This is a genomic window from Paenibacillus sp. J31P190 (assembly GCF_059692075.1).
Window position 1 is genome coordinate 230,687 of the sequence record NZ_JCAUAS010000006.1, and the last position, 57,671, is coordinate 288,357.

Genomic DNA, 57,671 nt, shown 5'->3' on the forward strand with positions numbered 1-57,671 from the left:
GCACTTCTGTCAGGATACCGGCGCTCAGCAGTTGTTTAATGAGGGCGCCGTCACTTGCAAAACGCTCCATCAAAGCATCCATCGAGACTGAGCCTTTGGACTTTACGAAACTAACTATCTCTTGGAGATCCGACATGTCCAGCAGCGATTGCTCGCCAGACTCCTCTCCGACCCCAATCGCACGTTCATATTTCGCTTTAAGCGCAGCAGGCAGCATCGCCTGGAGTGCCGTAACTTCATGGCATAAGTACATGCGGCTGACCCACCGCCCCAGACTCACAAGTTCCTCCGTGAGCGGAGGAACCAAGTCCAGGACGTTCTGAATCGCCTTAATGCGAGTCACATCCACCTGTGTTTCCTCATGCAGTTCGACAACAAAGCCTTGCAGTACCCGAGGGCCGAAAGGCACGCCAACGCGACTGCCCACTTCAACCCATTTGCTCAGGGATGCGGGTACTTCATAGTCGAATGCCCGATTCGTTTGTTTCGCTGGGACATCGACAATGACTTTGGCGTACATCAGGATTCCCCCGCTGCGGTATGCATACGATCCGCCGCAAGCCCTAGCAGTCTACGTGCCACATCTTTCTTACTCTGTATAGGCAGGGCCTCTACGAGCCCATTACGATCATAAAACCGCACCACATTCGTATCTCCGCTAAAGCCCGCACCTTCCTGTGACACATCATTGCCAACGATGAGATCACAGTTTTTACGGTTTAGCTTGTCCATCGCATGCTCGTCCAAACGCTCCGTCTCCGCAGCAAACCCGATGACGAACTGATGCTTTTTGAGCATACCTATTTCCTGTAAAATATCCGGATTTTTAATCAGCTCCAGCGTTAGCGAATCCGACTTCTTTTTGATCTTTTGCTCTGAAATAACAGCTGGGCGGTAATCGGCAACCGCAGCTGCCTTAACAATGAGGTTGCTTTCATCTAAACGAGCTAGCACGGCCTCTCTCATATCCAAGGCAGACTGAACATTGATTAGCTGAACGCCCTCAGGTGCGCATAAAGCGGATGGGCCTGATATCAACGTCACCTTGGCTCCCATACGCACCGCTTCTTCAGCGATAGCGTAGCCCATTTTGCCGGAGGAGTCATTCGTAATGTACCGTACCGGATCAATGCGTTCAACGGTGCCTCCAGCAGTTACAAGGACACGTTGTCCTTCTAAGCGCCTAGCATTTCCCTTAAAGTGCTGCTCAATCGCAGCAAGAATCTCCTCAGGTTCAGCAAGCCGTCCTTTTCCAACGTAACCGCAAGCCAACTGGCCTTCACCCGGCTCGATAAAACGCACACCACGGCTCAACAGCGTCTGCATATTATGCTGTACCGCTGGATTCGCATACATATGCACGTTCATCGCAGGCGCTACCCATATCGGTGCCATGGTTGCAAGCAGCGTCGTACTGAGCATATCATCACCGAGACCAAGCGCTAACTTGCCGATCATATTCGCTGTTGCAGGCGCAACAAGCACGAGGTCAGCACTATCCGCCAAGTTGATATGCGATACAACCGAAGGGTCTTTCTCATCAAAGGTATCCACAAAAACATGATGACGAGACAGCGTTTGAAACGTTAACGGCGCTACGAATTGAACGGCCGATTTGGTCATAATAACACGAACAGTTGCACCGGCTTGTGTCAGTTTACTTGTTAACGCAGCAGCCTTATAAGCGGCAATGCCTCCGCATACGCCGAGCACAATCGTTTTGCCATGCAGTACACTCATAGGTATCCCCTTTCTACGCACAATTTGAGAAAAAAATAACAACCACTAGGGTTGTTGGGTAAACCAATTTATTTCTTCTGATATTTCTCTGTCTCTGTCGTCTCAAGTTTCTCGTAACCGATATAGTTACCGTAAAGTTCTTCTAGCGCAACGCCAACATGTTTGTGGGCCTTTTGGCCTTTCAAATTTGATTTAGCGCCATCACGCAAAGATCTTGCTCTTTTGGAAGCAGCTACAACTAGTGAATACTTGCTATCTACGATATCAAGCAGTTTATCAATTGAAGGGTATAGCATTCAATTCACCTCATCCATCCATTGTACGATTTTTGGATACATCCGATCTTTTTTGCAATGTTCTGCTAAGAGAATCGCTTGTATTTTGGAACAAGCCGTTTCTACATGGTCATTCACAATCGCATAGTCATAGTGCTCCATCAAGCGAATTTCGTCCATAGCCACTGACATGCGGCTGCGAATGACTTCATCCGTTTCCGTACCACGCGTTACAATGCGATTCTCAAGCTCATCTAGGGAAGGCGGCAGCAAGAAAATGAAAACACCTTCGGAAAACTTTTGTTTAACTTGCAGAGCACCCTGCACTTCGATTTCCAAGATGACATCTTGACCGGAGCGCAGCGTTTCCTCAACAAAACGTCTCGGCGTGCCGTAGAAATTACCCACGTATTCGGCCCATTCCAACACTTCATCCGTTTCGATCATCTGTTGAAATTGTTCCCGAGTTTTGAAGAAATAGTTCACACCATCCACTTCCCCTTGTCGAGGAGAACGGGTTGTGGCCGATACCGAGTACACGATATCCGGTGAACACTTGCGCAGCGCGGCGCAAACGGTTCCCTTGCCGACACCGGAAGGACCGGATAAAACAATCAGAATGCCTCTCTCACGCTCAAGGGTATTCGTATTACTCGTCATGATCATCGTCCTTGTTGGAAAGTCTATGCGCTACCGTCTCTGGTTGTACTGCCGATAAAATCACATGGTCGCTGTCAGTGATAATAACGGCACGGGTTCTTCTACCATATGTAGCGTCAATCAGCATGTGACGATCACGCGCTTCTTGAATGATCCTCTTGATCGGGGCCGATTCCGGACTTACGATCGAGATAATGCGGTTCGCCGATACGATGTTGCCGAACCCGATATTAATTAATTTGATAGCCATTACGACTTCCTCCTCGCGAAGCTCCATGCCGCTTCACTCGATATTCTGTATTTGTTCGCGCATCTTCTCAAGCTCTGCTTTCATCGTGATCACTCTAGCCGTAGGCTCCGAGTGATTGGACTTGGATCCGATCGTGTTCACTTCTCGATTCATTTCTTGAATCAAGAAATCCAACTTTCGTCCAACAGGCTCTTTCTCTGTAAGCAATTGATCACATTGCTCAAAATGACTTTTCAGTCGAGTTAATTCCTCATCCACATTCGAACGGTCTGCGAATATCGCAATTTCTGTCGCTAGGCGCTGCTCATCCACAGGCGTTTGCTCCTGAAGAAGTGACTGAATTCTGTTCGTCATCTTAGCCGCATAGTCTTGAACCACCTGAGGCGCTAAAGCTACCAATTCGACATGGATTCGCTTCAGTTCCGCCAAGCGCTCGCGAATATCTTGCTCCAGAAACGCTCCTTCCCGCAGCCGCATGTCGGATAATCTGGCAACGGCCTCCTGCAAGCAGGCGCATAGTTCCTGTTCAATCTCTTCATCAGGTTCCTTACGCGACTCCTTCATCTGAATGAGATCCGGAAGTTTCAATAAATCTTTGAGCTCGACCTGCTCGGTATACCCATAGCGCACCTTCAACTGCTCAGCAGCCTGCAAATAAGCATCTGCCAAAGCAAAGTTAACCGTTACGCTCTTCGGGGAAGCCGTTTCACGTTCCGCCGTGACGAAGACGTCTACCCGTCCTCTCTTCACCGCTTGCAGCACCGTTTTCTTCAAAGCGTCTTCAAAAGCCGCCCATTCCTTCGGCAATCGAATCGACACTTCACTATACCTATGATTGACCGATTTCACATCGATAAACACGTTGTATCCCGCAAAAGAACGATTCGCTTGTCCGAATCCGGTCATACTGCAAATCATTCTAATCACATCCATTACCCTATTTTAATTCATTTTGAAAGTGGGTACAAGTGGAAATCATGCCGATTCGACTTTTCCCATACATACTTCGTAAGGTCAACGCACATCTCATAGGCCAGAAAAGGGGTCATCAGATAGATGCCATTAAAGAAAGGCATTGCTGCATCCAGCAGCTCTTTGGCAATCTCAACGCCCATTGCGCGCCCTTCTGGACCCTTGAGTCCACTCATGCGTTCCCTCACTTCATCAGACAACCGAATACCTGGAACTTCATTGTGCAGATATTCAGCGTTCCCTCCGCTAGCTAGCGGAGCAATACCTATGAAAATCGGTATATTTAAATGCTTCGTCGCTTCATAAATTTGTTCAATCAGCTTGGCGTCGTAGACGGGCTGCGTCATGATGTAATCGGCGCCTGCCTCAATTTTGCGTTCCAAGCGCTGAACCGCTTTATCCAGATGCTTCACATTCGGATTAAAAGCAGCCCCTACAACGAAGTTGGCCTTCTGCTTTAGCGGTTTCCCTGAGAAGGCAATGCCTTCGTTAAGCTGCTTAATCATCCGAATGATCTCGAATGAGGTCAGATCGTAAACGGAGCTGGACCCAGGGAGATCGCCGAATTTGGCGGGATCGCCGGTCACGGCCAGCACGTGGTCGATGCCCAGCGCGTGAAGACCCATCAGATGGGACTGCGTCCCAATCATGTTGCGGTCGCGGCACGCGATGTGGATCAGCGGACGCGCGCTTAAGCGTTCCTGCACGAGGTAACCGAGCGCCAGATTGCTCATGCGCGTCACGGCCAGTGAATTGTCGGCCATCGTAATGGCGTCGACATGCGCATCCTGCAGGGCCTTGGACCCCTGCATAAATTTCTCGATGTCGAGATCCCGAGGGGGATCCAGCTCGACGATGACGGTTTTGCGCTGCTTCACGATTTCGAGCAGCGATGGTTTGCCTGCCGGCGGCGCAGGCTTCGCCGGGGCGGGCTCGTTCACGCGCACAGCTCGCGCGGAGGGCATCGCACCAGGCGTTGCAGGGACGTAGCCTTGCAGCGCCTTAGAAACGGCGGCGATATGCTCCGGCGTGGTGCCGCAGCAGCCGCCGATGATGCGCGCGCCGAGGTCGGCGAAGCGCAGCGCGCTCTCGGCGAAGTACTGAGGCGTCGCCGCATAGGTGTAGTGACCGTCGACGTAGTCTGGCAGCCCCGCATTCGGGAACGCGGAGAACGGGATGCCGGCGATTGGAGTTAGCTTCTCCATCGAACGGAGAATCCCATTCGGACCGACGCGGCAGTTGAAGCCGATGACGTCAGCCCCGTCGTCGCGCAACCGCTGGAACGCTTCCTGCAGAGGAATGCCGTCCTGTGTGCTGCCAGTGCCTTCGTTAGCGAACTGACAAATGACAGGCAGCTCACTCATGCTGCGAATGATACGCAGCGCGAGCTGCAGCTCTTCCAAGTCATAGAAGGTCTCAAGCAATAGCCCGTCCACTGGCGAATCCAGTAAAATGCCAATCTGCTCGCGGAGTGATTCCTCAACATCTGTCGTACGAACGTTTTTGCGCTTGCCCGCACGAATAGATCCAATAGCTCCAACGACATACGCTTCGTCACCAACCGCTTTTCTGGCTAACTCAACACCTGCGCGGTTAATGGCTTCAACATCGCCTTCTAGTCCGTACTTGGATAATTTTTCGCGATTAGCCGAGAATGTATTCGTTTCAATAAGACGCGCACCTGCCTCAAAATAACGGCGGTGCACGTCAGCAACCGTTTCCGGTCTAAGCAAATTCAATTCTTCATAAGAAATGCCGACAGGAAATCCCAACTGATATAAATAAGTCCCCATAGCGCCGTCACCGACCAAAATGTCTCGCTGCAGCGCCGTACGAAGATCCAATTTCATGATAAATTCCCCACCTACTAAAAATGTAATTAACTTAAACCGTGCCCGTAAACACTTCTTCCGCAGGTCCGGTCATATAAACATGGTTGTCCGCTTCATTCCATTCGATAAACAACTCTCCGCCTTTGAGCGAAACAGTCGCTTCGCGGTCCGTTAAACCGTTTAACACGGAGGATACAAGCGTTGCACAAGCGCCAGTTCCGCAAGCAAGTGTAGGACCTGCTCCTCGTTCCCAAACGCGCATATCCGTGTAAGCACGATTTTTCACTGTTGCGAATTCGACATTGATTTTACGAGGGAACATAGGATGAACTTCTAGCTTCGGCCCCCATGCGGCAAGATCGAAATTCACAGCATCCTCTACATAAATGACACAGTGCGGGTTCCCCATCGAAACAGCTGTAAAACGAAACTCTTTCCCGTCAACTTCAATCGGGTAATTGATAACTTTAGCTTCATCGACCGTTGTTGGGACTTGAAGGCCGTTCAGGATTGGTTGACCCATATCTACGCGAACAGTCCGAACTTTGCCATCTTGTACATTTAATTGTACCTTTTGAACGCCTGCGCCAAGTGTTTCAACGGTAATCTCCGTTTTATCAATGAGCTTATGATCGTATACATATTTAGAAACGCAGCGGATGGCATTACCGCATTGCTCGGCTTCAGATCCGTCGGAGTTCATAATGCGCATTTTGAAATCAGCATTGTCAGAAGGAAGAATATAGACGATGCCATCGGCTCCAATACTAAAGAAACGATTACACAGCTGGATTGCACGCTGATCTGCATCAGCAGGAAGTTCTTTCTCACCAGCTACTACGATAAAATCGTTGCCTAGACCATGCATTTTTGTAAAATTCATTGTTTATAGCACTCCCAGTATGCGGTTTAGCCATTATCATAGCGTAAAACCGTCCAAATGCATAGTCCTTTCCCCTATTCAGAGCGATTCTCTCGCGTATTCACCATTTCATGAGCCAAGGGGAGAGTACCAATAGAATCCTAGTATAAGAATTAGTTTAATTGAGGAACGACATCGATTATTTCTTCACACCTAACTATTTTAATTTTCTCACTATAACCCTTTAAAATTATATTTACAGGTTATAAAATTAGTTCTATAGTGTAATTTATAACCTAATAAATATTTTTTAAGGTTATATAAAAGGGAAAGCCCCTACAAACCGAGAGGAATGATATTTCATGATAATCCAGAAGCTTCCATGGGCCGGCATACGTGTGCAAGGGGAAACAACAAATGTGGTGATCGACCCTTTATTCCATTTTCCAAGTAAATTCAACCTGCCACATGAAACTTTCTATCCACTTCATGAATTCGGTCCTGTCGATGCCGTCTTGATCACGCACCATCACGGTGATCATTTCGACCCTGAGGCTATATCCGCTTTCTACGGCGACGATATTCCAGTCTACTTCCCTAAAGAGTCAGCAGAGCTTGCGAGAGAAACATCTCTAACCAACATACATGAAGCAGCTTTAGGCGATTCGTTCTCGATCGGTGATCTTACAATAATTGCAACCTATTCGGTTGACGGCATTGGAGATCCACAAGTCGCTTGGATTGTAGAAAGCAGCGAAAAAAAACTCATTCACTGCGGGGATACTTTATGGCACGGTTATTGGTGGAAAATAGCGAAAACTTACGGCCCCTTCGATGCGGCTTGTCTTCCCGTGAATGCAGCTGTGTTGGAGCTTCCAGGAATGACACCTAGCGGGCAACCGATTACCCTATCTCCCGAACAAGCGGTATCAGCAGCAACAGTTCTTGGCGCATCCACATTAGTGCCAATCCATTACACAGCTATTCATCACCCGCCTCTCTATACAGAAACTCCTAACATACTTGCCCGCTTGCAGGCAGCAAACGCTGATAATAAAGTGAATTTGGCTATTCTAGCTTCAAAAGAAACGCTCTCTCTATAGCCAGACTTAATCTCAATTTGGAGCTGAATTTTTATGGATACATCGTTATTTGTCTTGGGCGGAGCCACTTGGATCAACTTACTGAACACAGTGGTCATACACGATAAACAACCGACCGATCTTCTCGCTGACCCTGTAATTACAATGTCATGGCTTGAGGAGAATGGCTTGTTGTTACCTGGCATGCATTCTCCCTCAGACCCAGCAAATGATGTCCGAATACGAACCCGGCTTGTCATTTTACGAGAGATTTTCACGCATGTCCTAAACGATTTAAAGCGCCAGGGCACCCTCTCAGCTTCCATATATGATGAGATAAAGAAATGTACGGAAGCCCTGGATATTAAACTGACAACGAGCTTCGAGGGCGCTAAGCTTGTATTGATGTATGAAGGTAAAACCCCTTTGGATCAAATTGCTTATACAATTATCCATTCGGCATTCGATACGTTAAGCAGCATCTCGCCGGACAGAATCCGAAAATGCGAGCATAAGGATTGCATCCTTCATTTCGTTGATGTCTCCAAAAGCGGGCGAAGGCGCTGGTGCAGCATGGAACAATGCGGCAATCGTCATAAAGCGGCGCAGTTCTACGAAAAGAAAAAAACGAAGAAAACCTAATTCGAGGAGGGAATTACAATGCTTTCGGAGGGCAGCTTTTTGTAGACGAAGCTTAGATTCTTCGGGTCATGGATACCATGATCAACTAGCTAGCTTTCAAAGCAAAAAGCCGCCTCACGGCAGCTTTTTTGCACTTCATAGTCATTTCATATTCATCTAAAGCTCGGCTTGGAAGAATTATACGAAACAGAACGTGAATTCTTGTTGCGTTTTGGCGACAGCACACTGCCCAACCCCATTAAGAAGGTGGGAATGCCAGCGGCGATCAGAACCAGAATCCAATCCTTCCAGCCAAGCGGAACGGTTTTGAAGATAGGTTGAAGAGCTTCCACATACATAACGGCCAGCATCAAGATAAGCGAGGAGAGCACAGCAAGAACAAGGTAACGATTTTGAAAAGGATTACGATGGAAAATAGAGCGTGAACTGCGGCAATCGAACACATGGATGAGTTGAGCCATTACCAAAGTGGCAAATGCGACGCTTTGCGCTTTCAGTAAGGTACCGGGATCGGATGGATTGACTCGTAATACGAGCCAGAAAGCACCCAAGGTGCAAACGCCGATAAGAATACCTCTGGAAATAATTTTCCAACCCAATCGTCTAGCGAAAATATTTTCTTTCGACGAGCGCGGCTTGTGCTGCATCAAATCCTTCTCCGCTTGATCCACACCCAGCGCCATAGCAGGAAGGCCATCAGTGACAAGATTCACCCATAGAATTTGAATCGGTACAAGCGGCAAAGGTAGACCGGCCATCATCGCAATGAACATCGTCATAATTTCACCCACGTTTGAGGCAAGCAGATACCGGATGAATTTACGAATATTTTCATAAATACCGCGTCCTTCTTCAATCGCCGCAACGATTGTGGAGAAGTTATCATCGCTAAGAATTAAAGAAGAAGCTTCCTTGGATACATCCGTCCCTGTAATCCCCATCGCGATGCCGATATCCGCAGCTTTGATCGCTGGCGCATCGTTCACGCCATCCCCCGTCATGGCGACGACATGTCCTTTGCGCTGCAAAGCTTTGACGATACGCAGTTTATGCTCAGGGGAAACCCTCGCATACACATAGGTATCATTCACTTTTGCATCCAGTTCATCGTCCGAGAGACCCGCAATCTGCTGGCCACTCATACTGACCCCATTCGTAGGAAGCATACCAAGCTGTTTGGCTATTGCCTCAGCGGTTGTCTGATGGTCACCTGTAATCATGACCGTTTTGATGCCTGCTTTACGGCACTTCGAGATTGATTCACGCACTTCTTTGCGCGGTGGATCGATCATGCCGGTTAATCCGACAAAAATCAAGTTGTTTTCCACATCTTCGTAATCCTCATAGCGGTCACTGCTCTTAAGTTCTTTGTAAGCAATCCCCAATACCCGAAGAGCGGATTTCGCCATGCCTTCATTGGCAGAAATCACTTTCTGTTTAAGCGTGGACGTGAACGGAATTACCTTCCCATCCCAAAGAATGTAGCTGCAGTGTTGAATTAGAACATCAGGAGCTCCCTTCGTGCAAGCCATCCGGCCATGCTCAGAAGTCACAAGCACTGACATCCGTTTACGCTCCGAGTCAAAAGGAAATTCGGCGATACGCTTATATTTCTCGCTTAGCGACTCCTGGGTAATGCCGCTCTTCGCACTAAGGACCACTAATGCACCTTCGGTTGGATCCCCTTTAATGTTCCAAACAGAGACAACCCCGTCTTTACCATCCTTGCCCTTCTTCCGTTTCAACTCCTGCTTTTCCTCAAACAAAGATGCATTATTACAAAGCACGGAAACATGAAGCAGCTTACTGAGTGATGGGTTCCTAAGCGCATCGGTGTTTTGTCCACTTATTTGGATATCCCCAACCGGCGTATAACCGTCACCCGTCACTTCCAGCACGTCTCCGCCGACCCATAAGTGGGTAACCGTCATTTTATTCTGAGTCAGTGTTCCCGTTTTATCGGAACAGATGACCGAGGCACAACCTAACGTCTCTACAGAAGGCAACTTCCTGACAATGGCTTTACGCTTAATCATTCGCTGTACGCCGAGTGCAAGCGCAATGGTAACTATAGCAGGGAGTCCTTCGGGAATAGCGGCGACAGCTAAGCTGACACCGGCTAGGAACATCGCATAAGGTGGTTGTCCATGCATAATACCTGCGATAACAACGAGAACAGTTAAGGCAAGCGCGACGATGATCAGAATCTTCCCAAGCTGTTCCAAGCGATGCTGAAGCGGGGTCTCCATAGATTCCGTATTTTGAATCAGATCAGCGATTTTCCCCATCTCCGTGCTCATCCCAACACGAACCACAATGGCTTTGGCTGTTCCGCGCGCTACCATCGTCCCCATGAACCCCAGATTACGCTGATCCCCAAGAGGCACCTCATCGTTAGATATAGCCGATGTTATTTTACTGACGGCTACCGACTCCCCTGTTAGGGCTGACTCCTCGATATATAGGCCATTCGTCTCAAGAAAACGCACATCTGCCGGCACCCGGTCGCCGCTTTCGAGCAAAATAATATCGCCTGGAACCAAATCACGAGCTGGTATTTGATGAACTGCGCCCTCTCTCCAAACATTAGCGTTAGGGGCTGACAATTCTTTAAGAGCACGTAATGAACGTTCTGCCCGAAATTCCTGCGTAAAGCCAAGAATGCCATTCATCACAATAATGACGATAATGGTAATGGCATCTAAATATTCACCCAACAAGCCGGAAATCAAGGTCGCCCCCAATAAGACCAGCACCATGAAATCTTTGAATTGATTCAAAAGCAGTGTAATCGGAGAAACACGCTTCCCTTCGGAAAGCTCGTTTCGACCAACTTCCGCCTGTCGCTTCCAAGCTTCCTCCCAGGGCAATCCTTGCTGCATGCTCACCTGCTGTGACTGCAGGACTTCCTCCGACGTCAACTGGTACCACTTATTCTGACTCATCCGCCCTTCTCCCTCCCACTTCCCATGTACTTGCCTCTCACTCATACGTAAATGTATTCAGACAAGCAGGAAAATATCCCTGAAATCATCTTTCTTGCCGACTAACGCTTAAGTTTTTGTGAAAAGTATGGCATCATAGAGGTTAGCAAAGTTTTTAACCGAGGAGCTAATTGCGATTTCAACGCATATTGCAATTAGCTCCCTAGAATGGAGTTGTAGCATCATGGCTTTAGACGGACTAGTCCTTCATGCAATTATTCACGAACTGCAAATGTGTGTAGGAGGCCGAATCAATAAAATTCATCAGCCCACCGAAAATGACATTATCATGCACATCCGAGCACAAGGGCAAAATGTGAAACTTCTTCTTTCAGCAAACCCTACTTATCCAAGGGTCCAAATCACCGAGCAATCCTCGGTAAACCCAATGGATGCTCCAATGTTCTGTATGCTGCTTCGCAAGCACTGTGAGAGCGGCGTCATTGAAGCCGTGGAACAAATAGGTATGGAACGTGTCATCCGTTTGCAAATTCGTCATCGCGATGAATTAGGAGATATGAGTACCAAACAGATTATTGTGGAAATCATGGGCCGACACAGCAATATTATTCTTCTTGACCCGGCAACAGAAACGATTCTAGACGGCATCCATCATGTAACGCCTGCCATCAGCTCTTATCGGATTGTCATGCCGGGAAGCAAGTATGTCACGCCGCCTGAGCAGGATAAGCAAAATCCACTAGAGGCCGATGCCTCTTCGATCTTGCGTGCAATTCAGCAAGATTCCGGTGAAGAAGAGTCCAAGAATAAGCCTGAACAAAAATTAGTCGCTGCATTCAGTGGGCTAAGTCCTTTGATCGCCAAAGAAATCGTATTCCGCAGCCGTCAAGGCGGGAACAACGAACAAGAAGATGACCCAGCGGCCTTGTGGACAGCTTTCGACGGTGTCATGACGGCTGTACGTCAGCATCGCTACGAACCCGTCATTATAGAGCAAGAAGGTACCGGTAAATTGTTCTTCGCTATGACACCATTAACACACATTACCGGCATTTCCACGTCCTATGCGACACCGAGTGATTGTTTGGAGCACTTTTACGGCGACAAAGCGGAAAGAGATACAGTCAAACAACGTGTGGCTGATTTGCTCCGTTTTTTGCATAATGAAGCGAATAAAAATGTTAAAAAGTTGGAAAAACTTCAAGAAACCGTTGATGACTCCAAAGATGCCGACAAATATCGGATTCTCGGCGAACTGTTGACAGCCTCACTTCACCTTATAAAAAGAGGGGATCGCGAGGTCGAGACCATCAACTACTATGATGAGGACCAGGCTTTGATAAAAATAAAGCTGGATCCTCTATTGAACCCTTCTGAAAATGCACAGCGGTATTTTAAAAAATACACAAAAATGAAAAACAGCACGGCGATTGTCGAAGAACAAATTGCACAAACTCATCAAGAGATTACGTACTTAAACTCCTTGCTCCAGCAGCTTAGTGTCGCTTCTTTAACCGATATCGAAGAGATCCGTGATGAGCTTATGGAGCAAGGTTATGTACGTGACCGCAATAAAAAACAGCGTAAAAAGAAGAAGAAAGATAAGCCGGCTTTGGCCTGCTACCTTTCTAGTGAAGGTGTCCCTATCTATGTTGGTAAAAATAATACGCAGAACGAATATTTAACGAACCGACTTGCTTCATCGATGGATACATGGCTGCATACGAAGGATATACCTGGCTCCCATGTTGTGATTCGCAGCGATAGCTTTTCAGAGACTACCCTGCTGGAGGCAGCTCAATTGGCCGCTTATTTCAGCCAAGCCAAACATTCCAGCCAAGTCCCTGTTGACTATACAGCCATTAAACATGTCCACAAGCCAAATGGGTCAAAGCCCGGATTTGTCATCTATGTGAATCAGAAAACGCTATTCGTGACACCGGATGAGAACATGATTAAGCAGATGAACGTAACGATAAAATAAAATTTCATTTGGCGAATAAAAGAACCTAGCGGGTAACCCGCTAGGTTCTTTTGTGTTATTTTTTTATGAAATAACCATGTCCAACACAGCTGTTTTTCTGCCGATCGACACATAGGTGAAACCGAGTCTGCTCATCTCTTCCGGTTCAAACATATTCCGTCCATCCACAATGAGGGGTTCCTTCACAAGGCTTCTAACCAGATGCCAGTTCATGCGGCGAATATCTTCCCACTCCGTCGTGATAACCACGGCGTCTGCCTCATGGAGGGCAAGATAAGGATCGGCGAACAGGTTCACTTCGGGGAGGAGCCGAGCAGCATGCCCGGTAGATACAGGGTCATAGGCATGAACTATGACGCCCCGTTCTTTAAGTGCGGCAATAATATCAAGCGCGGGAGCATCACGCAAATCGTCTGTATTCGGCTTAAAAGCCAAACCCATGACAGCTATTCGCTTCCCGTTCAAATTGCCGACTGCATGTTCAATTTTATGCACAAAACGTTCTCGCTGCAGGTGATTCACTTCAATCACGGAACGTAATATTTTGAAATCATAATCGACGTTCTGAGCAAGCTTAAGCTGCGCTTTCGTATCTTTGGGAAAGCAGGAGCCCCCGTAACCAATACCTGCCTTCAGAAAATGAGGACCAATGCGGCGATCCAGACCCATGCCTTTAGCCACAAGGCCAACATTAGCACCCACTTTCTCACACACATGAGCCATTTCGTTAATAAATGAAATTTTGGCTGCAAGAAATGCGTTTGAGGCGTATTTGATAAGCTCAGCGCTTTCACGGTCTGTCAGAAGCAATTCGGTTCGTAAAGAAGCGTGGAGGGCAGCAATTCGGGCTCCTGCTTCAAGGTGATCCGCACCAATAACGACACGATCCGGATGAAAGGTATCCTCTATCGCAGAGCCTTCTCGAAGAAATTCAGGGTTAGAAACGACATGCATGTCTAAATGAGCAGCAGCTAACGACTTCAGCTGCTCTTCTACCCAGCGGCCGGTTCCTACCGGTACGGTACTTTTCATCACGATGATCTTGGAAGTCGCGGAATAGGCAGCAATACTTGCGATAACACTGTTAACTTGGGTCATATCCACATCGCCATTGTCCTCTGTTGGTGTTCCTACAGCAATGAAGATGATATTGGATGAGACAATGGCATCACTGACTTGCGAAGTAAATGATAGGCGGTTAGCTAGCAGATTGGACATGACTAGCTCCTTCAGACCAGGTTCATAGATTGGAATATCCCCTTGCTGCAAGCGAGCTATTTTTCCTTCGTCACGATCAGCGCAAATAACCTGATGCCCCATTTCCGCGAAGCAAGTACCCGATACCAGTCCGACATATCCCGTTCCTATAACCGCAATTCGCTGCACCTGTACCATTCCATCCAACCTCCCAAGTTTCATCGCATTTCTCTATTTCAATTCCAACTGACGAATCAGAGATAATAGATAGGCTTTTACTTGGTCCTGTAAATCCGGACGCTGCAAGGCAAGCTCGATGGTCGCTTCAATGTATCCCATCTTATCGCCAACGTCGTAGCGTTTAGCCTGCATCAGATAGGCAGCCATTTGCTGCTGCCTGTTGAGTACACGCAAAGCGTCTGTCAATTGAATTTCGCCGCCGCGGCCAGGCTCTTGTCTCTCCAAAATACCGAAAATTTCCGGCATGATGATATATCGCCCAATAACGGCTAAATTCGATGGTGCCTGATCACGGTCCGGCTTCTCAACCAGATCCTCGATCAACTGGTACTTGTCCAGGCTGCTTGAGGGAGAGACGATACCATACTTACTTACATCTTCCCAAGGCACTTCTTGCACAGCAATGACGGACGTTTCGGCTTGTTCATATATATCCATCATTTGCTTAAGTCCTGGCGGCGAGGATTGGAGAATATCATCCCCAAGCAGAACCGCGAATGGCTCATCCCCAATAAATTTGCGGGCGCACAGAATCGCGTGACCAAGTCCAAGAGGCTGTTTTTGGCGAATGTAGTGTACATCGGCCAGATTCGAAACGGATTGCACGATTTCGAGAAGCTGCGTACTGCCTTTTTCCTCCAGCATCATTTCAAGTTCAACCGATTTGTCGAAATGATCTTCAATTGCGCGTTTATTGCGTCCAGTGACAATAATAATATCTTCAATGCCAGATTCAATCGCTTCTTCGACGATATATTGAATGGCAGGTTTATCAACGATAGGCAGCATCTCTTTGGGCTGCGCCTTTGTAGCTGGCAGGAAACGAGTTCCCAGACCTGCTGCAGGGATAATAGCTTTGCGAATTTTCTTCATGTATGCTGCTCCTTCTCTGGCTTAAGGCTTTGCAAAACATCGATTCCTATTCGCCTCGAACCGATAGGTGCGTGGAATACGACACCGCCTCGTTCACCATGGAAATCGGAACCAGCGGTTATGAGAAGCCCGGAGCGCTGTGCAAGGCTGAGATATTTCGCCTCTTCTTCCGAGGTATGATCTGAGTGATAAACTTCAATACCGTCCAAGCCTTGATGAATAATAGCTTCTACAAGGGCATCATCATGGTAAATACCTGGGTGTGCGAGGACAGCCTTTCCTCCCGCTTCTTGAATCCACCCAATCGCTGTAGCTGGCTCGATCCTTGGCGGATTGGCATAAGCGGCAGCACCCGTTCCTAAATACCGGTCAAAAGCCTCGCTAATCGAGCTCACATAGCCTTTATTCAGTAACACCGCAGCGATGTGAGGTCTTCCAACTGTGTCACCTTTACTCTTAATATTCTCTACTTCCCGCAGCACTTCCGCCATTGTAATGTCTATTCCAAGCTGCTGCAAACGCTCAATGATCATGTTATTGCGAGTATCTCTCGTTTCTCGCAAAGACGCCAGTCTCTGAAGAAATTGCTCATTATGAATGTCAATATAATAACCTAGCACATGGATATCCTGCCCACCCGCAACCGTGGAGATTTCTACTCCAGGCACGACCTCTATGCCGAGCTCACGCCCAGCTAAGAGCGCCTCTGCGACACCCGAGACCGTATCGTGGTCAGTGATAGCTATCGCGCCTAATCCTGCATCGAAAGCCATTTGAACGTTAGCCGCAGGGCGCTGGGTTCCATCTGAAGCTGTCGTATGTGTATGTAAATCCGCTTCTATTCTTGCAGACATTTTCTATTCCCTTCCTTCATCGTATATGACATTTATGAGCTCATCATTAATCGAACTGTAGATTTATGTAAAATATTAAAGAAAGCGGCTCAAATCCTCTTGCCGCAAGAAGGTCATGAAGCTTACTGCTGATATAGGCAGCAGTGTAGAGTTCAAGTAAATGGCATAGAAGCTGCGCTCGAAAGCAATGTTCTCGATCTGCTTCACTTTAAAGAGACCTAGCGTCACTTCATGCTTGACGGACGACTGGGAAAGAATAGAGATACCCAAGCCCGCTTCAACAGCAGATTTAATAGCACCCGTGCTGCCTAACTCCATCACAATCTTCATGGAAGAGCAATCCATGTTGCAGCGCGCGAACTCCTCTTCCATCACTCTTCTCGTCCCTGAACCTTGCTCACGAAGAACAAACGGATATTTCAGCAGCTCCTCCAGGGTTACAACCTCCATATCGGCTAGCGGATGGTCCGCAGGTACGATGAGCTTAAGCTCATCACTTAGAATCGCTTCAGTATGGACATCCGGATGATGAATAGGCGCTTCGACAAGTCCGAAATTGAGCTGATGGCCAAGAACCTCGTCCAAAATCTGAGTCGTATTCATCACTTTCATCGATACGGAGATGTTAGGATAGTCTTTGCTGAAGGGTCCAAGAAGACGTGGTAAAATGTATTCCCCCATCGTCAAGCTTGCGCCCAACTGCAGTCGCCCTTCAATCATTTTCGTAAATTTGGACATAGCAACATCAGTCTCACGGATAAGTTCAATGCTGTTTTTAGCAAAAGGCAGCAGAGCTCGTCCCGCTTCGGACAGCTCGATCTTTTTGGTACTGCGGTGAAATAGCTTGACGCCGAAATAATCTTCCAGTGATTGTACCTGCATGGTCACCGCTGGCTGTGTCATATGTAGGGCTCCCGCCGCATGAGAGAAGCTGCCTTTCTCCGCCACGGTAAAGAAAATATGCAGTTGATGAAAATTAAGTGCCATGTAAACCCGCCTCTCTTTGTTTCCATTATATGAAATCGCACGCACACAGTCCATTAAGACGCAAAAAAGAGCATGCCGTCATCGACATACTCCAGTTAAGGAACCTATTCGGTTATCGACGCTTACGACTGTTCTTGATCAATGTCATACGACGTGAGTGTCTAAGCCAAGAATAATAAGACTTCAAATCACGAAGCTCCATCGTTTCCGACATTTTCCCAAGGAACGTAACAATAATCATTTTGTGAAGCGGATTACCCACAAGATCGGTTTCATGCTCCAGATGGGAAAATTCGGCAACAACAACAAGGTCATCATCAATGAGATAAACGTCTTCTTCATTGCGATAATAAGGGACGATGCTATCATTTTTAAGCTTTTCCCACAGAAAAGCGCAAATTTCCTCGAGTGAATTGTTTTCGCTAGAAACACGATCACTCCATCTCAGCTTCGCATGATTCGTGATCACGACGTCCGCCACTTTCTTGTCACCCAGCTGTACGAAGAATGGTTCATAAGTACTCCATCTCCCCATCACCTTGTCTTTCATGATCACAACCCCTTTCCTACTAAAATGAGACCGTGTACCTATTCCCTATTTGCCTGTAAGTTATATTTTACTTGATTATAACTTTTTTTCCCATGAAAGAATATATAAAATTATTAATAAATATTTGTGAAATCATGAAAAAATGCTTATTTTCTAAAAATTCAAAAAATAAAAAAGCTTCTTGCGAAGCTTTCGTTTTGCACTGCAGCCTCAAAGGGTGTAAAATCTAGTTTTGTCCGGCACATCACTACTGTATTCGGTTTTAATTTCGTTACGGTAAGACTTCTCTACCTTCTTGACGTACGGGAGCTTCAAAAGGTTCCGTGTTGTCTCTTCTACTTTGCTGGCATGTATATAAAGAACGGCATAATTCATTTTCTTGGATATGTAATGAAGGGAACCGAACCGTTCCAAGTTTCTCGCGGCTTTGATATCGTTTACCCAAATGATTAATCCGCTACGCTCGATCATCATGATTGCAACCTCTTTTCAATAATCCTAGTATGGAGTGAACCCACTACATGAAGCCTTCTGACACCATTGTCCGCATATTCCGTGGAAGCCTAACAGAAAGTATTCACCGCGTCCACCTCGCGGTCGTTAACACTGGGGGGACGCTGCTGCATCAAGCAGGCGACCCGCAGCTGCTCACCTTCGCCCGTTCGACGGCGAAGCTTATTCAAGCCTTGCCGGTGATTGAATCCGGCGCGGCTGATCATTTCGGCCTCACCGATGCCGAAATCGCCTTATGCTGCGCTTCCCACAACGGGGAAGCTGAGCACGTGAGCACGGCCCAGGGTATCCTGGGCAAGCTCGGTTACCATCATGAGTACCTGCAGTGCGGTGCACATGAACCTTACCACGCGCCTACCGCACAGGCGATGCGCGAGCGAGGAGAATCCCCGAGCACCTTGCACAACAATTGCTCGGGCAAACATTCGGGCATGCTAGCGCTTAGTGCACACCTTGGTGCATCGCCGGATACCTACATGAGCATCCAGCATCCTGTTCAACAGCTTATGCTCGAGGCAGTATGCGCCATGACCGGCGTGCCAAAGCCGCAAATGCAGCTCGGAATTGACGGTTGTGGTGTGCCCGTATTCGGCATGAGAATCGACCAACTGGCACTTGCTTTCGCCAGATTAGGCCGCCCTGACGAATTGCCGCAAGCACGTGCAAACGCTTGCCAAAGAATTGTCGCCGCGGTGCGAAAATATCCTCAATTCCTCGCGGGAAGCGACCGCTTCGATACGCGATTAATCGAGGTAACCAAGGGCCGTATCATCGGCAAGATGGGAGCCGAAGGCATCTTCGCCATTACGATTCCTGAACAGGGACTAGGCTTCGTCTTAAAGATCGAAGACGGTAATGTTCGGGCCTTGTATCCAGCAGTCGTCGAAGCTTTGAAGCAGCTAAGTTTGCTTTCGGAATCCGAAATAAGCGAACTTGCCTCCTATCATACCCCTACCATTCACAACTGGCAGGGAACCGAGGTCGGAATCATCCGCCCCGATTTCCAGCTTTAGTGATTACCCGCAATTCCCGCTGCAGCTTCCACCGGAACTGCAGCCTTTGCCAGTTGGAAGCGGATTATTGCTTGGGACTTTAATCGTATCGGAGACTGCATGCGCGATCGTTGTGGAAACTGTAAACAGCAAATCGTCCAAACGGTCCTCAGCTTCTTTGAACCTACGCACCGCTTCAACAGCATGCAGCTTTTCCTGAATCTCATTCACCGCGGCTAATGCTTCGTGATAGCTTGGGTGGTAATGCCCGAAGCGTTCACATTCCTCGAAAGCATCTTTCTTTCTGGCGAAAACCGCTTTAAGATCCCGCACTTCCGCGCTGTTCTCCACAGCGATCTTCCAATATAAATAATCTGCCACTTCAGCAGAGGAATTAATCATATCACCCATGTCATAGGCCTGCATAAGAACGGCCGACATATCTATTGTTTCTGCTTCCAATGTTTGTAACATAACTAAGATCAACATCCTTCCTCTCAAAAAATATATAACATCTCTACTATACCACAGTTCCCCAAGAGTTTCTTCCTTTTCTCTTTGCAACGAAATCCTCGTCCATTTGCTCAATGGCTAATGCTAATCTACGTATAAACACCTTCATCATTAATACCAGGCAAAATAAGCTTCATTTCCTCCCAATCCTCGCTAACCAAAGAAATCTCCTGATATTCCTCCAGTCCTTCCAATATCCAGCCCGATCGTTCTTCGCGCAGAATTCGGGGGATGATGAAGCGATTTTGTCCTTCTTTTCGAAGCTGCAAAACGCTTTTCCATTCGATAGCTTTGCGGATCATCTCTTTGCGAGTAGAGCCGTGATACTCACGAAATTCCTTAATCCAGCTTACAGGAATCTCCTGCATATCCGGATACAATTCGTCCCGTTCCGGCAAGTGGGTATCCATTTCATAGAGCTGGATGGTATCCCGTGAATAACAAAGGCCGCCTGTCTGATTTTCGGACGAAATCAAGGCATTGGAAATCGCAGTATTCTCGTCTTTTCGGCTGCTTCTTGGATGGAACCCCATATTCTCAAGACACTTCGTGAGCATTGTAAGATGTTCACGCAATATAATAAAGTCTGAGCCGCCAACGCGTTCCCCAAGAAGCGGCAGGCATTTCTCGTTTCTAAGCAAGGCCTCGGCTATATCCTCGGAACGGCAGCGAAGCAGCGTTACTTCTTCGATATACAGCTTACCGGCCTGCTCTCCCCATTGCTGTAAAGTAATCGTTATATGTGCAGGTACTTCGTAAAGAGCATTCTCGTGCAGCATCCGAATCATTTCTTCACTGCTCATCCCCTTTTCCCAAGAACGGTAGAAGCTTTCTTTGGTAACCCGATAGGTACGAACAAGATCTGTCGTTTGGAGATCAGCGAAAGCCGCGATATCCCATTCTGTGCGAAGAGATACATCAGGGGGGAGCAATATTTCGAAATCCGGCTGCACATAAAGCGAAGGACTCACCTCCACATACGTTTCAAACGATCTGAAGTCCTTATCCTTATAGTGTAAGACCTCTTGTATCGGCGTAATTAACCATCGAAACCATATATGATTTTCCTTGTCGGTACCCAACTCTATGAAACGGAAAACAGACAAAGGAGCCATCCAAGTGGTCATGATAGCCTTTCGAAGTGATGATTCATCCGTCACCTGCCCCACAAGGGAACAGCAAGAACGGATTCCTTTTACGATAACGTCCACATCATACCATTGCCCAAACTCTCCTCTCTCCATCAATGATATGCCATGTTCAAGCCAGACAGGCGCAGGAACCAACAATTGACGCCATATCTGGTATAATTGCCCCTGCTGGCTTTCGTAAGAGTCCTGAAGCCATCTTAGAAAGGCCATCTGATTGATGAGGTAACGGTCACCTTGGCTATGAATAGAAAGGAAACCCATGCGAATAGCCATTTCAATCATTAGCGCGGCAGGTTCGTCATAAACGTCTCTAAATGCGTAATTAAGCCCAGCAGAGCGTAAAATATCATTGGGCAAGGCGAGATGTTCCGTTAGCTTTTGCAGCTGTTTTTTATGTAAAGTCCCTTTGTTCGTGAGAGGCAGAGATGATTGTTGGTTACAAGCAACCTGAAAATGAAACAGCTGCTGGGCCAAGCCTCTAGGATTAAACGGTACTGCTGTATCTGATGTGTTTAATTGCCCTAAGTCCCCGGCTTCCCACAGCTCAATTACCATATCCTCGTTAGTTGTTTGAAGCTGATTTGACGGAAATAATAACATTTGCCACGCTGCAAAAGCATCCTCAGGCAGGATAAAAAGCTGCTCCCCCCATGCTTTGCGAAAAGCCGCAATAATGCCTGCTCTTCTAAGCCCTACAAGGCCTAGAGCGACTTGCGCGCCAGCCATACGAAGAGCTGCTTGCTTTTCCAACGCGTCTCTTGTAAACGGTTCACACCCAAATGCGGATACGATGAGACGCAGCGTATGCTTTTCATCCAATGACAAATGCCGGTTCAACTCCGCAAGGTACTTCCGATCAGTCATTAAATCAGATAATGCCACGCCTTGTTCCAGGAAAGATGAGCACCATTTTTGTTCCATAATGAGCTGTCTCAGTTCTCGGGGCATTTTGCTATCCAAATGTTCAAATTTCATTCTGTGCTCCTTCTCGTCATTTCGCTGCTTGATTCCAACTCGTTATGCTATATTGATAGCCCTGTTCAACAAGAAACAACTGCCTTTTCATAGCAAAATCCTGCTCCTTCGTATCCTCGCTAATCAGAGAATAGAAGACAGCAGCGTTAGTACCGCTGCTCTTAGGACGAAGGATGCGCCCTAGCCGCTGCGCCTCTTCTTGCCGCGAACCATAGCTACCCGACACCTGAATGGCTACGACGGCGTCGGGCAGATCCACAGCAAAATTGGCAACCTTGGATACAATAAGGAGAGGCAGCCGCCCCTTCTTGAATTGTTCGTATAGGTCTTCTCGGAGTTCATGCGCCACTCCGCCGCTGATCATGGGCGCGCCGGTATGGGCAGCTATGAGTTCTAATTGACTAATATATTGGCCGATGATTAACGTCTGTTCATTAGCATGAAGCCGTAATAAGTGGTCAATAACGTCTAGCTTAGCGGCGTTTTCTCCAGCGATCCTGAACTGCTGCCTAGCTCCCGAGGCTCCATAACGATCCCGATCATGAGCCGATAAAGGCACTCGTACTTCCTTGCAGGCTACCTTGGCTATCCAGCCCTTTGACTCAAGCTCTTTCCAAGCCATATCATATTTCTTCGGTCCCACAAGCGAGAAAACGTCTTCTTCTCGGCCGTCTTCCCTAATCAACGTAGCCGTTAATCCGAGTCTGCGAGTCGCTTGTATCTCTGCTGTAGCCCGAAAAACGGGGGCTGGCAAAAGATGAACCTCATCATAAATAATCAACCCCCAGTCTCTCTGACTGAACAGCCGCATGTGCGAGAATTCGTCTTCTTTCTTCCCACGATGCGTCAAAATCTGATATGTCGCAATCGTAATAGGCCTTACTTCCTTCGTAGCGCCGTTATATTCCCCTACCTGGTCTTCCGCCAAGCCTGTTTTGCTCAAAATCTCACGTTTCCACTGCTTCACCGAAGTAACATTGGTTGTCAGAATCAATGTCGCACAGTTGCACCTGGCCATCGCGGCAATGCCGACCACCGTCTTCCCTGCTCCACAGGGAAGTACCAACACACCGCTGCCGCCTTCTCCGACACGGTTAAAAGCATCTACAGCATGCTTTTGATAATCCCGCAGCTGGAAAGGCGCTTCCATCGTATCTTCATTCCGAAGCTGAATAGGAAGAAACTCACCGCTGCGATAAGCGGCCAAATCTTCTACAGGATACCCCAGCTTGATTAGTTCTTGCTTCAAGACACCACGTGAAATCGGAGAAATAGCAATAGCCCGCTCTCCGCGGGTATCCTCCAAATACCTCTTCAACGAATCGTACGCGCTAATTTCTTTTAACACGACTGTATCATCGCTAACTAAATAGAGCTCATTTCCGACATTCTCCATACGCAGTATGCCATACCGATTCACATATTTACGTATGCTGCTCAGTACCGCGGTAGGGACACCAAATTTGGCATTTCGCTGTAAAAAGTCCGACATTTCTTCTATTGGCATCCCAGCAGCTGATGCATTCCATAGCGATAATGGCGTAATCCGATACGTATGGAGATGCTCCGGGCTTTTGATCAGATCCGCGAAACGGGATATCGTCCCCCTTACAGCTTCAAATTCCGGGTGATTCGTTTCCACTAATATCGATAAATCGCTCTGAACAATCAGAGGACGGGTAGGATCCATGGCAATCATGTGCTGCCTCCTTTTTTCCTAGTATGAAAGGAAAGCACTTGATTTAAACATCCCCACCATGCTAACGTCTAAAACATACTTAAGGAAATGCTTACGATGTAAGTTTTCTTACGAAAACTCTTAGGAGGTCCTTCATGCGCAAATGGAAAATCTCTCTTGCTTTGCTGCTTAGTCTAGTTATCTTGATGACTGCTTGTGGGAGTAAACCCGCAGCTGTAGCTGGCAGAGAGCGTGTAAAAGTGGAACGAATCGTGGACGGTGACACACTTGAGGTCACAATGAAAGGGAAGAAAGAGAAGGTTCGATTAATAGGTGTGGACACACCGGAGACGAAGAAACCTAATACACCGGTTATGTTTTATGGAAAAGAAGCAAGTGCTTATACGAAGAAACGATTGGAGAAGGAAACCGTCGAGCTTGAATTTGATGTAGATAAAAAGGATCAATATGATCGCTTGCTCGTTTACGTATGGATCGGGGAAGAACTGTTTAACCGCACCCTTGTTCAAGAGGGGTATGCGCGGATGGCTACATATCCTCCGAACGTCAAGTACGTGGATGCCTTTAAGAAAGATCAAGAAACAGCCCGTAATCAGAAGAAAGGCTTATGGAAGGATTACGATAAAGCATTTGATACCAAGAAATAACTGATAACTACCAAAGCAAGTGCAGATAGCACGCCAGCAATTGGTAGGAAACCAAACCCCCTTCTCTCCTTCTTTTCGTACCAATGGGCCCTTCTTGAGCGGTTTTCTATTTCTCTTATATGCTGCTCAAATCTTTTCTCTATTTCGTATAGATTCCACATGGTAACTCCCCCTATCCTTTGGTTGAGATCGATTTTACCATGGCAGGAACTCCCAGAGTTATCTATAATAAATGATCGTAACCATCGGAAAAAGTGATGATTGGAGGGCGACTAGAATGGATCTTACCTTGTATAAAACACTGCTTGAAGTCGCCAAATGGCAAAACTATACGAAGGCGGGTGAAAGTCTCGGCTATGCTCAGTCTAGTGTGACATCCCAAATTCAAAAGCTGGAAATGGAATATGGGATCGAAATATTTGAACGGGTCGGCAAAAAGATGCGACCGACACCAGCCGGCAACATTTTACTTCGATATGCCTCCAAGCTTGTCAAATTAGTAGAGGAATCGAAGATTACGGTTGCGGGTCAAACAACGGGGAGCTTTATCATTGGCACACACGAGACAACCATGTGCTCTTATATGCTGCCACCGTATTTAGGAGCTTTCAAGAGGCGCTACCCGCAAATTACGATCACCATCAACGAAGTCGTCGAAAATGATATTTATAGGGCTCTTAAAGCAGGCGAATGCGATATGGGGTTCATTGTTGAATGTGACATAACTGACCCTGATTTGATATTTGAAAATATTCAAGAAGAGGAATTCGTCATTATTGCCTCGCCGGATCATCCATTAGCAGCCAAATCATCCATTGTTCCACAAGATTTAAACGGCAGCGAAATTCTGATGTCGACAATTGGAAGCCGCTGCCGCAATCTATTCGAAAAGATGCTGCGCAAACACCAAATCCAATATACGCTAGCTTATGAAATCAATAACTATGAAACAGTCAAAAAATGCGTGATGCATGGACTAGGTCTTTCCTTGCTTCCCAAAACGACCGTTACCGCTGAAACGCAAAACGGGCAGCTAGCGATATTACCGCTAGACTACCCGAATTTCAAGCTAAACGTACAGCTGTGTTATCATGCCAAAAGGCAATTATCGATGCCCATGAAGGCTTTTATCCAGTTAATGTGTAGGCCTACTCCACACGAATTGCATTCGCCTGAGCAATCAAGCACAGCTCTGCTGCTTTGAACGTATGCGCCTGTGTCATGGCATGCTCTGTACGATTCAAACAGTCCAAGATCAACTGGCCGAAGAAAGGAAAGCCTACTTGTCCATGGAGGCTGTAGTGCTTTTCTCCTTGCTGGTTGACCAGGTATAACTGATCTCCCTGCGGATCACGAGCGATATCAATATATTTACGCAGTTCAATATATCCTTCTGTTCCTAGAATAACCGTCCGTCCATCTCCCCAAGTACCCAAACCACTCGGTGTAAGCCAATCTACACGGAAATAATTTGTCGCCCCGTTGTCCCCGATCAGTGTTGCGTCACCGAAATCCTCCAGCTCTGGATAATCCTTCGCATGGTAATTCGCCACTTTGCTGCTAACAACTGTAGCATCCTTGCACCCCGCATAATGCAGAAACTGCTCGATTTGATGACTGCCGATATCACAGAGAATGCCGCCATAATTTTCTTTCTTGAAAAACCAATCAGGGCGATTCGAATGACCCAATCTGTGCGGCCCTAAACCAATGACCTGCACGACTCGGCCAATTGCACCTTCTTCTATGAGCTGTCCCGCGAAAACGGCACTTTCCACATGGAGACGCTCACTGTAATATACAGCAAAAATGCGACCCGTTGCTTCAACAGTTGCCTTGGCTGCAGCCAATTGATCTAACGTTGTGAAAGGAGCTTTATCTGTGAAATAATCTTTGCCACTCTCCATCGCACGGACACCTAACGCTCCGCGTTCCGAAGGTACAGCAGCTGAAGCGATTAGCTTAACTTCGGCATCGTCAAATATTTCTTGCTCAGACGCAGCTACCTTCACATGAGGATACTTCTCCACGAAAGCCTTTACCTTAGCAGCGTCTTGGTCATAAACCCATTTGAGCTCTGCTCCTGCTTCTTGCAAGCCATTGCACATTCCATAGATATGACCGTGATCCAAGGCAATCGCTGCAAAAACGAACTCCCCTTTTTGAACGACAATGTTCGGCTTCCCTTTTGGTGCGTAATTCATTCCATCGCTTTTCTGCATGTCCGAATTCCTCCACTATCCTACCCATGTTACGCTTTAGCGCGGGGTGTTCATATTTTTTATACTACAAGTGTTTTAAAACCTGCCTCTTTATTGACAGTGGAATTTTTTATTTTATCTTGCAAATGCTGCTCGAATAATTCTTCGTCAATCGGCAGGTCTACCCAATTGTCTGTCCACGTCGACAATAACATGGCGTTGGATAGCATCAGACCTTTGATTCCTTCTTCTCCTGGAGCGACCAATGGCGTGCCATGTAGAATGGCATCGACCCAGTTTTGCGTGATGCCTTTGTGACCTGTTTCTTGCCCTTCAATTGGGATCTCGCACTTCCAGCACTCCGGTTGGCCGAATCCACCCTTGTAGGTTTCATTAAATTCTCTCTCGGATACGCGTAAACGCCAGAAAGTTAGCTTGCCATCTTCGATCACAATTTTACCGCGGTCACCGGACAACTCAAAACGGTTCGTACCCGGTGCTTCGCCCGTTGTTGTAACGAATAAGCCCGTAGCTCCATTCTCATACTCTACGAATGCGGTTACATCGTCCTCAACTTCGATGTTGCGATGCTTTCCGAAATAACAAAATGCACGAACTCGTTTAGGCATCATATCGATCGTCCACTGCCACAAGTCAAGCTGGTGCGGGTCCTGGTTAATGAGTACACCGCCGCCTTCGCCTGCCCATGTTGCACGCCAGCCGCCTGAATCGTAATAGCTTTGGGATCTGTACCAATTCGTAATAATCCAGTTCGTTCTGCGAATTTCGCCAAGCTCTCCGGAAGAAACCAAATCCTTCAACTTTTTATATAATGGATTTGTACGTTGATTGTACATCATACTGAACACTTTGCCTGAAGCTTGCGCAGCTTCGTTCATTTGTCTAACTTGTTTGGTATAAACACCTGCTGGTTTTTCACACAACACATGGAGTCCGGCTTTAAATGCACGGGCAGCCACATCTGGGTGATCATAGTGCGGAGTTGCAATCAATACACCGTCAATTGTCCCCGAAGTAAGGAAAGTATCGAGATTGTCGAATAATTGGACGCCTTCACCTAGGTTTTCTTTCGCCCATTCCAAGCGGTCCGCTCTGAACTCACAAATAGCGGTTAACTGAGCACCCTTCACTTCATTATTCACCAAATATTTGGCATGTCCGGTTCCCATATTGCCCAGACCAATAATACCAATCCTTACTTTCTCCATATGGTTATCACCTTTTCTTGTTAGTTTCACAATTATTGAACACGTTATCAATGTAGCATATTTAGAAGACCGCATCTTGTCGCAGATTGACCACCTTATTGCGAACTTTGACAGTTACAAGATATAAACAAATGAAAAAAGACCAGTTTCCTGGTCCGGTCCCTCCCTTTTTTACGAAAAAGCTGGCAGTTGGATAAGGACAGTGGTCCCAACGCCAAGCTTACTTTGATATTCGATATGTCCTTGATGTTCATCGATAATCGCGAAGCTGACCATTACGCCGAGCCCAGTCCCCTTCTCTTTGGTCGTATAAAAGGGTTCCCCTATGCGCGGCAGCCGCTCCTCCGATATACCCATTCCCTGATCTGCGAAATAGAGAGCTACACCGCTCGCAACCTTTTTCGCAGAAATATGCAGGCCGCCTCCGATTGGCATCGCCTCAATTGCATTTTTAATCATATTCACGAAAACCTGCTTTAATTGATTTCGCTCACATTTAACCAGAGGAAGATTTGGTTCACAATCTAGTTCAATGATCACATTGCTCATGATTGCCTCTGTATTCAACAGTTCAATGACTTCGCTAAGAATAGCTGTGGTATCATAAGGATGAAAGGCAACAGCCTGTGGCTTAGCAAGAATCAGAAGCTCTCCTAAGATCAATTCGATGCGATTAAATTCTTCCTGCATGATCTGAAAATACCGAAGTTTGCTTTCTTCGTTTGCTTGACACATCAGTTTGGCAAATCCTTTGAGTGCCGTAAGCGGATTACGGATCTCATGTGCAATGCCTGCTGCCAATTGTCCAGCGACATTCAATTTTTCCGTTTTGCGAAGAAGCTCTTCTGTCTGTTTCTGTATGGTGATATCCTGCACCGTACCAAATAGACGCAGCGGCCTTCCCCATTCGTCATAGGTCGTTTTGGCCATGGTATGAATCATGCGGACCTCATTCTCATTCACAATAATTCGATACACCAAATCTAGTAGACCGCCATGCAGAGCATCACGAATTGCCTCTTTCACTTTAACTGTATCATCCGGATGAACCGCATTAAAAAAGGCTTCTATTGTATTGCCAAAACCTTCACGGCGCAAATGAAACAGCACAAACAACTCGTCTGACCAATACAAATCATTCCTGATCACATCCCAGTCATAGTGACCCAATCCCGCGATTTCTTGTGCAATTTCCAAATTGGCTTTGCTTCTTTTAAGCTCAGCTTCAATTTGTTTATGTGTTGTAATATCGTGAATGAGCCCCCGTACAGCCGTACGACCGTTATCGCGGATGACTCGCTCGATTTGTGATTTGAGATGGCGCACCTCTCCATCTTTGCGAACAATCCTGTACTCGACTTCTGATATTCCAACCTGAATCGCTGTCTCGAAAGCAAGGGCTACTTTATCGCGATCATCCGACACAATTAGCATAATAGCTTCGCTTAAATCTATAAAATCTATGGGATCAAGACCATGTATACGGTACATCTCTTCGGACCAGATGCAATATTCATCCGTCAGATATCGCTCAAAGCTGCCAAACTGTCCCAGTTTTTGCGCTTGCACAAAACGCTCCTCGACCAGCTTACGTTCTGTAATATCGCGCCAAATGCCCAATATCTGACTTCTCTTACCATCTTCATCTAACATCCATTTGAAATTTTTCTCAAACCACACGTACCAACCTTTTTTATGTAAGAAACGACAGGTGATCATCCCTTGGTCCGTAACAGGCGAATGGTTTTCATCCGTTAAAATGTTCTTCAGAATCTCTATGTCATCTGAATGACAATACGTCAATATACGAGTACCGACCATTTCATCAACTTCATAACCGAGCAATGGATGAATAGCAGGGGATAGATATCGAAATTTACCGTCTACGGAAGTCAATGTGATTAAATCTTGAAAATTCTCTGTATATTTTAGATAATACTCACTTTCAAGCAATGAACTAATTTCAGCAAAATCCGGTTTGCGGAATGCAATATGCAAATTCCCGCCAAATGGATATGCACTTACCTTTACCCACTGATTGGACGATTTTATGTACTCTTCAAAATGAACTTCTTCCTTATTTTTAAGGGCTTTATGGAATTGATCGTAACAAGCGTACCGTATCGCAGCAGGAAATTCTGCCCAAGCGACTTTACCCAATAATTCATTAGGCGTACGATTTAAAATTTTTGCTGCATATTCGTTGATATATGTATAATGCCAACCTGCGTCTAGAATAATTACACCAATAAATGCGCTGTCTTCGACCTTATTCATTCTTAAGATGTTTACCTCCCCTACCCTTTTCGCTATCATTATCTCTCATCACTTATCGGTAGTAAAGATAACATTTTTTCCTGACAAAAAAAGCAACCCTTCTCCATAGAATGGAAAACAGGTTGCTTGCTGTTATACGTGGATCCTAATTATTTACTGCCGACGAGTGTTTTGTCTGATGAAATCTTGCTAAGCGCTTCTCCAGCCTCATCCTCAAAGCTTCCGCGCACCGCTAGGTCACCGATAGCTACGATTCCAACAAGCTCGCCGTTCTCCACTACAGGTAACCGTCGAATTTGATCTTTAGCCATTATTTTGGCGGCTTCTTCAATAGATGTATCGGGGGAAATGGTCTCGATATCCTTCGTAATTACTTTATCAACAGCTGTAGAACCAGAATGCTTTTCTGCGTATCCGCGAACAACAAGGTCTCGGTCTGTTACAACACCAATAAGCTTCTTGCCCTCTACAACGGCAACGAATCCGATATCGTGCTGCTTCATTTTCAAAGCGATCTCGTATACATTATCTTGCAGAGTAACGGTCACGCAATCTTTACTCATGATGTCCCTCACTGTTTTACCTGCCATGTCCCATAATCCCTCCTCAGAGTTAACTTACCTCTATAGCATTCTCCAAAGGAAGGACGGCATTCATGCCATATAATCCAAAGCCATTCCTAACAACAAATTAGCCGCATTTAGCATGGATTTCTCGTCAATGTCGAACTTCGGATGATGGTGCGGATGTAGGATACCAGCCTCAACATTACCTGCACCTACGAACATAAAACAACCTGGTCGGTGGTTCAAATAATAGGAAAAGTCCTCTCCGGCCATAATAAGTGGGGACTCGTGTATGGCTTCTGCCCCAAACAGTTCGGTACCGACTTTGAAGAAACGCTCTGCTTCTTTCCCGTCATTAACAACTGTAGGGTAACCTAATTTATATTTTATCTTATAGGAAGCCTGATTCATCTCACAAGTGGTATGTACGATCCGTTCAAGGCGCTGCTTTACATCTTGTCTAAGTTCCGCATTGAAAGTGCGCACAGTGCCATTCAGCACACTCGTTTCAGCTATGACATTGAAGCTAGAGCCTCCATGGAAGGATCCAACACTAACCACACATGGTTCAATCGGATCTATTTGTCGACTCACGATCGATTGAAGATTAACAACTAATTGAGAAGCTACATAAATACTGTCAATGGTTTGATGAGGCAACCCCCCATGTCCACCTTTTCCTTGAATATGGATAGTAAATTCGTCGGGTGCCGCCATTAAAGGACCCGCTTTGGAATAAAAATGGCCTACAGGAAATGGTGTCCAGAGATGAACGCCGAATACGGCATCAACACCTTCAAGAGCTCCGTCTTGGATCATGGAATCAGCGCCACCAGGCGTAATTTCCTCAGCATGCTGGAACAGAAAAACCAGATTCCCTTTCAGTTGAGCACGATGCTGACTAGCCACCTTGGCAATACCAAGCAGTGTTGAGGTGTGTGCGTCGTGTCCACATGCGTGCATAACGCCTTTCGTGAGAGAAGAGTATGCACAGTTCTTCTCATCTTGTATAGGCAGTGCATCCATGTCTGCTCGAAGCGCAACCGTAGGACCTTCGCTGCTGCCGCGGAGCAGTCCGACAATACCATTGCCTCCTACATTTTTGCGAACTTCAATATCCCAACTTTGTAGATGGTTCGCTACAAATTCAGCTGTGCGATATTCATGAAAAGAGAGTTCTGGGTTCTGATGTAAGTAGCGTCTCCAGGCAACCATTTCTTCATAATTGGCTTGTAAGCTTGCTTGAAAATCGTTCATAAGGAAAATCCTCCGCCCATCCTTGTTTCTTAACTTTTCACGCTTGCCGTGTCATTGAACCTATTCTACCAAATAAATGAACATGTTTCATCTGTAAAGTGCCATCAAATATTAGAAAATTGACGTTGTTATCGACTTGCAGAACCTTTGGAAACATACTATCATGAATAAAGAATGCATACGTACAATATGGAGGCGTTAAAATTGATTATTGAAGCAACTGGCCTAAAAGGCTTAAAAAGTGATTTGGCTCACCTGGATGAAGTAACGACAAAACTTGGTTTTGTGCGTTGGCAATGGGAATACACGCGTGCTACTTATGATTTTAAAATGGAAGATAAAGCAAGTAAATCCGTGTATTTCTTACGTGTAAATGCTCGTGTAGAAACCGGTAAACTAGAATCTCCTTATGCAATCTTATTCCTAGAAGAAGCTTACATAGGTAAAGAAACGTTCCCGCATGGCTTGGATTACAATTCTCCTATCCCTGAGTCGGTTCTCAAAATTTCCAACCAAAAATTAGCACAACTGCAACAATTATTAGCAGACTAGGCGGGGAAACAGCATGAATCCCCCTCGAAGAGGAACGCCGGATTTTCTGCTGCTTTTTTTAACCTTTGTACTCGTTTGCTTCGGTCTTGCTATGGTTTTCAGTGCAAGCTCAATGACGAGTGCTTATCGATGGGGCGACCCTTGGTATTTTACGAAGAAGCAATTGATAGCTGTTGGCTTAGGAAGCGTTGGCATGTTTTTCTGCATGAACCTCCACTACACCAAGCTAAAGAAGTTAGTTATTCCTGCTTTCTTTGTTGTCGTTATGCTGCTCGTTCTTGTTATTTTCACTTCAAAAGCAAATGGTGCAGCCAGCTGGTTTAATGTAGGTAAATTTGGCATTCAACCAACGGAATTTGCCAAACTAATCGTTATTCTTTACTTGGCGTCACTCATTAGTAATAAAGAAGAGAAGTTCCGTAATTTCAAGAAAGGCCTGCTCCCTGCCTTGGTGATCGTTGGATTTGTCAGCATGCTCATCATGATGCAGCCTGATTTGGGCTCCTGTATGATCCTGCTAGTCTGCTCTGCCATTGTCATCATTGTGGGTGGCTCCAACCTTAAGCATATTTTCCTATTAGGGACAGGCCTTGCTGCAATCGGCACTATGGTTGTTACCATTTACTTACTAAAAAATAACACAGCAGATACGTCAACCAGTTACCGTGTGAACCGTCTAACCTCGTTTCTTGATCCATGGGCCGATACTTCGGATACTGGGTATCAGGTCGTCCAATCCTTATTCGCATTCGGACACGGCGGACTGACGGGTGCAGGATTCGGTCAAGGCATTCAGAAGCTGCATTATTTACCTGAAGCTCATAATGACTTCATTTTTGCAATCATTGGAGAAGAGTTTGGTTTTATTGGGAGTTCGATATTCATCCTTATTTTCCTGCTCTTTATATGGCGTGGCATCCTCGTCGCTGTTCGCAGTCCCGATTTATTCGGTATGGTAGCCGGAGTTGGCATTATGAGCATTTTTGCCTTCCAAGCCGTCATCAATATCGGTGGCGTTACAGGATCCATTCCACTGACCGGTGTAACCTTGCCCTTTATTTCAGCAGGAGGTTCCTCCATGATGGTCTCTCTCATCAGTATGGGGATCCTGCTCAGTATATCTCGGGAACAAACACACAAAGAAGATGCAAAACCCAAAAAAAGACCCAATCGATTTCAATGAAATCGATTGAGTCTTTTTTCTATTTTACACGATGTGGATCGTCAGCTGACTCTTCTTCCTTGAACGCGACGCCTTCCACCTTGACATTGACCTCAACAACGGTTAGTCCTGTCATATTTTCAACAGCTTCTCTCACGTTTTCTTGGAGATCCCTGCATACATCCTGAATACGAGAACCGTAATTGACGATAACACGTAGATCGATGGCTGCTTCTACTTGCCCAACCTCCACAGAAACACCACGCTGAACATTCTTACCACTGAGTCGCTTAGCTAAGCCTTCTGAGATACCACCTGACATGCCAGCTATGCCTGCTGTCTCCAGAGCTGCAAGTCCTGCAATTGTTGATACTACATCATCAGAAATACGAATTAATCCGGTTTGATTGTCTTCGGACATACAGATCATCTCCTCATATATAATATATGACCTTTAAGCTTGCTTAAAGTTTCTCATTGTTGAGTGAAGCTCAAAGTCCCCCCACACAGGTATAAATCTATTGTAATAATTTCACTAGATGAAAGCAAGAACAGCAACAATGGACAAATCGAATTTACATTGGGATCCAAAGTAGGTATATTAAAAGAAGTCAAAAAGTACCAATAAAGAATGAGTCGGAGGGTTTACTTTGAAGGGAAAATTGTTCTACATCGGGTTAATCATTTCTTTCGTTACAACAGGCATCGCTCATTACATGCATCTGAATTCAACGCTTCAATTCGTTATTGCTTGTATAGCGATCATTTTTGTAGCTGGATTTCTAGGTAAAGCGACAGAGAGTGTTGCCCACTATGCAGGTGAGCGCGTAGGCGGATTCCTCAATGCAACGTTCGGCAATGCAGCTGAGTTAATTATTGCGTTCTTCTTAGTTAGAGATGGATTGTTCGATGTCGTCAAAGCCAGTCTCACCGGAGCCATAATCGGCAATTTGCTGCTTGTACTGGGATTGAGTATATTTGCAGGTGGATTAAAGTTCAAGGAACAGTCATTTAACGTAAAACTTGCTTCACACAATTCTTCCTTAATGATTCTTGGGGTTGTTGCGTTATTCATTCCAGCCATCTTCGCAGGTGGATTGACAACCAAAGAAACGTCAACGATGAGCATGATCGTAGCCATATTACTGATTGTTGCCTACTTGCTCTGGCTACTATTCTCCATGGTTACGCACAAAAGTGTACTTTCTGATGAAGCCATTGAACATGGTGAGGCAGCGTGGTCCAAAGGAACTTCCATTTTATTTCTAATCCTAGCTACAGTCATGGTAGCTTTCACGAGTGAATGGTTAGTTGGTACATTAGAAGAAGTTACGCATAGATTTGGACTATCAGAGCTGTTTGTAGGGGCATTCCTCATTGCCATTATTGGAAATGCCGCGGAGCATAGCGCAGCCGTGATGATGGCCATGAAGAATAAAATGGGCGCAGCTGTTGAAATAGCAATCGGCAGCTCGTTGCAGATCGCCTTATTCGTGGCTCCTGTGCTTATACTTGTCAGTTTCTTCGTAAGTGGAACACCTATGAACATTGTCTTTTCCACATATGAAATTGCCGCAATCGGGGTCGCCGTATTTATTACGAAGTCAATAACCCAAGATGGCTCGACCAACTGGTATGAAGGTCTCCTGCTGCTCGTGGTCTACATCATTCTAGGCGTCGTATTCTTCCTCGTCTAAATACTTACAAAGACAAAAAAAGTAACCCATTGTGAAGGGTTACTTTTTGTTATTCAACGCTTCATATAGATGCGCAAGGTTACGTTCAAGCTTGCTGAGAATTTGTTTACCAGGCATTTCGGAAATAAGTCCCGCTCGAATGGCAAAATCAATTTCTCTAGAAAGTCCGTACATTTGCGTATCTAAAACTTCTTCATACAGTGGACATTGACGCGTTGTCAAATTCTCCATTTGTACTTCGATTAGTTTTTCGATTTTATCTGCATCTTCTTGGAGAAGATTAAGCGCTTTTTGATTCATGTCCAGCAATAGATCAGATGAAGACATTCCCAACTTCCCCCTATACGCATAGTCATCCGTCCTTATATGATCTATATTAAGCGAAATTGGATCAATATACAAGAGAAGGTACCCTCAGAGATTCTGAGAGTACCTTCTTTAAGTATGAACTCTATTCTTGAACAACGTTTACGCCCAAATTGTGCTTAGCGAATACTTCAGCCATAGCGACTTTCGCTTCTTCTGCATCCGGCCCATGAACATGAAGATCATAGTTGCTGGAGCTAAGCAATGTAGTAAACAAACCTAAAATACTTTTTACATCGATATACTTATTATCATATTGGAGAACGATTGACGATCTGAATTTATTAGCTGTTTGTGAAATTTCAACAATTGCGGCATTGTTAGCACTTGGCATATTTCATTCCTCCATTTATTCGCATCTGAATTGGTCGCCTTGCTCCTATATGATAACTTGGAAAGGTTACTTAACGCAACTAAAAATTTCCTTCATTCTCCAAGTGAAGCGCTTTACTTCGTCTTTGCTGCAATGGCTTTCTTCACACCGTTCCCCAGTAGAATTAAAACAACAAAAATACCGAGCAACAAAAGCAGTCTTCCCTTATACTTCTGGAAATGAAATAAATCATGCGCAATCATCGATTCCAGAAATACGATTGGCAGTTTGCCCAGCAAGGTACCCCACAGAAAATAAGTAAAACGCATTCGAGTTAGCCCCGCACCAAAATTAATCGCCGAGGAAGGTAAAATTGGAATCAATCTGCCTAGAAGGACATATAGGAATCCACGCTTCTCCATCCGCTTGCTAAACTGCGTCACTAACGGGAATCGCTCGAGCTTTTTCTCTACCCATGCATGTCCATAATAACGAGCAAAATAAAAAGAAGCAACGGCTCCCAAACAAGACATTATGTAATTAACAAGAAACCCTATTTTAATACCGAAAATAGCAACATTCGTACCTGCTACTACAACAAACGGAATAAACGGAAAGAACGTTTGAAAAAAAATTAAAGCCATTCCGATGATTTTACCGGGCCAACCTAAGTCCCTTAAATGTTCAGATAGCTGTCGCATATTACTGTGAGTAAGTTTAATGCCTGTAGGGTTATAAAATAAAAAGGCAATTAGGGCAACGAGCAAAATACAAATTAAAAAAACTAGCAAAATGTGTTTTCTATTTCTGTTTAACACCGACAAATTTCGACCATCCTTCCCTTAGACCAAACCATTGTAACATTTTAGAGATGGTTCAGGAAGAGAAAATTAAAGAGTTATCTAGTTATATAACAGTGAAGCACCCTATCCTATTTCTATCCGTCACATAGTTTACCCTACCTACGGAAATTTATTAGATTTGATAACTTTATTCGACATGATTTGCAAGTTGGGCTGCCATGCTCTTGTAAGTGTTAGAACGAAGCAAAAGCACCTGTCCTTAGACAGGTGCTTTTTACTATCCGATTCGAATTTGGTTGCGACCATTATTTTTGGCTTGATAGAGAGCCATATCAGCACGATAGAACAGTGATTCTACACTAATCTTATCTTCTTCCCAATTCCAATCCGAAACACCACAGGAAACGGTTACTTGCGGATTAGTTTCCTCAAGAACACGAACACGAATACGTTCTGCGATTCGAATCGTTTGAGACTTGGCCACTTGGGGTAAATAGACCGCAAGCTCTTCCCCGCCCCATCTTGCTGCAATATCACTATCCCTAATACTAGTTTTAATAATTTGACTGACCTGAATCAAGATTTTATCGCCCACCTGATGACCGTACGTGTCATTAACCCGTTTGAAATTGTCAATATCAACAACAATGAGTGAGCCGCAGAAGTCCTTCTTTTGCATCGAGTTAGCCTGTTCATCCAAATAATGACGTACATATAGTCCTGTCAAATTGTCTGTAATAACCATTCGTTTTACTTCAGCATGCAGAGAAGCATTCGTCATGGCAAGACCAATATGCCCCGAAAGAACCTGCAGCAATTTGTAGTTATCATAGGAGAAGAAATTTGGCTTGCTATGCACGACTAGAATAACGCCCTCAACTTGTCCATTCACGAGAATCGGAGAACCAATAAGTGATCTGGAGTTGGTTAATTGCATCAGCTTTGACTGGACCTTATCATTGCTCCAATAATCCGAAATAATAATCGGTTCTTTGGAAGTATAGACGACACCAGAAAAGCCTTGATCTACGGTAAAGGTCTCATGAAACATCGCAGGCAAATTAGTCGCTTGTACGATTAAATTCTCACTATTTTTATCCGCTTGCAGAATACAACTGTAATCCGCACCGAAAATACTTAAAATCTCGCTAGATGCTGAGTTAAAGATTTCGTTTAAACGCAAGCTCTGGTTTAACTGCTTGGTGATTTCATTAATAAGTCGAAGCTCGTTAATCATTAAATTGGATTGTTCATACAATTTAGCGTTTTCAAAAGCAGACCCAGCTGTATCAGCAAGCAAAGATATGAATTGCAAGTCCGAAGCGTGAATCAAATCGCTCTTAGACGTCATGTATAAAACACCATAAACACCTTGTTTGCCTGATAATGGAGCTGCTATATGACCTGTACTTGGACCACTGCTCTCGGATGAAGGTTCAAATATCACATGCCCTTCCATAAAAGCACGTGTTCGAATGTCATCCTCCGTACTTTGGAAATTCAAGGGCTTCACTGATAGATTCTTAGAGTCATTATCTTGTGAAAGCAATAAATCTACTTGCATATTGGGGTAAACGCTATGCATGCACTCAATGACTTCGGTCAACACCGAATCGACATCGATTTTGGCATGCAGCTTCTTAGAAGCCTCAAACAAAATATCATGCTTCTTAAACTCAAGTTCCCTATTTAGATGCTGCATAAACAAATGGTCGTACTTACGACGATCCTCTACGCTTTGCACACTGCCTTGGAAGGAAAGGGAAAGTATATAAAATAATTGTGTTAGTTCGTCTGCTTCTTCAAGTGTATGGGAAAATAGTCCCAAGTATAAAATTGGAATCCCTTGTGGATCTAGGACTGGAATCGAAGCCGCCAAAACGGACTTCAGTTCTTTTGCGCTCATAACTTCGCTAGTCATTATATGCATTTTGGGATTTTCAGCACATCGTGCCAACGGATTGTCATTGCGTTCAGCATAGCTCCATGATGCTCCTATCTGCAGCAATTCATCAGTAAGAAGTGTACCATGGGAGCAAGCCTTAATCACTTTCAGATCCGTATCCACGCATAGCAGTGCGGTTTGAGGCGGTAGCATCGCTTGCCCGAATTGGTGATTCCACTCATCAAAAGCATCTACCACTACATGATGACAATTGGATTCCCAATAGGAAAAGTTGCTAGAAAGAACAAGTCCTTGCCGAAGAAACTCTTCGAAGTGTTCTGCACGACTATGTTGTTTCATACTACGAAGTGATTCACTCATAGGCTCTCCTTCACCAACAAACTGTAGTCCTATTGAACCAGGCTAAATCTTACCTCATATATCATACTATTTTTCCGTGCTTATTGCACGATATTTTAGAATCACTTTAAAGGATTGAGACTTGACACATGCCCCTGTTTTTAATAAAATTAGAAGTCGAGTAACAACATGATTTCGGTGAATGCCATTTGTGATCACCCTCACTGCTTTTGCTCCTGCCAAGACAGCGGCTGAACTACTCTTGTCAGGGAATCACAATATGATTCGTAAGCAAAACCAGGCACTTGTCTTCACCCTGACATCTAGATGCTATCTACTAAACTAATTGTTGAAAAGAAGGAGTTTTTCCTAAATGTCACGTTATACAGGACCTAAATTTAAATTAAGCCGTCGTGTTGGTATTTCTTTGAGTGGAAACGGTAAAGACTTGAAACGCCCATTCCCTCCAGGTCAGCATGGCCCAGGACAACGTAAAAAAATGAGCGGCTATGGCGTTCAATTAAATGAAAAACAAAAACTTCGTCACATGTACGGTTTGAACGAGAAGCAATTCCGCAACTTGTTCGATAAAGCTTCCAAACTTAAAGGTATTTCCGGTGAGAACTTCATGATCTTGCTTGAAAGCCGTTTGGACAATCTGGTTTACCGTCTTGGTCTTTCCAACTCCCGCGCAGGTGCGCGTCAACTAGTTGCTCACGGTCACGTAACTGTGAACGGCAAAAAAGTAGATATCGCTTCTTACATCGTATCTACGGGTGACGTTATTGCTCTTCGTGAAAGAAGCAAAGGTCTTTCCGCAGTGAAAGAAGCTCTTGCTAACCGTAACTACCTGCCAACTTACCTTGAGTTCAACGACGCAAGCGTAGAAGGCAAGTACATTCGTTTGCCAGAACGTTCCGAGCTTCCACAAGAAATTGACGAGAAACAAATCGTCGAGTTCTACAGCCGTTAATAAAAGAAAGCCCCTCAGGGATTTCCCTGAGGGGCTTATTTTTTTGTTAAGCAAACTGTACAAGGTAGTAATTCTTTTTACCGCGGCGAATAATAATGTAAGACTCTCCGAGCCTACCCAAATCTCTGGTAACTGCATCGAATTGCGTTACTTTAACGCCATTGACCGTAACAGCTCCACTCTCAATATCTTGACGCGCTTGACGTTTGGATGGCGCAGCTCCTACAGAAATCAGCAAATCAACCAACGCAATGTCGTCTTGATCTATGATTGCTGATGGAACATCCTTAAACGCTTCTTCAATCTCCGTACGAGAAAGCTCCTGAATATTGCCACTGAATAAAGCTGTTGTAATGTTAAGAGCACTTTCTAACGCTTCTACACCGTGTACAAGCTTCGTAACTTCGCGAGCAAGTAATTTCTGAGCCTCTCTCTTCTCTGGCTGAGCCTGTACTTCTTCCTCAAGACGTTGAATTTCCTCATGAGAAACGAAAGTAAAATACTTTAGAAAACGGATGACATCATTGTCGGCTGTGCCCAACCAGAATTGGTAGAACTGGTAAGGAGACGTTTTGCTAGCATCCAACCAAATAGCTCCGCCCTCTGTCTTTCCGAACTTTTGACCATCACTCTTTGTCACAAGCGGCAAGGTTACCCCGTAAGCACGTTTATCTGAGGATTTACCGATAAGCTCAAGACCAGCCGTAATATTACCCCATTGGTCACTTCCACCAATTTGCACAGAGCAATTTTTCGTTTCATTGAGCTTCAGGAAATCGTAAGATTGCAGAATCATATAGCTGAACTCTGTGAAAGAAATCCCTTTGGAGATACGAGAATCAACAGAATCCTTTGCCAACATGTAATTGACGGTAAAGTTTTTGCCTACATCACGAAGGAATTCGATGACGTTCAGCGATCCAAGCCAATCGTAATTGTTGACAAGCTCTGCACTATTTTCAATTTCAGTGGAGAAGTCAAGAAAGCGTGATAACTGATTTTTGATGCTTTGTGACCAAGCCTCGACAACTTCAGGTCCGTTAAGCGTGCGCTCATTGGCTTTTCCGCTAGGATCACCAATTAGACCTGTTCCCCCGCCAACAAGTGCCAATGGAATGTGACCTGCGAGCTGAAAGCGTCTCAGCGTTAGAATGGGCAGCAAGCTGCCGATATGCAAGCTGTCCGCAGTCGGGTCAAAGCCGCAATAAAGCGTAACACGCTCCTCGTTAAGCTTTTTGTCCAAGCCCTCTCGATCCGTGATCTGATGAAGCAGACCGCGAAACTCCAAATCCTTCAAAATATCCATGTTCATCCATCTCCTTTTTCCTTAAACATACAAAAAAAGCCTTCTTATCCACAAAGGGACGAGAAGACTTGACTCGCGGTACCACCCTAATTAAAACAGTAGTTACGTACATCTATAACAAGTGTTATGTGCACGGCTAGCTATTTTCACTCAAGAACCTTTAACGGGGTTTAATCGGCAAATACTACTTGTGCAGCGAAGTTGCTGCAGGTTCCCATTCACTGCTCAAGACCGTAATTCACTAACCTGCAGGTACCGGTTCGCACCATCCACCGGCTCTCTGAGAGCATCCACAAGCTACCTACTGCTGATCTTTCAACGCATTTAATAGAAATTTATCACATGTTTCTAGGTGTTGTCAAACCATGTCGGCATCGTTTCTTCGCTTCATCATTACCGCAAAAGGTGCCAGTTATGGTATACTATTAGGGTTCATGTAAGGAGGATATTGGAACTTATGCGCAATTTTTTCGCTAAATGGAATCGCCCTTGGGTGAGGACTACATTCAAAGTAACTTGGATTACCTTAAAATGGACCATCATTAGTGCTTTTTTGGCGGGAATCGTCGGTGGATCCGCGGCATTTGGGTATGTAAGTGCCTTAGTCAAAAAAGATCCTGTACGCACCGAAGAATCCATACGTCAGCAGATGCAGGAAAATGCAGTCACAGGCTTCGCTTACTTCAATGACGATACCGTCATAGGGCAATTGCGAACTGAAGAAGACCGTCGTCTCGCTCAACTAGATGACATTCCGCAACTTCTGTTAGACGCTGTCCTTGCCATTGAAGACAAAGACTTCTACAACCATCGCGGGATCGATATCCGCGGACTTTATCGCGCAGTCACACAGAAGCTGCTGAACGAGGAAGTTCAAACAGGCGGCAGTACGATTACGCAACAGCTTGCCAGAAGGGTATTTCTTACACTAGACCGCGATGATGGCCGTAAAGCAAGAGAGCTGCTGCTCGCGCTGCGGATGGAACGCCTAATGTCCAAGGATGAAATTTTGCTCGCTTATTTGAACAAAATTCCTTATGGCAATGGCGCGACAGGCTATAATCTTTATGGAATTAAAGCAGCTGCCAAAGGCCTCTTCAACATCGACGATCTGGATAAGTTAAACGTTGCTCAAGCCGCTTATTTAGCAGGTCTGCCGCAATCCCCATCGCAGTACTCTGCTTTCACGAGTAAGCCCGAATTTGATGAAGATGGGTTCAAAAAAGCGGTTACACGTGAACAATTAGTTCTCAAACGGATGTTAGAAGAAAAGAAAATTACGAACGAACAGTACCAAGAAGCACTTAAGTTTGATCTCAAAGCTTCCATGCCCGCTGCAGCTCAGAAGGCTTATACAACCTATCCTTACCTAATGATTGAAACAGAAAAAGAAGCAGCGGAAATTTTGTTAAAGATCCAGAAGCCTGATCTTGATCCTAAGAAAAATCAGGCTGCATATAACGAAGCGTTAAAAGGCATACATACTCAGCTCTTACGTGGTGGATATCAAATCTATACAACCATAGATAAGACGATTTATGATTCCATGCATGAAATATCGAGCAACGATAAAAACTTCGCCCCTACGGATGATAAAAAAGGCATGGAACAAGTTGGCGCCATCATGATCGATTCCAAATCCGGAGCTATTAAAGGGATGATTGAGGGCCGCAATTTCTTCGAAGAGCAGCTCAATCACGCCACACAAGCATTCAGACAGCCTGGATCAACCATGAAGCCAATTGCCGCTTATATACCAGCTTTAGAGAAAGGGGCCATTCAACCAGCTAGTATCGTTGATGATATCCCTATTATTCTAAAAGACGGTGTCAAAGGCTTTCATCTTCCAGAAAACTGGGATCACAAGTTTCATGGATTAATGACAGCAAGAAAAGCTCTAAACCAGTCTTACAACATCCCTGCCATCGATATATTTTTGAATAAAGTAGGAATTAATGACTCCTGGGATTTTGCAAAAAAACTCGGTATTACGTCCATTCAAAAAGAAGATTATTATGCGCAGACCGGTGTAATCGGCGGTTTAAGCAAGGGAACTTCCGTGAGAGAACTGACTGGCGCTTATGCTTCTATTCCGAATAAAGGCGTATTTAATGATACGTTTATGATTCGAGAAATCAAAGATTCGAATGGCAAAACGATTTATACACATGATCTGAAGCCAACCCCTGTCTACTCACCACAAAGCGCGTATCTGATTACAGATATGATGAAAACGGTGATTAGCCAAGGTACAGCGACAGATTTGATGAAAAACTATAAATCATACGGCAAAATTGAGATTTCAGGCAAAACAGGCTCTACGCAGGATGATGCTGATGCTTGGTTTATGGGCTTTACCCCAGATATTACGGTTGGCGTATGGATCGGCTATGATCAACCGATTAATAAATTATCATCGTCGACGAAATCATCGCAAACGCATCAAACCTATCACGCCAAAGATATTTGGGCACTCATCATGAACCGAACGATCGAACAAAAACCGGAGCTATTCCCTACCAAAACTTTTGCCAAACCGGATGGAATTGTCTCGGCAACCGTATCCAGCTTATCAGGCAAGCTGCCGAGTGAATTAACATCCAAGTCAGATCTTCTAGTTACTGATCTTTTCAACAAAAAATATGTACCTACGGAAGTCGACAATGTGATGGTACGGATGAAAATCAGCTCATTTAACGGACTGAATTACATGGCGCAAGACAATACGCCTGCAGATTTCGTGCAAGAGAAAACCGTCATTAAAAGGCAAAAATCGATCAGTCAATTGCTCAAAGAAATCGAAGTAGCGATGAGTAAACTTCCTGAAAAAAGCCGTAAGCCGATCGATAATTATAAGCCTACAGATTATGACGATGATGCGCCATCCGAAGTTGACCCTCGGGTTGATGACGGTAAAGAGCCTGCGGCACCAACGAACGTTGTAACAACCAAGTCCGGTGACACGGCAACGATTGCCTTCCAGGCAAGTCCGAATCCCGATATCGTCGGCTATCGCATATATCGTTCCGATAACCGCGGCAAATTCCAGCTCATGGGCGGCAAAGTTGTCTTAGCAGGAGCTGAGACCAAATTTATTGATCAAATCCCTGGGTCTAGCTTAATCGGTTATTATGTGACAGCAGTTGATGTGGCGGGGAAAGAATCGGTACCTAGCCGTTCCTCCTATACAGATGGTAGCTCGCTAGATTCATTGTTCGTACCCTCTGTCGATGGCAATCAAATTCCAGGAACTACTAACCCTCCAACAGGCTCCAATGGTGGAATCGGTGAACCCATTGGAACCGACAAACCTAACAATGGAAGCACAAAGGACCTGCCTGCCGCACCAACCGGTATTAAAGCCAAAGCTGATGGCGCAGGTGTGATGTTAACCTGGAAAGCCAATGCGTCCAAGGATAAAGTAAAACAGTATAATGTTTATTTTAGTGACAAAGAAAAAGGAACGTTTAAGAAGCTTGGTTCTGTTGATGAAGCAACCGAATTTCATTATTACGCAGCAGCTTACAACGGTTATTACAAAGTAACTGCTGTCAACGATGTGGGCGAATCTAAGCCATCGGCTGCTATCGCCTATAATAACTAAATCACTGCTTAGAAAGACCCGGGTACCCGGGTCTTTTTTAATTTCAAAAAGCTTCTATGTACGCAATAAAAAACCTTCCTCACACCATAGATCTGGTGCAAAGAAGGCTTGAATGCCTTAGTCTTCAATCGTCGATAAGTCGCCTGTCGGCAAATTGAGCTCCCAAGCTTTAAGAACACGGCGCATAATTTTACCACTGCGTGTCTTAGGAAGCTTGTCTTTAAATTCAATTTCACGAGGAGCTGCGTGGGCAGAAAGCCCTTCTTTAACAAATTTGGAAATGTCCGCTTTGAGCTCATCAGATGGTGTGAAGCCTTCACGCAGGGCGATAAACGCTTTAATGATCTCTCCACGCATCGGGTCAGGCTTACCAATAACTCCAGCCTCTGCAACCGCAGGATGCTCAACGAGCTTGCTCTCCACCTCGAAAGGACCTACCCTCTCGCCTGCTGTGTTAATCACATCATCCACACGGCCTTGGAACCAGAAGTACCCCTCTTCATCCTGATAGGCCGAGTCACCGGAAACGTACCAGCCTGTCAAACGGAAATATTCTTCGTATTTAGATGGATTATTCCATATCTTACGCATCATCGAAGGCCATGGCGTTTTGATAGCTAGGTTCCCCATCCGATTAGGAGGCAGAATGTTCCCTGCATCATCAATAATAGCCGCTTCGACACCCGGAATTGGCCGCCCCATTGAACCAGGCTTAATTGTCATGGATGGATAGTTACAGATGAGTTGTCCACCTGTTTCTGTCATCCACCAAGTGTCATGTATACGTTGGTTATAAACTTTTAGCCCCCAACGTACAACTTCGGGATTTAACGGTTCGCCTACGCTAAGTACGTGACGAAGCGAGGACAGATCAAACCCAGTAACAACATCATCACCAGCACCCATCAACATACGGAAAGCAGTTGGCGCACTGTACCAAACGGTTACTTTATATTTCTGAAGCGTATTATACCAATCTTGGGGACTGAAGCGTCCGCCGCGAATGACATTCGTTGCCCCATTTAACCATGGAGCAAAGATCCCATAGGAAGTTCCCGTTACCCAACCTGGATCCGCTGTACACCAGTAAATATCGTCCTCTTGAAGATCTAATACAATCTTACCTGTATAATAATGTTGAAGCATGGCATTTTGAACGTGATAGACACCCTTTGGTTTACCCGTTGAGCCCGACGTATAATGGATAATTAATCCATCCTCACGATCCAGCCACTCGATGTCAAGTTCTGTTGAAGCGTTTTCCATCTCTTTGTAGAAATCAACCTGTCCCTCAGCTAGCTCCACATTTTCGCCAACGAGAATGACGTGCTTCAAATGTGGCAGTTCATTATAAGGAACACGCGATAGTAAACTTGGTGTCGTAATAATCGCTACGGCTTCACTATCTTCCAAGCGGTCTCTGACAGCTGTTTCCATGAAAGCCTCAAATAATGGCCCAACAACAGCACCTACTTTGAGAGTTCCAAGTAAGGAATAGTAAAGTTCCGGCGTACGTGGCATGAAAATAAAGACGCGCTCGCCTTTACCAACGCCAAGACCTCGAAGCACATTACCAAACTGATTAGATTTCGCTTTCATTTGTCCATAAGTGATTGCTTCTTCTCGCTGACTATCGCTGTAATAAAGTGCGATTTTATCCTTTTTGGATGAGTCAGCATGACGGTCAATCGCTTCATATGCCATGTTAACTTTACCTGTTTCATACCAGGAAAAGCTTTTCTCGATGTCTTTCCAGTCAAATGCCGCATGTGTTTCTTCATAATTCTTCATGTTAGGATTAGTGGATACAGCTTCAATGAGTTCAACTTTCATTTGATCCATGTACGTAAAACCCTCCTCACGTGGTAAACCGCTTTCATTTTACTGACGATTTCAAGCAAAATGTGATCGATTTTTGACATATTCTATTATATCATACTAGGAAATATTCGCCTACGTTAAAAATTCGTCTTTTAATTCAAACTAAAGTTTGGTATAAGAATACTATGACCTACCGGAAAAGGAAACGTTCATCATGCTTTTTTTCAAAAGGAGAGCTAAGGTTATGCAGCATATCAAAATATACCACTCACACAGCTTGCGCGCAGCTCCCAATCAACCTGAAATTATCATAGAAGGCCCTGTTTCAGCAGAAACCTTGCAGGAGCTTATTATGCATACCAAATTAGATGCGTTCCGCAGACCCAAGGAGCAGTTAGAAGCACTAGTTGAAATCGCACAATTACCTGAAGGACGTATCATCATTGCCAGAGACGGCTCTACCATTGTAGGCTATGTCACCTTTCACTATCCAGATGAGATTGAGCGTTGGTCACAGGGGCATATGCAGGACTTAATTGAACTGGGCGCCATAGAAGTTGCAGACGACTACCGATCCATTGGATTAGGGAAAAAGATGATTCGACTCGCTTTCGAAGATGAGCAGATGGAGAATATCATCTGTTTCACCACGGAGTATTATTGGCATTGGGACTTGGAAACAAGCAAATTAACAGTCTGGGAATACCGTCAAATGATGGAGAAGCTAATGAAAAGCGTCGACATGATCTGGTTCGCTACGGACGACCCAGAAATCTGCTCACATCCAGCCAACTGTCTTATGGTAAGAATCGGCAAAAAGGTGCCGATCTCTTCCGTTGAACAGTTTGATCGCATTCGTTTTCAGCAGCGTTTCATGTATTAATTTCTAAGTAATCGCGGGATTTCTAGGGCTTCAAGCGAAATGTTAGTCCATTCGGGGGAATAGGGATATGAACAAGAAGGCAAGTCCTGTCTTTATCTATGATGATCAAGAAATTCAATATAAATTTAATGAAAATCACCCGTTCAATCAAGATCGTCTTACGATGACGGTGGATCTGCTGCGAAAAGCCGGCGCGCTCCCTGATAGCGCGCTTCGGGCTCCTCGTTCCGCGACAGATAGCGAACTGCTGCGGGTTCATTCACCCGCTTACATCGAAGCTGTGAAAGCGCTTAGCTGTTCCGTGCCGGATGCCGCCTGGGTCCGAGAAGCAACGCGCTTCGGACTGGACACCGATGACACGCCTTACTTCGCCGGGATGCACGATACTACGGCGAAGGTCGTAGGCGGCTCCATCACCGCAGTCGAGTTGGTGATGTCCGGTAAGGCTCCGCACGCCCTTCACCTGGGCGGCGGATTGCACCACGCCCTGCAAAGCAAGGGCGCAGGCTTCTGCGTCTACAACGACGCGTCAGCGGCGATTGCGCACGCCAAAGAGATGTACGGCGCAAAAGTGCTGTACATCGACACAGATGTGCATCATGGTGATGGCGTACAGTGGGGCTTCTACGCCGATCCTCAGGTATGCACACTTTCGATCCACGAGACGGGGAAATATTTATTCCCCGGCACGGGCGCCGTGAACGAACGCGGCGAAGGCGACGCGTTCGGCACGAACATTAACATGCCGGTGGAGCCCTACACCGAAGATGAGTCGTGGCTGGAGTGCTTCAGCGAGGTGCTCACCGAGACGATTCGAAGCTTCCAGCCAGACGTCATTATCTCGCAGCATGGGTGCGACGCCCATGCTTTCGACCCGCTCGCGCATGTCCATTGCTCCATGCGCGTGTACAAGGCTATGCCCGAGCTAATCCACTCCCTTGCGCACAAGTGGTGCGAAGGGCGCTGGATAGCGCTCGGGGGCGGCGGGTACGACATCTGGCGTGTCGTACCGCGGGCTTGGAGCCTGCTCTGGCTCGTCATGAGCGAGCAGGCAATCCTAGATCAGCTGGAGGCGCAGCCCCAGCTGAAGCTGCCTCAGGCGTGGCTAGACGCCTGGCAGAGCAAGAGCCCGGTCCAGCTGGTGGATACGTGGCTGGACCCTGTGGAGGCTTGGGCGCCAATTCCAAGGCGCCAAGCGATTGCCGAGAAGAACCGGCAAACGAAAGAACTCGCCATGATGTATTTGAAGTAAAAATAAAAGCTCAGAACCGCCATTTCGGCGAAATTCTGAGCTTTTTTTATTCTTGCTTATAGATGTTTCACGATATCCTCAACCATTTTATACGAATTCTCAGATGCCTGGACTGTAAACTCAGCAAAGTTAACATGAGCTGACCCATCTGCTTTATCAGACATCGATCGCAGCACGACATATGGAGTGGCATTCATCGAGCAAACTTGAGCAACCGAAGCCCCTTCCATTTCAACACACACGCCGCCAAGCTCATCATACAGGCTAGCAACAGCTTCCCTGCTTGCAATAAACTGGTCCCCAGAGAGTACTCTCCCCTTTTTGACCTTGCCTGCAAACAGTTTTTCACCCGAAGCTACAGCCAACTCAACAAGCTTGCTATCCGCTTCGAAGATGGATTTCGCTTCATAAGGGATGACGCCGCGAGGAAATCCAAGTGGTGTAACATCCATATCATGCTGCATGCATTCACTCGATATCACGAGATCCCCGATATTCAGCGCTGGATCTAATGCTCCCGCTACTCCTGTAAAAATAACGGCTTCGACACCGAAGTTATCAATTAAAATTTGGGTTGTCACCGCCGCATTCACTTTCCCTACACCTGTCCGGCACACGACAACTTCCTTGTCAAAATACGTACCTTCACGAAACGTAATGCCAGCTTTGATCGTTTCACGCACATCCGTCATATGCGAAACTAGAAGCTCTATTTCTTCATTCATCGCTCCGATTAGAGCAATTTTATTCCATGTCATTTCATTATCCTCTTTCCCTTATCAACATGAGAAAACCTCTACGGAGATCACTCCCAAAGGAATGACCTCGCTTAGAGGTTTGTTTTGATTAAGATTGTGTAACGGAATTGCGGTAAATAACTTCGTGCGGCAGGATAACCTGCATATGATCCGTTGACTCTTTATTCATCAACTTCGTTAGAAGACGCATCGACACGGCGCCGATATCATACATCGGTTGGGCTACTGTCGTTAAAGTCGGTCTAACCATGGAAGCCATGCGGATATTGTCCACACTAATGACGGCGATATCTTGCGGTACTCTGAGTCCATTGTCTTGAATCGTATGAATGGCGCCAATCGCCATCTCGTCTGTAGCGGAGAAGATCGCTGTTGGTCTTGGTGAAAGCTCCAAGAAATAGTTCACAGCGTCTACACTTGACTCATAACGATAGTTCCCAATGCGAACATATTCATCACGCAGTGGAATACCTGCTTCATCCAATGCTTTTTTGTAACCTTGATAACGCGCAAATCCATTCGCTGGATCATGCAGCGTTCCGGATATCATCGCAATGTCACGATGACCGGCTTTAATAAGTACATTTACAGCATCGAAAGCAGCTTCCTCGTGATCGATATCAACGGATGCCATCGCTTGGTTCTCATCCTTCGTGCCGCATAAAACGACAGGTACGGAAGACGTACGGAATGCCTGTGTATGTTCCTCTGTTACTACGCCACCCATGAAGAGCAATCCATCAACCTGCTTCTCAAGCAAGGTGTTAATAACACGAATTTCTTTTTCTTTCTTCTTGTCCGCATTACACAAAATGATGTTGTAATGGTACATATTGGCAATATCCTCAATCCCACGTGCTACTTCAGCAAAAATGGAATTGGAAATATCGGGAATGACAACACCAACTGTCGTTGTCTTCTTACTAGCTAAACCCCTCGCTACCGCATTAGGGCGGTAACCGAGCCGCTCAATGGCTTCAAAAACCTTCTTACGTGTTTGTGGCTTAACGTTAGGATTGTTGTTTACAACCCTAGAAACGGTTGCCATCGAAACTCCTGCTTCTCTTGCTACATCATAAATGGTTACGGTCACGGTTACTCTCTCCATTTTCAAAAGTATTCTGCGATCCTAGTATATTATCGTTATGATACGACAAATTAATCCATCTTGCAATGTATATTGAAAATGCTTTGAAAATAATTTCAATGTTTTTCAAAAGATGTACACATTATGTATAAAAGCCAACCCCCATTGGGATTGGCCACATACTGCTTATGTCGATATTGCACTCTGTGTGATTTGTGATAACCGCTTGCGAATTTCTTCGGTCCATGGTTCATCACCCAGCGATTGTGCCAGCAATAAGATGTCCAAAAGTTCATTGATTCGTTCTTCAACGATCTTTTCCATGGAATCATTCATATGCTCTTTTTCAGTCACCTTCAGCAGCAGAAAAGCAACTTCCGAAAGTTCATGAAAAAAGAGCTGCTGCTTCTCAGGCTTACTCCCCAGCCTACCGATTAAACCGGTAAGTTCGGGTTTGACATGAGGAACAACTTCACTGCGACCACATGCTTCACATGAGTAAATAGGCACATTTTCAATGTCGACTTTGTTCTGATAAATAACCGTACGAAGACGAAGGTTCATCGTGCGTCCGCACTTACAATACTTTTGCATTCTAACACTCCTTCACTGGCGGGCGGCATGTACATGAGTTGCTTGTACTATGATATTCTACGATTTTAATCGATTTCCTGCCGAATGAAGAGTAGTAGTTTTTGCCACCTATGGTAGTTGAATGTTACTTTTCCTGTTCTTTATTAAATTGAATAAGCTCATCCACAAAACGCTTGGAAAATGCAGGAAGATCTGGCGGGCGACGCCCCGAAATGATGTTGCGATCAACAACTACTTCTTCGTCCAACCAAGTTGCTCCCGCATTTTCAAGATCATCTCGAATGCCTGGCGTAGACGTCATCGTGTACCCCTTTACGATTTTCGCCGAAATCAGCACCCAACCTGCATGACAGATTTGAGCAATCGGTTTAACTGCCGCGTGAAACTCCTGCGTTAGACGAATCACGTCCGGATAACGACGAAGCTTATCAGGCGCCCATCCTCCTGGAACATAAAGGCCGATGTAATCGGAAGACTTTACTTCATCGAAGGCATAGTCTGTCGTAATGGGTACGCCATATTTACCGTGATACACTGTTTTTGCCTTTGGACCGACAATATCCACAATGACCCCGGATTCACGCAACCGTAGAACGGGATACCACATTTCCAAGTCTTCAAATTCTTCATCAACAAATGCTAATACTTTCGTTCCTGTCAATTCCATGCTAATTTCCTCCTACAATGGATTCTGTTTGTTCGGTTTGAGCAAGCAGTTCTATGATCTCGTCACTTGTTTTACAAACTAAAATTTCATTGACTAGCTGTTTGCATTTCTTAGCGTCACTGCTTAGTAATCGGTGTTTAACTTGTAATAGTGTCTGCACCGAAATACTTAGTTCTTCTATTCCCAATCCTAGCCATATCGGAAGCGCTCGGATGTCACCCGCCATTTCACCACAAACGCCTACGGGAATTCCTACACTTTTGGCCGAGTCGATCACATGTTTGAGTAGCCTAATAACTGCCGGATGATAGGGATTATATAAATGCGCGATGTTTTCATTCATCCTGTCCACAGCTAAAACATATTGAACAAGATCGTTCGTTCCAATGCTCATAAAATTCACTTCACTTGCAAGGACATCCGCGATGAGAGCTGCGGCGGGTACTTCAATCGTTAATCCAACTTCGATATTTGCATTATATGGCAAGCCTTGTGCTTGTAATTCGGCCTTGGCCTTCTCGAGCAGAGCTTTAGCCTGACGCACCTCATCCAAGGAAGTAACCATAGGATACATAATTTTCACGTTACCGTAGTGGCTGGCCCTTAGAATCGCTCTAAGCTGTGTCATAAATAGGTCTTTACGGTCCAGCGAGATACGAATCGCCCGATACCCCAGAAATGGATTATCTTCTTTTGCAAGCGGCAAATAATCGAGCTTTTTATCTCCGCCAATATCGAGCGTTCGGATTACAATGGGACGGCCTTTCAGCTGCCTGGCTGCGTGACGATAAACTTCATACTGTTCGTCTTCGCTGGGCAGCGAATCGCGGTCCATGTAAAGATATTCCGTCCGGAACAAACCTACCCCAGAAGCCCCGTTACGTAAAACCTGATCGATCTCCAACACGGAATTGATATTGGCATGTAAATTCACATAGCTCTTGTCCAACGTCACCGGGGCAACGTCAGCTATCTCTTGCAAGCTTTCTTTGAACTCGAGCCAATTCTTTTTGCGTGCTTGATACCGCTCAATTGTTATTTTATCAGGATTGATGTATAAGGTACCCTCTTGTCCATCGATAATCAGGAAATCGCCATTTTGAATGGGTCGCAGAAGCTTCCCTTCCAAACCAAGCACATACGGTACGGACATTGCTCTTGCCATAATGGATACGTGCGAATGCGTGCCACCGAGAATCGTTAACAGACCAAGCACATTAGCCGGCTCCAAGTGAGCCAATTGAGATGGCGTTAGCTCTTTGGCGACCAATATGTAAGGATGATCGATCGGTGGTACCGTTGAGCTTGTATCGCCAAGCAAGTGCTTCAGAAGCCGGTTTCCGACATCTTTAATATCAAGCGCTCGTTCCTTCATATATTCGTCGTCAATGAGATTAAACATATCGACAAATTTATCGATAACTTCTTTTACAGCAACTTCTGCCGCCTTGTACTGCAGCTCAATAATCCCTTGAATTTCGTTCATAAAAATGGGATCTTCCAAAATCGCCAAATGTGCATCAAAAATATAGGCTTGATCTTGTCCAACAACATCCTTAATCTCTTGCTTAATGATCTCAAGCTCGTCTTTGGAAGATCGAATACCATCATACAAACGTTCAAATTCATATGACAAATCGGTGACATCAATCATTTTCTCAGGAAAATCCCACTCCCAGGTAGGTATGACAAAAGCCTGACCCATCGCAATCCCTGAAGACGCTCCTATTCCTCTGATCATCCATTCGTCCCCCCCGTTTGTTTAGTAGGCTTTAGGACAACCGACATCACAGAACCTTGGCCTTTTTTGACAGCTTTAAATGGAGCAAAGCTCCAAGATTTAACAAGATCGGGATTTGTAATAATCATCGGTGTCGCCATCGATGAGGCGAATTTTTTAACTTTATTATAGTTAAACTTAACAAGCAGTTGCCCCGGTTCCACGTGATCTCCTTCTTTTACAACCGCATTAAAACATTTGCCCGGCAAACTAGACGTATCAATGCCAATGTGCAGCAGGACCTCCAAACCTTCCTCGGTCAAGATGCCAAGGGCATGCATGGTCGGATAAATGTGCATAATGGTCCCCGCAACAGGAGAAACCAGTTCTCCCTTCTCGGGAATAAAAGCAACGCCGTTTCCAACCAAACGCGAAGCAAAGATACGATCTGGCACTTCTTCAATCGGGATCATGCGTCCTTGCATTGGCGAAGTAAATAACACGACATGAATATCCTTGCGTAATACTTTCATAATCTCTTCACGAATTAGCTCTGAGAATGTTCCGAACACGACCTGAACATTGCCTCCTCCAAGACGGATGACGCCTGCTGCTCCTAAGTGTCGTAATGCCGTGATGTCCATCAAACGATCATTGACAAGTGTAAGACGCAATCTGGTAATGCAGGCTTCAATCTTCTTAATATTGTCTTTCCCACCGAGTGCTTGCAAAATAAGTGGAGATCGATATGGAATATCGCCAGCCCACTCTTCGAGTGAGGAGCCTTCTTCTCTACCAGGCGTAGGAATCTGAAACCGCCGTATAGCCCAGCGGAACAAGAAATAATAGAGAAGTCCATAAACGATACCGATCGGTATGAGCAATAAACCGTTATGCGATAGGTGCAAATTAATGACATAGTCGATGGCCCCGGCTGAATAAGAAAAACCGTGTTGAATATTTAATTCATAAGCCAACCACATGGCCGCTCCAGACAAAATCGCATGAATAACAAATAAATATGGAGCTACAAAAAGAAAGGCAAATTCAATAGGCTCAGTAACGCCAGTTAAAAAAGAAGCTAGCGCTGCAGTCAAGAATGTCGCCTTAATCTTCGGCTTCAAATCTTCCCGCGCTTCCCCAATTATCGCAAATGCGATTGCTGGGAGGGCAAACATCATAATGGGATATAATCCGGCCATATACATACCTGCTGTCGGATCTCCGGCAAAATACCTAGGTAAATCCCCATAAGCCATATGTCCCGTTGGCGTCTGATAAGCACCTACTTGAAACCAGAAAAAGTTATTCAAAATATGATGCAAACCCGACGGTACGAGAAGACGATGCGCGATACCATAGATAAAGGCACCTACACCGCCCAATCCAAGCAGCCAATTGGAGAGCTTGCCCATCCCCATTTCTAAGTAGGGTCCAATAACGATCATAATATAAGACACTACAAGCGTGGACAGTCCCATAATAAGCGGAACTATGCGGGGGCCACCGAAAAATTGTATGTATTCCGGGAGTTTAATCTCTTTACAGCGATGGTAAATAATAGCAGCCAGTAATCCGATTAATATCCCACCTGGTACACCCAGTTGAAATTGAGTCCCCAGCTCATGTTCAATTAGTCTCGTGAACATAAAATAGCCCAGCATGGCTGATAAACCAGCAATCCCTGCGCTTTCTGTAAGACCAAGCGCCACACCAACAGCGAATATGATTGGAATATAATCGAAGACCGTATTCCCAGCCAACAGCAGCATATCCCCTAAGCTAGATGCGTGAATGACATCCCAAGGTAGATCCCCTAGACGAAGCAACACAGCAGCGATAGGAAGCGCAATGGTAGGCAGCATTAATGAGCGGCCAAGCTGTTGTAAGTTCCCCATCCAGTTCAAACGTATGCTACCTCCTAAAAGTTTTGCTTTAGCAAAACAGACATCGTAAGCATAAGCTTAGCGTTTTCGCAGAAAACTTGCATCGTAAGATAAGCTCTCTTTTATTAAATCGTAAAGCTTGTTAGTCTGTTTGTCAAAATAAAATAAGCAGGTCGGCGTTCGACCTGCTCGTAAACTCATTCGAAACGGTCCCCCTATTAAAACGAGGGATTGGATCCGAATTGTTGCCCCATACCTGAAGTATTAAATCCGGTATTAAAAGATTGAAGCGATTGTTGTGGCATGTTTTGCTGCATGCTTTGCTGTGATCCATAGCCACTTTGGAAGGATTGCTGAGAAGGTGTCGAGGAATCACCACGCTTATACGCATCATGCCCAGGTTGATTTCCACGATAGTTCGCCATGTGAAAAGCGTTTGGAGAAACATTAGCTTGTGCAAAAGGTTGTTGATTCATCTGTACCGAGCTGCTGAACTGACTAGGAATAAACGGTTGTTGTTGGGGAACGGCATAACCAAATTGCTGAGATTCGTTAGAAGCAAATTGGTTGTTCATTGGGATATAGGAGGAATATCCGCTTTGGAAGCTTGATTGTTGCTGTTGAGCAGGCGTTGAAGAATCGCTGCGTTTGTAAGCATCATGGCCTGGTTGATTTCCGCGATAATTCGCAGTGTGAAAAGACTCTGGAGAAGTTGCTTGAGATACTTGAGAATTCATTTGGTTGAATCCTTGGTTGATTCCTTGATTGTATCCCTGGTTAGTTTGACCAGCGTTAGATTGATTATAGAAAGATTGTACAGCCCCAATCGGTTGGTACTGTTTTTGGTAACCTTGGTATTGCGAATTATTCCCCTGAAAACCTTGTGAAGATTGATAACCTTGGGAAGCATTCCCAAAGCTGTTGTTATTGTTGTACATGTGTAAATCCTCCTCAGACTCTCATTATTTTTGGACACCTTTTTTGGGGCCTTTTTTATTCTCTCCGCTTGTTGATTTTTTATTTATGGAAGCCATTGGGATGTTCCTTAGAAAATTGACTATCAATTATCGGCTATGCCATAATTCTTTTGTATCCCATTCTCTTTGTAGGAGGAGTTACCGTAATGACATACGACGTTATCATAATTGGAGCAGGCCCAGCAGGATCTAGTGCAGCCCTATTCACGGCAAAAGCAGGTAAAAAGACGCTTGTCATTGACAACAATCAAAGCGTTACTAAACGAGCATGGGTCGAGAATCATTATGGCGTAGAAGCGATAGCGGGTCCTGATTTAGTCGAAATCGGGAAGAAACAAGCAGCTAAATTCGGGACTGAATTCGTACAAGGCAAAGCGGAACAATTGGCAAAAACCGAAGATGGTTTCCAGGTAACGACGGATAACGGGGTTTATGAAGGAAAGCATGTTATTCTTGCAACAGGGCTATCCGTTGAGCTTGCTGAAGCTTCGGGCATTCAGACGAGGCCAGGAACAGAACCACGCATCAAAACTGTCGTTGATGCTGATGCACAAGGCAACTCTAGCCTTAAAGGTGTATGGGCAGCAGGTACCACAGCTGGCGTCAGTATGCATACAATTGTTACGGCCGGTGATGGTGCTAAAGTCGCAATTAATGTGATTAGCGAATTAAATGGTGAACGGTACGTCGACCATGATATATTAAAAGCTTAGTTCCTAACATACAGAAAAACCGCTTCTCCCTTACCTATTTGGTAAGAGAAAAGCGGTTTTTTAGCTTTGCCCAAAATGCGTTAATTTTAGTTATTTCTAGGATTTAGAATCGCATCTTCTACTTTAATACAGCGGTCCATAATGACTTCTAATCCGGCTTCGCTAGCAATACGTCCGGCTTCTTCATTTACAATATCGAGCTGGAGCCAGAAAACCTTCGCTTTAATTTTAACGGCTTCTTCAGCGACAGGAACCACTTGATCTGCACGGCGAAACACATTGACGATATCTACAGGTTCAGGAATATCAGATAAAGAAGCGTAGCAC

General features: G+C 45.4%; 52 protein-coding genes and 1 other annotated feature (2 of these 53 running past the window's edge). Of the genes, 14 read left to right on the forward strand and 38 right to left on the reverse strand.

Annotated elements, in window-relative coordinates:
• The 8 genes from priA to dapF form a co-directional block, all read right to left on the reverse strand.
• On the reverse strand, positions 1 to 520 hold the beginning of the coding sequence (gene priA, locus AC58U0_RS14550) for a primosomal protein N' (protein WP_497379662.1). 1,994 nt of this gene lie to the left of the window's left edge; only the first 520 of its 2,514 coding nucleotides appear in the window; its start codon is at positions 518 to 520; the stop codon falls past the left edge of the window.
• Positions 520 to 1,740 (reverse strand): bifunctional phosphopantothenoylcysteine decarboxylase/phosphopantothenate--cysteine ligase CoaBC, encoded by a 1,221-nt coding sequence (gene coaBC, locus AC58U0_RS14555; protein ID WP_497379663.1) that lies wholly within the window; start codon positions 1,738 to 1,740, stop codon positions 520 to 522. Before coaBC ends, priA begins: the two co-directional genes overlap by 1 nt.
• Positions 1,741 to 1,808: 68 nt before the next feature.
• Entirely contained in the window at positions 1,809 to 2,036 is a 228-nt protein-coding gene (rpoZ, locus tag AC58U0_RS14560) for a DNA-directed RNA polymerase subunit omega (RefSeq protein ID WP_056833077.1), read from the reverse strand.
• A complete protein-coding gene (gene gmk / locus AC58U0_RS14565) occupies positions 2,037 to 2,675 on the reverse strand; it encodes a guanylate kinase (RefSeq protein WP_057303546.1) in 639 nt (212 codons plus the stop codon).
• Positions 2,665 to 2,925, reverse strand: coding sequence for an extracellular matrix/biofilm regulator RemA (gene remA, locus AC58U0_RS14570; RefSeq protein ID WP_009672664.1), 261 nt, complete (start codon positions 2,923 to 2,925; stop codon positions 2,665 to 2,667). The genes gmk and remA overlap by 11 nt, the downstream gene beginning before the upstream one ends.
• Before the next feature lie 33 nt (positions 2,926 to 2,958).
• Complete coding sequence (locus AC58U0_RS14575) at positions 2,959 to 3,858, reverse strand: YicC/YloC family endoribonuclease (protein ID WP_497379664.1); 900 nt, start codon at positions 3,856 to 3,858, stop codon at positions 2,959 to 2,961.
• A 14-nt stretch (positions 3,859 to 3,872) separates the two neighbouring features.
• Positions 3,873 to 5,747 (reverse strand): bifunctional homocysteine S-methyltransferase/methylenetetrahydrofolate reductase, encoded by a 1,875-nt coding sequence (locus tag AC58U0_RS14580; RefSeq protein WP_497379665.1) that lies wholly within the window; start codon positions 5,745 to 5,747, stop codon positions 3,873 to 3,875.
• 34 nt (positions 5,748 to 5,781) lie between these two features.
• The gene (gene dapF / locus AC58U0_RS14585) at positions 5,782 to 6,612 is read right to left on the reverse strand and encodes a diaminopimelate epimerase (RefSeq protein ID WP_497379667.1); all 831 of its coding nucleotides are present in this window, start codon (positions 6,610 to 6,612) and stop codon (positions 5,782 to 5,784) included.
• A 341-nt stretch (positions 6,613 to 6,953) separates the two neighbouring features.
• Here dapF and AC58U0_RS14590 point away from each other — a divergent pair, with 341 nt between their 5' ends.
• Both AC58U0_RS14590 and AC58U0_RS14595 read left to right on the forward strand, forming a co-directional pair.
• The gene (locus AC58U0_RS14590) at positions 6,954 to 7,694 is read left to right on the forward strand and encodes an MBL fold metallo-hydrolase (RefSeq protein ID WP_497379668.1); all 741 of its coding nucleotides are present in this window, start codon (positions 6,954 to 6,956) and stop codon (positions 7,692 to 7,694) included.
• A gap of 33 nt (positions 7,695 to 7,727) precedes the next feature.
• Positions 7,728 to 8,315 (forward strand): CGNR zinc finger domain-containing protein, encoded by a 588-nt coding sequence (locus tag AC58U0_RS14595; protein ID WP_497379669.1) that lies wholly within the window; start codon positions 7,728 to 7,730, stop codon positions 8,313 to 8,315.
• Between the two features lie 152 nt (positions 8,316 to 8,467).
• Here AC58U0_RS14595 and AC58U0_RS14600 read toward each other — a convergent pair whose 3' ends face one another.
• Positions 8,468 to 11,260, reverse strand: coding sequence for a calcium-translocating P-type ATPase, SERCA-type (locus AC58U0_RS14600; RefSeq protein WP_060645169.1), 2,793 nt, complete (start codon positions 11,258 to 11,260; stop codon positions 8,468 to 8,470).
• Positions 11,261 to 11,483: 223 nt separating this feature from the next.
• Here AC58U0_RS14600 and AC58U0_RS14605 point away from each other — a divergent pair, with 223 nt between their 5' ends.
• Positions 11,484 to 13,244 (forward strand): Rqc2 family fibronectin-binding protein, encoded by a 1,761-nt coding sequence (locus AC58U0_RS14605; protein ID WP_497379670.1) that lies wholly within the window; start codon positions 11,484 to 11,486, stop codon positions 13,242 to 13,244.
• 63 nt (positions 13,245 to 13,307) lie between these two features.
• On the opposite strand, the gene AC58U0_RS14610 is transcribed toward AC58U0_RS14605, so the two are convergent.
• The 6 genes from AC58U0_RS14610 to AC58U0_RS14635 form a co-directional block, all read right to left on the reverse strand.
• Complete coding sequence (locus tag AC58U0_RS14610; protein ID WP_497379724.1) at positions 13,308 to 14,630, reverse strand: UDP-glucose dehydrogenase family protein; 1,323 nt, start codon at positions 14,628 to 14,630, stop codon at positions 13,308 to 13,310.
• Between the two features lie 42 nt (positions 14,631 to 14,672).
• Positions 14,673 to 15,554 carry a UTP--glucose-1-phosphate uridylyltransferase GalU gene (gene galU, locus AC58U0_RS14615; protein ID WP_060645171.1) on the reverse strand — a complete coding sequence of 294 codons (882 nt, stop codon included), beginning with the start codon at positions 15,552 to 15,554 and terminating at the stop codon, positions 14,673 to 14,675.
• Positions 15,551 to 16,408, reverse strand: coding sequence for a PHP domain-containing protein (locus AC58U0_RS14620; RefSeq protein WP_497379671.1), 858 nt, complete (start codon positions 16,406 to 16,408; stop codon positions 15,551 to 15,553). Before AC58U0_RS14620 ends, galU begins: the two co-directional genes overlap by 4 nt.
• Before the next feature lie 75 nt (positions 16,409 to 16,483).
• Positions 16,484 to 17,395, reverse strand: coding sequence for a selenium metabolism-associated LysR family transcriptional regulator (locus tag AC58U0_RS14625; protein WP_307443833.1), 912 nt, complete (start codon positions 17,393 to 17,395; stop codon positions 16,484 to 16,486).
• A 112-nt stretch (positions 17,396 to 17,507) separates the two neighbouring features.
• A complete protein-coding gene (locus AC58U0_RS14630) occupies positions 17,508 to 17,945 on the reverse strand; it encodes a hypothetical protein (protein WP_029195611.1) in 438 nt (145 codons plus the stop codon).
• A gap of 210 nt (positions 17,946 to 18,155) precedes the next feature.
• Positions 18,156 to 18,419 (reverse strand): YlbG family protein, encoded by a 264-nt coding sequence (locus AC58U0_RS14635; RefSeq protein ID WP_057303533.1) that lies wholly within the window; start codon positions 18,417 to 18,419, stop codon positions 18,156 to 18,158.
• Between the two features lie 47 nt (positions 18,420 to 18,466).
• On the opposite strand from AC58U0_RS14635, the gene AC58U0_RS14640 reads away from it, so the two are divergent.
• The gene (locus AC58U0_RS14640; RefSeq protein WP_497379672.1) at positions 18,467 to 19,471 is read left to right on the forward strand and encodes an asparaginase; all 1,005 of its coding nucleotides are present in this window, start codon (positions 18,467 to 18,469) and stop codon (positions 19,469 to 19,471) included.
• Positions 19,472 to 19,474: 3 nt separating this feature from the next.
• On the opposite strand, the gene AC58U0_RS14645 is transcribed toward AC58U0_RS14640, so the two are convergent.
• The 3 genes from AC58U0_RS14645 to AC58U0_RS14655 form a co-directional block, all read right to left on the reverse strand.
• Positions 19,475 to 19,924, reverse strand: coding sequence for a YlbF/YmcA family competence regulator (locus AC58U0_RS14645; RefSeq protein ID WP_060645173.1), 450 nt, complete (start codon positions 19,922 to 19,924; stop codon positions 19,475 to 19,477).
• Between the two features lie 128 nt (positions 19,925 to 20,052).
• Positions 20,053 to 22,089, reverse strand: coding sequence for a helicase-associated domain-containing protein (locus AC58U0_RS14650; RefSeq protein WP_497379673.1), 2,037 nt, complete (start codon positions 22,087 to 22,089; stop codon positions 20,053 to 20,055).
• Positions 22,090 to 22,105: 16 nt separating this feature from the next.
• Positions 22,106 to 23,788 carry a DNA repair helicase XPB gene (locus tag AC58U0_RS14655; protein ID WP_497379674.1) on the reverse strand — a complete coding sequence of 561 codons (1,683 nt, stop codon included), beginning with the start codon at positions 23,786 to 23,788 and terminating at the stop codon, positions 22,106 to 22,108.
• 134 nt (positions 23,789 to 23,922) lie between these two features.
• On the opposite strand from AC58U0_RS14655, the gene AC58U0_RS14660 reads away from it, so the two are divergent.
• Entirely contained in the window at positions 23,923 to 24,435 is a 513-nt protein-coding gene (locus AC58U0_RS14660; RefSeq protein WP_497379675.1) for a thermonuclease family protein, read from the forward strand.
• A gap of 277 nt (positions 24,436 to 24,712) precedes the next feature.
• Positions 24,713 to 25,639, forward strand: coding sequence for a LysR family transcriptional regulator (locus tag AC58U0_RS14665; RefSeq protein ID WP_497379676.1), 927 nt, complete (start codon positions 24,713 to 24,715; stop codon positions 25,637 to 25,639).
• Here the strand turns inward: AC58U0_RS14665 and AC58U0_RS14670 are convergent.
• The 5 genes from AC58U0_RS14670 to AC58U0_RS14690 form a co-directional block, all read right to left on the reverse strand.
• Positions 25,584 to 26,657: a Gfo/Idh/MocA family protein gene (locus tag AC58U0_RS14670; RefSeq protein WP_497379677.1), complete on the reverse strand. Its 1,074-nt coding sequence runs from the start codon at positions 26,655 to 26,657 to the stop codon at positions 25,584 to 25,586. The two genes, AC58U0_RS14665 and AC58U0_RS14670, sit on opposite strands and share 56 nt — an antisense overlap.
• Positions 26,658 to 26,716: 59 nt before the next feature.
• Entirely contained in the window at positions 26,717 to 27,865 is a 1,149-nt protein-coding gene (locus AC58U0_RS14675) for a Gfo/Idh/MocA family protein (RefSeq protein ID WP_060645180.1), read from the reverse strand.
• Between the two features lie 171 nt (positions 27,866 to 28,036).
• Positions 28,037 to 30,142 carry a PAS domain-containing protein gene (locus tag AC58U0_RS14680; RefSeq protein ID WP_497379678.1) on the reverse strand — a complete coding sequence of 702 codons (2,106 nt, stop codon included), beginning with the start codon at positions 30,140 to 30,142 and terminating at the stop codon, positions 28,037 to 28,039.
• Between the two features lie 149 nt (positions 30,143 to 30,291).
• Positions 30,292 to 30,732 (reverse strand): CBS domain-containing protein, encoded by a 441-nt coding sequence (locus tag AC58U0_RS14685; protein ID WP_497379679.1) that lies wholly within the window; start codon positions 30,730 to 30,732, stop codon positions 30,292 to 30,294.
• 63 nt (positions 30,733 to 30,795) lie between these two features.
• Positions 30,796 to 31,965, reverse strand: coding sequence for a M20 family metallopeptidase (locus tag AC58U0_RS14690; RefSeq protein ID WP_497379680.1), 1,170 nt, complete (start codon positions 31,963 to 31,965; stop codon positions 30,796 to 30,798).
• Positions 31,966 to 32,169: 204 nt separating this feature from the next.
• Between AC58U0_RS14690 and AC58U0_RS14695 the strand changes: the two genes are divergently transcribed.
• Positions 32,170 to 32,517 (forward strand): YugN family protein, encoded by a 348-nt coding sequence (locus tag AC58U0_RS14695; protein WP_497379681.1) that lies wholly within the window; start codon positions 32,170 to 32,172, stop codon positions 32,515 to 32,517.
• Between the two features lie 13 nt (positions 32,518 to 32,530).
• Positions 32,531 to 33,700 carry a putative lipid II flippase FtsW gene (ftsW, locus tag AC58U0_RS14700; RefSeq protein ID WP_497379682.1) on the forward strand — a complete coding sequence of 390 codons (1,170 nt, stop codon included), beginning with the start codon at positions 32,531 to 32,533 and terminating at the stop codon, positions 33,698 to 33,700.
• Positions 33,701 to 33,719: 19 nt separating this feature from the next.
• Here the strand turns inward: ftsW and AC58U0_RS14705 are convergent, their stop codons facing one another.
• The gene (locus tag AC58U0_RS14705; protein WP_497379683.1) at positions 33,720 to 34,100 is read right to left on the reverse strand and encodes an Asp23/Gls24 family envelope stress response protein; all 381 of its coding nucleotides are present in this window, start codon (positions 34,098 to 34,100) and stop codon (positions 33,720 to 33,722) included.
• 229 nt (positions 34,101 to 34,329) lie between these two features.
• Here AC58U0_RS14705 and cax point away from each other — a divergent pair, with 229 nt between their 5' ends.
• On the forward strand, positions 34,330 to 35,376 hold the full coding sequence (gene cax / locus AC58U0_RS14710; protein ID WP_497379684.1) for a calcium/proton exchanger: 1,047 nt from the start codon (positions 34,330 to 34,332) through the stop codon (positions 35,374 to 35,376).
• 39 nt (positions 35,377 to 35,415) lie between these two features.
• Here the strand turns inward: cax and AC58U0_RS14715 are convergent, their stop codons facing one another.
• The 4 genes from AC58U0_RS14715 to AC58U0_RS14730 all read right to left on the reverse strand — a co-directional run bounded on the left by AC58U0_RS14715 (position 35,416) and on the right by AC58U0_RS14730 (position 39,124).
• Positions 35,416 to 35,703 carry an Fpa/YlaN family protein gene (locus AC58U0_RS14715; protein WP_497379685.1) on the reverse strand — a complete coding sequence of 96 codons (288 nt, stop codon included), beginning with the start codon at positions 35,701 to 35,703 and terminating at the stop codon, positions 35,416 to 35,418.
• Between the two features lie 124 nt (positions 35,704 to 35,827).
• Positions 35,828 to 36,076, reverse strand: coding sequence for an HPr family phosphocarrier protein (locus AC58U0_RS14720; protein WP_029195595.1), 249 nt, complete (start codon positions 36,074 to 36,076; stop codon positions 35,828 to 35,830).
• A gap of 113 nt (positions 36,077 to 36,189) precedes the next feature.
• On the reverse strand, positions 36,190 to 36,699 hold the full coding sequence (locus tag AC58U0_RS14725; protein WP_497379686.1) for a TVP38/TMEM64 family protein: 510 nt from the start codon (positions 36,697 to 36,699) through the stop codon (positions 36,190 to 36,192).
• Positions 36,700 to 37,135: 436 nt separating this feature from the next.
• The gene (locus tag AC58U0_RS14730; protein ID WP_497379687.1) at positions 37,136 to 39,124 is read right to left on the reverse strand and encodes a diguanylate cyclase; all 1,989 of its coding nucleotides are present in this window, start codon (positions 39,122 to 39,124) and stop codon (positions 37,136 to 37,138) included.
• 352 nt (positions 39,125 to 39,476) lie between these two features.
• On the opposite strand from AC58U0_RS14730, the gene rpsD reads away from it, so the two are divergent.
• A complete protein-coding gene (gene rpsD, locus AC58U0_RS14735; protein WP_057302933.1) occupies positions 39,477 to 40,076 on the forward strand; it encodes a 30S ribosomal protein S4 in 600 nt (199 codons plus the stop codon).
• A gap of 46 nt (positions 40,077 to 40,122) precedes the next feature.
• Here the strand turns inward: rpsD and tyrS are convergent, their stop codons facing one another.
• A complete protein-coding gene (gene tyrS, locus AC58U0_RS14740; RefSeq protein WP_497379688.1) occupies positions 40,123 to 41,382 on the reverse strand; it encodes a tyrosine--tRNA ligase in 1,260 nt (419 codons plus the stop codon).
• A gap of 51 nt (positions 41,383 to 41,433) precedes the next feature.
• Positions 41,434 to 41,710, reverse strand: a binding site (T-box leader).
• Positions 41,711 to 41,839: 129 nt separating this feature from the next.
• Here tyrS and AC58U0_RS14745 point away from each other — a divergent pair.
• Positions 41,840 to 44,986, forward strand: coding sequence for a transglycosylase domain-containing protein (locus tag AC58U0_RS14745; protein ID WP_497379689.1), 3,147 nt, complete (start codon positions 41,840 to 41,842; stop codon positions 44,984 to 44,986).
• Between the two features lie 117 nt (positions 44,987 to 45,103).
• Here AC58U0_RS14745 and acsA read toward each other — a convergent pair whose 3' ends face one another.
• Positions 45,104 to 46,828 carry an acetate--CoA ligase gene (gene acsA, locus AC58U0_RS14750; protein ID WP_497379691.1) on the reverse strand — a complete coding sequence of 575 codons (1,725 nt, stop codon included), beginning with the start codon at positions 46,826 to 46,828 and terminating at the stop codon, positions 45,104 to 45,106.
• Between the two features lie 223 nt (positions 46,829 to 47,051).
• Here acsA and AC58U0_RS14755 point away from each other — a divergent pair, with 223 nt between their 5' ends.
• Positions 47,052 to 47,690: a GNAT family N-acetyltransferase gene (locus tag AC58U0_RS14755; RefSeq protein ID WP_497379692.1), complete on the forward strand. Its 639-nt coding sequence runs from the start codon at positions 47,052 to 47,054 to the stop codon at positions 47,688 to 47,690.
• Between the two features lie 67 nt (positions 47,691 to 47,757).
• The gene (locus AC58U0_RS14760; RefSeq protein WP_497379693.1) at positions 47,758 to 48,942 is read left to right on the forward strand and encodes an acetoin utilization protein AcuC; all 1,185 of its coding nucleotides are present in this window, start codon (positions 47,758 to 47,760) and stop codon (positions 48,940 to 48,942) included.
• 56 nt (positions 48,943 to 48,998) lie between these two features.
• Here AC58U0_RS14760 and AC58U0_RS14765 read toward each other — a convergent pair whose 3' ends face one another.
• From AC58U0_RS14765 to AC58U0_RS14795, 7 genes are all read right to left on the reverse strand, one after another.
• Positions 48,999 to 49,700 (reverse strand): 5'-methylthioadenosine/adenosylhomocysteine nucleosidase, encoded by a 702-nt coding sequence (locus AC58U0_RS14765; protein WP_497379694.1) that lies wholly within the window; start codon positions 49,698 to 49,700, stop codon positions 48,999 to 49,001.
• A gap of 88 nt (positions 49,701 to 49,788) precedes the next feature.
• A complete protein-coding gene (gene ccpA, locus AC58U0_RS14770) occupies positions 49,789 to 50,793 on the reverse strand; it encodes a catabolite control protein A (RefSeq protein ID WP_057302940.1) in 1,005 nt (334 codons plus the stop codon).
• A 180-nt stretch (positions 50,794 to 50,973) separates the two neighbouring features.
• Positions 50,974 to 51,381 carry a hypothetical protein gene (locus AC58U0_RS14775; protein WP_029195585.1) on the reverse strand — a complete coding sequence of 136 codons (408 nt, stop codon included), beginning with the start codon at positions 51,379 to 51,381 and terminating at the stop codon, positions 50,974 to 50,976.
• 124 nt (positions 51,382 to 51,505) lie between these two features.
• Complete coding sequence (locus AC58U0_RS14780) at positions 51,506 to 52,048, reverse strand: type 1 glutamine amidotransferase domain-containing protein (protein WP_497379695.1); 543 nt, start codon at positions 52,046 to 52,048, stop codon at positions 51,506 to 51,508.
• A gap of 1 nt (position 52,049) precedes the next feature.
• Positions 52,050 to 53,789: a phosphoenolpyruvate--protein phosphotransferase gene (gene ptsP / locus AC58U0_RS14785; protein WP_497379696.1), complete on the reverse strand. Its 1,740-nt coding sequence runs from the start codon at positions 53,787 to 53,789 to the stop codon at positions 52,050 to 52,052.
• Complete coding sequence (locus tag AC58U0_RS14790) at positions 53,786 to 55,675, reverse strand: glucose PTS transporter subunit IIA (protein ID WP_497379697.1); 1,890 nt, start codon at positions 55,673 to 55,675, stop codon at positions 53,786 to 53,788. The genes ptsP and AC58U0_RS14790 overlap by 4 nt, the downstream gene beginning before the upstream one ends.
• A gap of 197 nt (positions 55,676 to 55,872) precedes the next feature.
• Positions 55,873 to 56,592 (reverse strand): hypothetical protein, encoded by a 720-nt coding sequence (locus tag AC58U0_RS14795; protein ID WP_497379698.1) that lies wholly within the window; start codon positions 56,590 to 56,592, stop codon positions 55,873 to 55,875.
• A gap of 185 nt (positions 56,593 to 56,777) precedes the next feature.
• Between AC58U0_RS14795 and AC58U0_RS14800 the strand changes: the two genes are divergently transcribed.
• Positions 56,778 to 57,344 carry an NAD(P)/FAD-dependent oxidoreductase gene (locus AC58U0_RS14800; protein ID WP_497379699.1) on the forward strand — a complete coding sequence of 189 codons (567 nt, stop codon included), beginning with the start codon at positions 56,778 to 56,780 and terminating at the stop codon, positions 57,342 to 57,344.
• 86 nt (positions 57,345 to 57,430) lie between these two features.
• Here AC58U0_RS14800 and AC58U0_RS14805 read toward each other — a convergent pair whose 3' ends face one another.
• Positions 57,431 to 57,671, reverse strand: the 3' portion of a protein-coding gene (locus tag AC58U0_RS14805; protein WP_497379700.1) for a CoA-binding protein. Its footprint extends 188 nt past the window's final position; 241 of the gene's 429 nt are visible here — the last part of the coding sequence; its start codon lies off the right edge, out of view; the stop codon is at positions 57,431 to 57,433.

Bases quoted from the DNA above. Each gene is read 5' to 3' on its own strand.
- coaBC (WP_497379663.1), bottom strand. From the start codon at position 1,740: ATGAGTGTACTGCATGGCAAAACGATTGTGCTCGGCGTATGCGGAGGC.
- rpoZ (WP_056833077.1), bottom strand. From the start codon at position 2,036: ATGCTATACCCTTCAATTGATAAACTGCTTGATATCGTAGATAGCAAG.
- gmk (WP_057303546.1), bottom strand. From the start codon at position 2,675: ATGACGAGTAATACGAATACCCTTGAGCGTGAGAGAGGCATTCTGATT.
- remA (WP_009672664.1), bottom strand. From the start codon at position 2,925: ATGGCTATCAAATTAATTAATATCGGGTTCGGCAACATCGTATCGGCG.
- AC58U0_RS14575 (WP_497379664.1), bottom strand. From the start codon at position 3,858: ATGGATGTGATTAGAATGATTTGCAGTATGACCGGATTCGGACAAGCG.
- AC58U0_RS14580 (WP_497379665.1), bottom strand. From the start codon at position 5,747: ATGAAATTGGATCTTCGTACGGCGCTGCAGCGAGACATTTTGGTCGGT.
- dapF (WP_497379667.1), bottom strand. From the start codon at position 6,612: ATGAATTTTACAAAAATGCATGGTCTAGGCAACGATTTTATCGTAGTA.
- AC58U0_RS14590 (WP_497379668.1), top strand. From the start codon at position 6,954: ATGATAATCCAGAAGCTTCCATGGGCCGGCATACGTGTGCAAGGGGAA.
- AC58U0_RS14595 (WP_497379669.1), top strand. From the start codon at position 7,728: ATGGATACATCGTTATTTGTCTTGGGCGGAGCCACTTGGATCAACTTA.
- AC58U0_RS14600 (WP_060645169.1), bottom strand. From the start codon at position 11,260: ATGAGTCAGAATAAGTGGTACCAGTTGACGTCGGAGGAAGTCCTGCAG.
- AC58U0_RS14605 (WP_497379670.1), top strand. From the start codon at position 11,484: ATGGCTTTAGACGGACTAGTCCTTCATGCAATTATTCACGAACTGCAA.
- galU (WP_060645171.1), bottom strand. From the start codon at position 15,554: ATGAAGAAAATTCGCAAAGCTATTATCCCTGCAGCAGGTCTGGGAACT.
- AC58U0_RS14620 (WP_497379671.1), bottom strand. From the start codon at position 16,408: ATGTCTGCAAGAATAGAAGCGGATTTACATACACATACGACAGCTTCA.
- AC58U0_RS14625 (WP_307443833.1), bottom strand. From the start codon at position 17,395: ATGGCACTTAATTTTCATCAACTGCATATTTTCTTTACCGTGGCGGAG.
- AC58U0_RS14630 (WP_029195611.1), bottom strand. From the start codon at position 17,945: ATGAAAGACAAGGTGATGGGGAGATGGAGTACTTATGAACCATTCTTC.
- AC58U0_RS14635 (WP_057303533.1), bottom strand. From the start codon at position 18,419: ATGATGATCGAGCGTAGCGGATTAATCATTTGGGTAAACGATATCAAA.
- AC58U0_RS14640 (WP_497379672.1), top strand. From the start codon at position 18,467: ATGAAGCCTTCTGACACCATTGTCCGCATATTCCGTGGAAGCCTAACA.
- AC58U0_RS14645 (WP_060645173.1), bottom strand. From the start codon at position 19,924: ATGTTACAAACATTGGAAGCAGAAACAATAGATATGTCGGCCGTTCTT.
- AC58U0_RS14650 (WP_497379673.1), bottom strand. From the start codon at position 22,089: ATGAAATTTGAACATTTGGATAGCAAAATGCCCCGAGAACTGAGACAG.
- AC58U0_RS14655 (WP_497379674.1), bottom strand. From the start codon at position 23,788: ATGATTGCCATGGATCCTACCCGTCCTCTGATTGTTCAGAGCGATTTA.
- AC58U0_RS14660 (WP_497379675.1), top strand. From the start codon at position 23,923: ATGCGCAAATGGAAAATCTCTCTTGCTTTGCTGCTTAGTCTAGTTATC.
- AC58U0_RS14665 (WP_497379676.1), top strand. From the start codon at position 24,713: ATGGATCTTACCTTGTATAAAACACTGCTTGAAGTCGCCAAATGGCAA.
- AC58U0_RS14670 (WP_497379677.1), bottom strand. From the start codon at position 26,657: ATGCAGAAAAGCGATGGAATGAATTACGCACCAAAAGGGAAGCCGAAC.
- AC58U0_RS14675 (WP_060645180.1), bottom strand. From the start codon at position 27,865: ATGGAGAAAGTAAGGATTGGTATTATTGGTCTGGGCAATATGGGAACC.
- AC58U0_RS14680 (WP_497379678.1), bottom strand. From the start codon at position 30,142: ATGAATAAGGTCGAAGACAGCGCATTTATTGGTGTAATTATTCTAGAC.
- AC58U0_RS14685 (WP_497379679.1), bottom strand. From the start codon at position 30,732: ATGGCAGGTAAAACAGTGAGGGACATCATGAGTAAAGATTGCGTGACC.
- AC58U0_RS14690 (WP_497379680.1), bottom strand. From the start codon at position 31,965: ATGAACGATTTTCAAGCAAGCTTACAAGCCAATTATGAAGAAATGGTT.
- ftsW (WP_497379682.1), top strand. From the start codon at position 32,531: ATGAATCCCCCTCGAAGAGGAACGCCGGATTTTCTGCTGCTTTTTTTA.
- AC58U0_RS14705 (WP_497379683.1), bottom strand. From the start codon at position 34,100: ATGTCCGAAGACAATCAAACCGGATTAATTCGTATTTCTGATGATGTA.
- AC58U0_RS14715 (WP_497379685.1), bottom strand. From the start codon at position 35,703: ATGTCTTCATCTGATCTATTGCTGGACATGAATCAAAAAGCGCTTAAT.
- AC58U0_RS14720 (WP_029195595.1), bottom strand. From the start codon at position 36,076: ATGCCAAGTGCTAACAATGCCGCAATTGTTGAAATTTCACAAACAGCT.
- AC58U0_RS14725 (WP_497379686.1), bottom strand. From the start codon at position 36,699: ATGGCTTTAATTTTTTTTCAAACGTTCTTTCCGTTTATTCCGTTTGTT.
- AC58U0_RS14730 (WP_497379687.1), bottom strand. From the start codon at position 39,124: ATGAGTGAATCACTTCGTAGTATGAAACAACATAGTCGTGCAGAACAC.
- rpsD (WP_057302933.1), top strand. From the start codon at position 39,477: ATGTCACGTTATACAGGACCTAAATTTAAATTAAGCCGTCGTGTTGGT.
- tyrS (WP_497379688.1), bottom strand. From the start codon at position 41,382: ATGGATATTTTGAAGGATTTGGAGTTTCGCGGTCTGCTTCATCAGATC.
- AC58U0_RS14745 (WP_497379689.1), top strand. From the start codon at position 41,840: ATGCGCAATTTTTTCGCTAAATGGAATCGCCCTTGGGTGAGGACTACA.
- acsA (WP_497379691.1), bottom strand. From the start codon at position 46,828: ATGGATCAAATGAAAGTTGAACTCATTGAAGCTGTATCCACTAATCCT.
- AC58U0_RS14755 (WP_497379692.1), top strand. From the start codon at position 47,052: ATGCAGCATATCAAAATATACCACTCACACAGCTTGCGCGCAGCTCCC.
- AC58U0_RS14760 (WP_497379693.1), top strand. From the start codon at position 47,758: ATGAACAAGAAGGCAAGTCCTGTCTTTATCTATGATGATCAAGAAATT.
- AC58U0_RS14765 (WP_497379694.1), bottom strand. From the start codon at position 49,700: ATGACATGGAATAAAATTGCTCTAATCGGAGCGATGAATGAAGAAATA.
- AC58U0_RS14775 (WP_029195585.1), bottom strand. From the start codon at position 51,381: ATGCAAAAGTATTGTAAGTGCGGACGCACGATGAACCTTCGTCTTCGT.
- AC58U0_RS14780 (WP_497379695.1), bottom strand. From the start codon at position 52,048: ATGGAATTGACAGGAACGAAAGTATTAGCATTTGTTGATGAAGAATTT.
- ptsP (WP_497379696.1), bottom strand. From the start codon at position 53,789: ATGATCAGAGGAATAGGAGCGTCTTCAGGGATTGCGATGGGTCAGGCT.
- AC58U0_RS14795 (WP_497379698.1), bottom strand. From the start codon at position 56,592: ATGTACAACAATAACAACAGCTTTGGGAATGCTTCCCAAGGTTATCAA.
- AC58U0_RS14800 (WP_497379699.1), top strand. From the start codon at position 56,778: ATGACATACGACGTTATCATAATTGGAGCAGGCCCAGCAGGATCTAGT.